Source organism: Streptomyces sp. NPDC052496, from assembly GCF_040679095.1.
Lineage (GTDB): Bacteria > Actinomycetota > Actinomycetes > Streptomycetales > Streptomycetaceae > Streptomyces.
Genome location: NZ_JBFAUH010000045.1, coordinates 1 through 46,583 on the forward strand (window position 1 = coordinate 1; position 46,583 = coordinate 46,583).

Sequence of the window (46,583 nt, forward strand, 5' to 3'; positions counted from 1 at the left end):
CGAGGTGCAGCTCGGTGGTCAGTCCGCCGCGCGAGCGTCCGAGGCCGTGGTCGTCGGGCTCGGTGTCGACGCCGCCAGGAGGCTCTTCGGCAGATGCCCTTTTTGCGGGCCCCGGCGGCGTGCTGGTGCGCGCGGGCGATCGTGGAGTCCACACTGACATCCCACGTGATCAGGCCCTTCGCCTCGGCCTCGGCCTGCCGGTGCTCGAAGATCCGCTTCCAGGTGCCGTCGCGCTGCCACCGCCGGAAGAGGTCGTAGGCCCGATGCCTGGCCGTGCGGTGGGGAAGCGGAAACTCCTTGGTTTTGCCATCCACCGAGATCCTGCCGATCTGTCCCGCCGCGATCTCGACGAACCACAGGGCGACGCCGTCGCTGGTGATGCCCATAGGTGCGGCGCCGGGAGTGGGGAGCGGGTGAAGGGTGAGGTGGCCGTGGACGGTGATGCGGCCGTCGCGTTCGCCTGGTTGAGGGTGAACCACAGGGCTCCGTCAGGGCCTGCGGTGATGGCCGAGGGAAAGGCGCCCGTGTGCGGGAGGGGGAATTCGGTGATCTCTCCCTTGCCGGTGATGCGGCCGATACGGTCGATATGCATCTCGGTGAACCACATCGCGTCGTCCGGACCGGCCGCGATGCCGGAGGGACCGCTGTCGGCAGTCGGTACGGCGAAGGATTCCGTGCTGCCGTCGGTGGTCACGCGGCCGATCCGGTGGTCCTGGGACCGGGCGAACCACAGGGCCCCGTGGGGCCCGGGAGCAATGACCGTAGGGCGGCACCCGGCCGAGTCCAGGGGATGTCCGGCGAGTTCGCCGTCGAGTGGGAGCCGCGCGATGCGGCCGCTGTGCACGAAGGTGAGCCACAGCGCACCATCAGGTCCGGCAGCGATGCCGTAAGGCCCGGCTTCCTTTCCTGCGACGGCGATCTCCGTGATGGCCGGGGTGTCGGAAGGACGCACGAGAACTCCTTGCCGGGGCTTCGGGGGCCACGCCGTCAGGTGAGCAGCCGGAACAGGTGTGCGCAGGCCGCCGTTTCGGTCGGGTGGCGGGTGATGCCGTGTGTGGCGCCGCGTTCGTACGTGCCGGTTTCCCACGAGCCGTCCTGGGCCTGGCGCAGGAACAGGAAGTCGGGGGGCGTGGGGACCGGTTCGTGCACGCCTTCGATGCGGTAGTGGCTGTCGGCGACCCCCGCCGCGCGCAGTGCGGCCCGCGTCGCGTGGCGGTCCGGGGGAGCGTCCGTGCCTTCGGGGGGAGCCATGGTGCTCATCTCGTCACGGTGTCCAAGTGGCCAGGGTGCTCAGATGGCCACGCGTGTGAGGAAGCCGTGCTCCACGAGCCACTTCACGTTCAGCCGTTGCCCCTGGCCCGGGTCCAGGAACACCGCGTCCAGTTTGATCTGCTGTCCGCCACCGGGCTGTTCGAACCAGGGGGCGATGCTGCCCTGCCACACCCAGAACGGCTTCGCGACCTTGTAGACGTGGTAGTCGCACGGCGCGGCGGGCTCGCGGGTGACGAGGTTCTGCGGGGGCAGGGAGCGTTCGGCGTACGGGTCGCCCGCCGGTGCCAGGAATCCGCCGAACTCGGAGCCGAAGCGGTCCAGCCGCTGTCCCGGACGCAGCTTCGCGGGTTCCTTGTCGACCGTGCCGTTGACCTCGCCGAAGCCGTCGTTGGGCGGGTACTTCCAGCCGCCGGTGTCCGCCGGCCCGGTCCAGTACTTCTTCAGGAAGGCCGGCGCCGGCAGCTTGCCCGTCCTCTTGTAGTTCTTGAGGAGCGGGCCGACGGGGGCCTGTTCCTTCGTGGGCAGCCACTTCGGGCCGAGCCGGGCGTCACCGTGGAACGCTCCCGTGCAGGGCTCGGGGCTGGGCCGGTGCTGCTGTGACGCGGCGACCGGTGCGGTGGCGGTACGGTCGTCCGGCAGCGGCGCGGCGCTCGCGGCCGGGGCCGCCATCAGGCCGGCGGCGAGGCCGAGAGCGGCGCATATGGTGCGGATGCGGTTCACGCGGGAGCCCTTTCACGCGCTGATGACCTATCAGGACGTCCGCAGCGTAGACGTACCGTCTCTCGGGTGTCATGGCCGCGTCGCCTTCCGGCCAGGCCAGGCCAGGCCGGACCGGACCAGGCCGAGGCAGGCCGGTGCGAAGCAGGCCCGCCATGCCGCTCCCGGCAGCGTCAACTCCCCACGTGAAGGACGATGACGCAGGTGTCGTCCTCCGGGTTCGTGTGCAGGGCGGACAGCAGGGTCCGCAGGTGCTCCTCGGGGCTGCCGGCCGCCCCGCGGCGGGCGGTGGACAGCAGCAGGTCCTCGCGGTCGCCGGCCCGGTCGGCGCGGCGCTCGACCAGCCCGTCGGTGTAGAGGATCAGGCGGTCGCCGGGGATCAGGGCGAGCGTCTTGCAGGCGTAACCGGGATCGAGGCCGGCGCCGAGCGAGGTCCCGTCGTCGTTGACCAGTTCGGTGGCCCGGCCGCCGCGTACGAGCACGGGCGGCGGGTGGCCGGCGCGGGCCCAGGACAGGGTGCGCCGCGCCGGGTCGAAGTGCCCGACGACGGCGGTGGCGGTCAGTGACTCGTCGTGGCCGTGGAAGGCGACGAGGTTGAGGCAGGTCAGGATGCGGGCCGCGTCGGCTCCGGTGTACGCGATGCCGAGCAGCGCGTTGCGCAACTGCGCCATGCCCGCGGCGGCCTGGAGCCCGTGCCCGAGCACGTCACCGATGGCGATCAGCACCCGGCCGTCCGGCAGCGGCGTCGCCTCGAACCAGTCACCGCCCACCCGGGCGCAGTTCTCGGCGGGCTGGTAGCGGATGGCCGCCCGCAGGCCCGGCAGGGCGGTGTGGGCGCGGGGCAGCAGGGCCAGTTGCAGCTCCTCCGCCATCCGCAGCTGCCGGCCTTCGGCCTCCCGCCGGGACGCGTCCAGCGCCGCCTCCACCCGCCGGACGCGGGAGACGTCCTGGACGACACCGCGCAGCGCCACCGGGTTGCCGAGACTGTCGCGGACCAGTTCGGCGTTGACGCTCACATGGCGCGGCCCGTTGGAGGCGTGGGTACGGACCTCGAACCACACCGGGCCGTGGTTGCGGGAGAGCGACTGCACGGCCCGGACGACGACCGGCAGGTCCTCCTCGACGACGTATGCGGACAGGGCGCTCAGCGACAGCGGCGCGCGGTCCGGGGCGAGTTCGAGGATGTCGTACACCCGTCGCGACCACGTGGCCTCACCGGTGGCCAGGTTCCACTCCGCCCAGCCGAGGTCGGCCAGCCGCTCGGCGTCGTCGACGCGGGCCGACATCCGCGCCTGCTCGTCGTGGAACTGCCAGCTGACCAGCAGCCCACCGCCCGCCCGCCGGGCACGCACGCTCAGTACGGCCGGATGCAGGACGCCCCGGAGCGGCTCCTCGTACGGGAACGGGCCCCGGTCCAGCGGGACTCCGGTCTCCAGCACCTTCACATACGCGTCGAAGATGCCCGAGAGGGCCATGCCGGGGAAGACGTCGAGCAGCCGGCCGCCGGTGATCTGCTCGGGCGTCCGGCCCAGGAGGCCGGTGGCGTGCGCGTTGCAGCGGTCGATGGTGAACTCGACGATCCGGCCGAGCGGGCCGCGTACCGGGAAGAGCAGCGCCGCCGGTACGGGAATGGCGTCCAGGACCGAGCCGAGCCAGGCCGTCCGCACGGCGTCGTCCGGCAGCCCCAGGGCAGCCAGACCGCGCAGCCGCTGCCCGGCGCAGTCGGTCAGCGCTTCCAGCCGGTTCCTGACGGCGGGAGAGGGCGGCAGAGGCCCCGGCAGGACGACGCTGACCACGCAGACCAGGGTGGCGCTGTCGGTGCCGGGCCCCTTGACCCCGGCCGGGCGGGGCGGGTCCGGTACGTCGCTTCCGGCCGAGACCCAGGTCAGCACCTGGCCGCCGGCCCCGTCGTCGAGCCACAGCTGCTCATCCGTCCCCGCCGGGCGGACCGGTGGGAGGACGCGGTGCAGGGGCATCCGCGACCAGTCGCCGGCCGTCTGTGCGGCCGGGCCGGCGGCCCCGCTCATGCGGAGTACGCCGTCCATGTCGAGCACGGCCAGCAGTACCGCGGTGGTGCCCGCGGGTTCGGCCCGTTCGTAGAGCCGTCGAGCCAGCTCCACCGGGCTGCGGGCGGTGGTCAGCTCCACGGCGCCGCCGGCCGGCGCAGGGTGGTGCGGGACCGTTACGCCACGGCCGTCGGACCCGGGCGCCCGAACGGCGTGCTTCCCGTCGCCGCACGTCAGGCTGCCGGTGCCGGACACGGTTCTGGCGGAAGCCGCCGAGCTGCTTCCGGAGGCGCCGGCGGCGGGGCTCACCGGTACGGGGGCGATCGGGCCGGGGGCTGCTGGGCCGGGCGCGGTCGGGCCGGGCGCCGACAGCAGCCCGTTCGCACAGGCGCGGGCCTGCGTCTCGTCGCACCCGAGGTGCTTGACGAGGAGTTCCGCGACGCGCGCGGCACTCATCGCGGCCCCAGGCGTCGGCCCGGCCCCGCGCGGGGGACCGCCCTCTTCCGGCCGGGAGCCGGCAACGCCGCTGTCGCACCGGACCATGGCACCTCGTCGCTTCTTCGAAGGCACCTGTGCCCGCCCCACGGGTTCTCCGGGCGGCGCACGGAAGACGTGCACGCGCGCGCCCGGTCGGGGGAGCCTGCCTCATGACGGCTGATATCTAACAGTGCCCGGCCGATCACCGCGGGAGGTGGCCGGTAATGTCCACGGCCTTTGCTTTGCCGTCCCCGCGAGTGCGAAGCCGATCGGTCATTGACCGATACCGCACGACCCGAAGGTGCGCGGAGCCGCGGCGCCGTGACGTGACCCGCGCCCCCACCCCCAGCAACATCACGCAATATGTGTTAACAATGCTGGTGTCTTCTGCTAAGAATGCCGCTCACCGTCATCCGCGCGATGTCGCCCGCCGACCCCGAGGGACGCCCGCTCATGCCTGATCAGCTGCCCGCCCACGTACCCGCGACCATGCGCGCCGCCGTCCTGCACGCACCGAAGGACCTGCGGATCGAGGAGCGGCCCGTGCCGGTCCCCGGGCCCGGGCAGGTGCTCGTCCGCGTCGAGGCCGTCGGCATCTGCGGCTCCGACGTGCACTACTACGAGCACGGGCGGATCGGTGACTTCGTCGTCCGCGCCCCGATGGTGCTCGGCCACGAGCCCGGCGGCACGGTCGCCGCCCTCGGTCCCGGCGCCACCCGCCACCGGCCGGGACAGCTGGTCTCCCTCGAACCCGGCGTACCGTGCGGCACCTGTACGCAGTGCCGCCACGGCCGCTACAACCTGTGCCCCGAGGTGTCCTTCTACGCGACCCCGCCGGTCGACGGCGCCCTGTGCGAGTACGTCGCCATCGACGAGCACTTCGCCCACCCCGTCCCGGACCCGCTCACCGCCGAGACCGCCGCCCTGCTGGAGCCGCTGTCCGTCGGCGTGTGGGCGGCGCGCAAGGGCCGCGTCGGCACCGGCTCACGGGTGCTGGTCACCGGCGCCGGGCCGATCGGGCTGGTCGCCGTCCAGACTGCCCGCGCCTTCGGCGCCACCGAGGTCGTCGTCACCGACGTCGCCCCCGAACGGCTCGCCCTGGCCCGGGAGTTGGGCGCCACCGAGACCGTCGACGTCCGTACCACCCGGCTCGCCGACACCGGGTACGTCCCCGACGTGCTCCTGGAGTGCTCCGGCGTCCCGGCCGTCGCCGACGAGGGCATCCGGACCGTCGGCCGCGCCGGACGGGCGGTGCTGGTGGGGATGGGCGGAGACACCGTGCCGCTGCCGCTGGCCCATGTGCAAAACTTCGAGATCGAGGTCACCGGCACCTTCCGGTACGCCAACACCTGGCCCGCCGCCATCGCCCTGGCCGCCTCGGGCGACGTACGGCTGGACCGGCTGGTCACCCACCGGTACGGGCTGGAGGACGCGGAGCAGGCGCTCACCGCGGCCGCCCGTGACCGTACGACGATCAAGCCCGTGGTCCGTCCGCTGCCCAGCTGACCACCGCGGACCCGGAGGGAAGGAACGCCGGATGCCCGCCAAGGCACGGCTCTCGCAGGCCGCCGTCGAACAGCGGCGGCAGGCCGTCCTGCGGTACGTCGCCGACCACGGCGCCCTGCGCATCGACGCGCTCGCCGACCGCTTCGGCGTCAGCCTGATGACCATGCACCGCGACCTCGACGACCTCGCCGGACGCCGGCTGCTCCGCAAGGAACGGGGCCGGGCCGTCGCCTTTCCCGCGCTGACCATGGAGACCGCCACCCGCTTCCGGCAGAGCGCCGGGCTGACGGTCAAGACGGCACTGTGCGCCGCGGTGGCCCGCCGCATCACACCCGGCAGCACCCTGCTGATGGACGACTCCACCACCCTCTACCCGCTGGCCGGGATGCTGGCCCAGCAGGACCGGGCCGCGCGGCTCACCGTCGTCACCAACTCCGTCGGTCTGGCGCAGCGCCTCGGCGCGGCGCCCGGCGTGGACGTCACCCTGCTCGGCGGCCGCTACCAGAGCGAGTTCAACTCCTGTACCGGCCCGGAGGTCACCCGCGGCCTGTCCCGGCTCCACGCCGACCTGGCACTGATGTCCGCCACCGCCGTCCTCGACGGGCGGCTGTACCACCCGCTGCGGGAGTACGCCGAGGTCAAGGAGGCCATGCTGGCCGCCGCCGACGAGGCCGTACTGGTCGTGGACGGCTCCAAGTTCGGCAAGCGGGCCACGTACCGGTACGGCACCGCCGCGCTCTACGGGACGGTCGTCACCGACAGCGCCACCCCCGCCGCGGAACGCGACGCCCTGCGGGCCACCGGCGCCGCCGTCCAGGTCGTCGAGCCCGGCACGGACTGAGCCGGGCGCCCGTCAGCTGTCCTCCGGCGGCAGGGCGGCCACCGTGTCGAGGAGGCGGTTGACGTCGGCCAGGGCCGCCCGGCCGCTGTCGGAGCCGCACTGACCGGGGTCGTCGAGAAAATCGGCGGTACAGGCCATCAGCTGGTACATGGCGCCGATGGGCTTCAGGCCCCAGGACGCGCTGAGCAGGATGTGGGTGATGAGGGGGGCGGTGAGCCGGCCGCCGTTGTCGTCCCGGGCCAGGACCAGCGCCAGGGCCAGATTGCGGTCGGCGTCGTCCGGCTGCCACGGCCCGCCGAGGTCGCGGGCGAGGGTGGTGGCCTGGGACCGGATGTCGGATGCCGCGTTCATGGTCCGACGGTGCCACACCGCCGACCGCGCCGCCCGTCGGCCCGGCCGCCGCGCTTCGCACGGGTTCCCGGGCCCATCACCCCGCCGGGTGAAGGCAGCCGCCGTCCGGCGTACGGAGGTGCCGGGTTGGGCAGGCCCTGGGCGCGCCGGGCCCGGCGGCACCGAAGCGGTCGGAGAGCCGGGGGCCCCCGCGCGGAGAGGGGAGCGTCGTGGAACCGGACACCCTGTACGAGCCGCCCGTCGTGGAGGAGATCGGCGACTTCGCCGAGCTGACACTGGGTTCGAACACCGGCACGTTCTTCGAGGGCGGCTACGCCCCCTGGTACTGGCAGATCCCGCCGACGGGCTGACCGGACTTGACCGAAGAGGTGTGGTTCGCGGTCCTCCCCGACGGTGCGGGCGGACCGGCCGCGGCGGACGTGCTGCGGTCCGGTGCGACCGAGGTGGTCTCCCACCACTCCGGCCGCCCGTGGCTGGTGGGCAGCTGGCCCGCCGGCCACGTGGTGACCGCCGCGGTGGGGACGGCGCGGCTGGCGGTGATCGGGCGGTGCCCGGTCACCGCCGGCGCGCTCACGGACCGGCTGCGCCGGGTCCGCGACGTCACCGGCGCCGAGGACGCGCTCGCCGGGCTGACCGGGAGCTTCCACGCGGCGGTCTCCGCGGGCGGCCGGGTCCGCGTGCGCGGCAGCGCCTCGGCCGTACGCCGGGTCTTTCACGCCCGGATCGGCGGTGTGACGGTGGCGGCGAGCCGCGCCGACATCCTGGCGTCCGCGCTCGGCGCCCCCGTGGACGTACGGCAGTTGGCGCTCCGCCTGCTGGCGACGCCCCCTCCGTATCCGCTCGCCGACAGCCGCTGCCTGTGGCGTGGCGTGCACGCCGTACCCGACGGGCACGGTCTGCTGGTGGAGGCGGACGGCCGGGCCACGGCCCGGCGGTGGTGGACCCCGCCGAGCCCCGAACTCCCGCCGGCACAGGGGGCGGACGCGGTACGGCAGGCGCTGGCCGCCGCGGTCGGCTCCTGCACCGCCGACCGCAAGACCGTCAGCTCGGACCTGTCCGGCGGGATGGACTCCACGAGCCTGTGCTTCCTCGCCGCCCGCGGCCCGGCCCGCCTGGTCACCTTCCGCTGGGAGAGCGTGGACCCGGCGAACGACGATGCCGCCTGGGCCGCGCGGGCGACCGCCCGGCTCCCCGGCGCCGAGCACGTCGTGCCCGACCGTGCCGGCGCGCCCCTGTGGTTCAGCGGCATGACCAGCCTGGACCAGGCCGGGGACGAGCCGGGCGTCTGGGTCCGGGACAGCGCCAAACTCGCCACGCTCGCCGGGCTGATGGCCGCGCGCGGGTCGGCGCTGCACCTGTCGGGAGGCGGCGGGGACGAACTGTTCGCCGCGCTCCCTCCGTACCTCCACGACGTCCTGCGCAGCCATCCGTGGACCGTGCCCGGCCGCGTCCGCAGGCAGCGTGCGGGCCGCCCCCAGCCGCTGTGGCCGCTGCTGCGCGGACTGGCGGACCGCGGCACCTTCAGCCGGTGGCTGACCGCCTGGGCCGACCACCTCGCCCCGGACCCGGCGAACCCGCCTCCCGCGCACCTCACGTCCGGCACGGCCTGGGGGACGTTCACGCCCATGCCGCCGTGGGCCACCCCGGCAGCGGTCCGCGCGGCCCGCTCCGTCCTGCGCGAAGTGGCCGCCGAAGCCCCCGAGGCGCTCGCCGCGCAGCGGGGCCAGCACGCCGCGCTGGCCGGTGTGCGGATGTGCGGCCACGCGTTCCGGCAGGTCGACCGGGCCGCGTCCGCGCTGGGGCTGCCGTACGCCGCGCCCTTTCTGGACGACGGTGTGATCGAGGCCGCGCTGTCCGTACGGGTCGCCGACCGCGGCGCTCCCGACCGCTACAAGCCGGTGCTCGCCACCGCCATGCGGGGTGTCGTCCCCGACGACCTGCTGGCGCGGACCACCAAGGGCGAGTACACTGCCGACTTCTACTTCGCCCTGCGCCGCAACCGGGCCGCCCTCGCCGAGCTGTTCAACGAGTCGCGCCTGGCCCGCGCCGGGCTCCTGGACACCGCGGCCCTCGCGGCCAACCTGGCCCGGCCGCACCTGCCGCCCGACGTGATACGCGCCCTCGACACCACCCTGGCCTGCGAGGTGTGGCTGCGTTCCGCGATCAGGCCGCCCGGCGGATGACCGCACCGGCGGGCGCGCGCGGCGCCCGCCGACGGGGCGGAGCAGGGTTACGGCTTGGGGGTTACGGCTTGGGCAGGACGCAGCCCGGCCGGCCCAGGTCGAGCTTGTTGCCGGTGCCGAAGCACTTGGGTATCTCGTACGTCTCCTGCGCGTAGCCGATGCCCCGGCGTACGCTCACCTGGCCGTTGGCGTCCACCTCGCACGGGTTGTTGAGCGTGCAGCGCTGGCCGCTCTCATTGATCGTGTTGTTGACGGCCGCCACCTTGCCGGAGGCCACATCGATCACCGGCGACCCGGAGGTGCCGCCGATGACCTTGCACGGGGAGGTGTAGCGGACCGAGTCCTTCCAGGTCCAGTCGCCCTCCTTGAGCCGGTAGGCGAAACCGTCCACGTTGCAGTTGTAGGTCTTCTTCCAGTAACCGGAGACCACGCTGATCGCGGCGCCCTTGACGGGGTGCGTGGTGGCCATGTCCAGGGCCTTGATGCCGTAGCGCTGCTTGATCTGGGCGTAGGTCGAGGAAAGTTCGTAGAGCGAGACATCGGTGTCGGTCATCGTGCCGTAGACGACCTTGGTGGCGCGTACGGTGCCGAGGTTGCCGGCCGAGGCGCTGAGCACCGTGAAGCTGCGGCTGGAGGGGCGGTCGACGATCACCTCGCCCGCACCGGGCATCCCGCTCTCCAGGCAGTGTCCGTTGGACAGGACCAGAGCGGGATCGTTGTCGGCCGAATTCGGCATCCGCACGATCGATCCGGAGCAGTTGCTGAGCGCCACCGTGCCGGCGAAGGACACCGCCCGGGAAGCCGCCGCATCGGTTCCGGTGAGCGTGGTGTCCGTCGTGCGCTGGAGCGAGGGTGCCGCCGTGTGTCCGGCGGTGTCCGGGAGCGTGGCAGCGCCGGCGGTTCCGGCGGTGCCCACGAGGGCCGCGGTACCCAGGACGGCCGTGGCCAGGGCACCGACGAGAGGGCTTCTCATGTGGGGGTCCTCTCAGAAGCTGTGGCCGAAGTTCCTTCGGCTTTGACGTGCGCATTGTTGGGGCAACTGAGGCTGGTGGCAACAACTTCGGCGTAACCGGCGGAAAGTTGTTCGGGTCAGGGGGCGGGGCCGGGGAGGGGCCGGGGTCGGGGGTGGGCGCCGCGGGGGTTGCTGCGGCTGCGCCCCGCCGGTCGCTCCGGGGGCGTCCGGAGGCGACCGTTTCCGTGTCCGTCCGGTTGGCTGCCGTACCGATTTCTCATGTGTTTCTCACGAACGCGTACAGCGCCGTCCGGCGATACCGCGTCGACCTGCACCGCAGCCCACTCCAAGAAGTTCGCGGGCGTTCTGGACATGAGGCAGGTGAGGTGTCGTACGCTAAACTCCGCGATCCGTTCGCGCATTTTCCGCTGTTTACCGTAAAACTCGGACAGATTGCCGCCGTACCGTCGTTAAGGACCCGGATGCTTTACGCTGCGCCCCACCACCCTCCCGGCCCGCAGGGAGAGGTGCGGCGGCCCAGACTGCGTGTCCTCGACGGGCTGCGACTGCTGGCCGCCCTGATGGTCCTGGCGTATCACTACATCACCCTGCGCGACGGCTGGGGTGACGATCCGCACGCATTCTCCCCGGTCGTCTACCACCTGTCGGAGTACGGCTGGCTGGGCGTCGAGGTCTTCTTTCTGATCAGCGGGTTCGTCATCTGCATGAGCGCCTGGGGGCGTTCTCTGGGTGATTTCGTGACATCGCGCGTCTCCCGTCTCTATCCGGCCTACTGGGTCGCCGTACTGCTGACGGCGGCGGTCCTGACGGTGTGGCCGAACGTCCGCAGCGCGGACAACTGGGAGACGGTGCTGACCAATCTCACGATGCTCCAGCAGGGGCTCGGGGTGCCCGACGTGGACGACGCCTACTGGACGCTGTTCATCGAGCTGAAGTTCTACCTGCTCTTCGCGGTCGTGGTCTTCCGCGGGGTCACGTACCGCCGTTGCGTACTCTTCTGCGGCCTGTGGACCGTGGCCGGCGTGGTGGCGCTGAAGTCCAACAGCGACCTGCTCTCGGTGTGGGCGATCGCACCGTACTCCCCGTACTTCATCGCGGGCATCGCCTTCTACCTCATGCACCGTTTCCGGCCCACCGTCCTGCTCTGGGCGATCGTGGCGGTCTCCTTCCTGCTGGCCCAGCACTATCTGCACGGCCGGCTGGTGATGAATCTCGGCGCGAAGGCGGACATGGCGCAGGGGTGGCCGGTACGGCTGGCCGTCCTGGCGGCTTTCGCGCTGATGGCGGCCATCGCGCTCGGCTGGTTCGACACACTCCAGTGGCGCTGGCTGTCCACGGCCGGATCGCTCACCTATCCGCTGTACCTGCTCCACATGTATGTCGGTTTCACCCTGATCGACCTGCTGCGTGACCGTGTGCCCGCGCTTCTCCTGCTGCCGGGGATCGTCATTCTCATGCTGGCCCTCTCCTGGCTGGTGCACCGCTATGTGGAACGGCCGCTGGGCAGGAAACTCCGTAGGTCCATGCAGAAAAGCGTGGAAGAAATGCGATTCCATTCACGAGGGAAAGCGGTGGGTGCTTCCGGAATGCCCGCGGGGAAACGCCGGGAAATCGTGCGAGAGGAACGCAAACCGGATCCGGAATTGCTGCACTGAGATCAGGGCTGGCCGGCGCGTCCCGCGGAACTCCCGCCCCACCCACCCCGTGAGCCCTCCCGCATCCCCTCCCGTACCTCCCTCTCACGCCGCTCCCTGGCCCCCTTTCTCCCACGCCGTTTCGCTTTCTCCGGCCGCTCGTTGAGGTGGGTGCCGGCCGTACCGGACGAAGAATGCCGGTGCTGACCGGCATTCCCCACGCGACGAAGGGAAGGCGTCAGGGATGAGCGGTGAGATGTGGGCGATCGTGGTGGTCCTGGCGGTGCTGCTCGCGGCGATGGTCGGCGCGGCGATCGTGCTCCTGGTCAAGGTGGTCCGCGCGCGCAGCGCCCTGCGCGACGCGGGCGTACCCCTGGAGAACAAGCTCGCGTACTGGGGCGCGCTGCTCTACGTGATTTCCCCGGTCGATCTGTTGCCGGACCCGGTCCTGCTCGACGACATCGGCGTACTCCTGCTGGCCCTGCGCTCACTGCAGGCGGCGGCCGACGCCTCGGGCCTCCGCAGGGGGAGCGAGGAGGGCGAGGAGGGTGAGGAGGACAAACAGGGCAAGAGGGGTAAGGGGGGCAGGGGGAGCAGGGGCAAACGGTCCGCGCCGCCGCCGGAGATCGAGGCGGAGGCGTGACGGCGTACAGACACCGGTCAGGGCGTCCGCTGCCTGGGTGCGCCACACCCAGGCAGCGCGCCGAACCGCCGCACAGCCTGACCCCATGCACCACAACCACCTGGAGGACTTTCTGCGCGCCCGCCGCGCCGGTCTGCGGCCGGAGGACATCGGTATGGCGAGCTACGGGACGCGCAGGGTCGCCGGGCTGCGCCGCGAAGAAGTCGCCGTCCTGGCCGGGACGAACGCCGATTACTGCACCCGCCTGGAACAAGGACGCGAGCGCAACCCCTCGCCGCAGGTGCCCGACGCGCTCGGCCGCACCCTACGCCTCGACGCGGACGCCCGGACCCACCTGTACCGGCTGGCCGGTGCCGCGCCGCCCGCTGAACCTTCCGTCCACTCCGCCGCGCAGGTCAGCCCCGCCCTGCGCCGGCTGATGGACGGCTACCGGCACACGCCGGCCTTCGTCCTCAGCCCGGCCCTGGACCTTCTCGCCGTCAACGCCCCGGCCGCGGCCCTTTTCTCCCCGTTCCGGCCGGCGGACCACCTGGCCCGTATGGTCTTCGCCGACCCGGCGGGCCGCGGCTTCTACGCGGACTGGCACCAGGCGGCCGAAGCCACCGTCGCCACCCTGCGCCAGTCCGCCGGTCACGACCCAGGCCACTCGCGGCTGCGCGCACTCGTGCGCACCCTCACCGAGCACAGTACGGACTTCGCCCGCCTCCGGGACACCCACGCCGTACGCGGCAAGACCCAGGACGCCAAGCACCTCCACCACCCGGACGTCGGCCCGCTCGACCTCACGTACCAGGCCTTCGACGTCCGCGACGCCCCCGGACAGCAACTCGTCATCCACCACACCGAACCGGCCTCCCCCAGCGCCCGCTCCCTCACCTCCTCGGCACCCTGCCGCCTCAGTGAAGTCGCCGGCAGCGCGGGAACGGCGGTCTCCCCTTCGCGCGAGGCTTGTGCTGGACTGTCCCGACACCATCCGTCCACGGCAATGGGGTGCCTACGATGCCTCTTGAGGGCGAGTACGAGCCGAGTCCGGCGCAGTGGGTGCGCGACCAGGTCGAGCTGTACGAGAGTTCGGGTGGCACCCAGGGCACCACGCTCTGGGACACGGGCCTGCCGGTCGTCATCGTCACGATGCGCGGCGCGAAGAGCGGCAGGATCCGCAAGATCCCGCTGATGCGCGTGGAGCACGGGGGGCGGTACGCGGCGGTGGCCTCGAAGGGCGGCTTCCCGCGCCACCCGGTCTGGTACTTCAACCTCAAGGCCGACCCGCACGTGGATCTCCAGGACGGCCCCGTCCGCCGTCCCATGGTGGCCCGTGAGGTCACCGGCGACGAGAAGGCCCAGTGGTGGCAGCGCGCGGTCGCCGCGTATCCGCCGTACGCCGAGTACCAGGACAAGACCGACCGCGTGATCCCGGTCTTCGTACTCGAACCCGAGCACCTGGCCGGCCCGGCGAAGGCCTCGGCGCCGACGGGCGACTGAGCTTCAGCCCCCTTGCCCGCGGCGGTGTTCCTGGCGAGGCGGTGCTTCCTGGCCCGGGAGGCGGCCCAGCTGCTCGTGAGAGCGTCCGGGTGCTCCGGCTGGGCCAGGACGGACAGTGCCGCTCCCTGGCTGCGCCGGAGCGCGTCGGTTCTTGTCAGCCTCTCGGGGGCCGCTGCCCCTGGGGACTGGTAGCTGCCATCGGGAGGCTGCGCAGTGTCAGTGCGGCCGGCGGGGGCAGCGGTTTGTCGGCCGTGTCGGTGCGGAACGACTGGAGCAGATAGGCCACCAGGCGCCGGGACGCTGCACCGTCATCCGGTAGGGCGGTCACCAGACCGCAGTGGGCCAACAGGACCACGGCGAGGTCGGAAGGGTGGAAATCGGCCCGCAGCGCGCCCGACGCCTGGGCCCTGCGTACCAGGGTCGTGAAGTCCCGCTCGGCTCGTTGCCGGGACCGCGCGTGCTCCGACGCGGTTTCCGGGAAAGCCGCGACGAACGCGGCCGGGAACCCGCGTTCCTCCCGTTGCAGAGCGCAGACCGTCTCGACCAGCTGCTGGAAGCCCTGCCACGGGTCAGGGGCGGCCAGAGCCTCGGTGAGCGCCCGCGCGCAGGTCTCCATCTGCTGCGCGAACGCGCCTCTCACCAGGGCGTCCCGGGTCGGGAAATGCCGGTACAGCGTCGCCACGCCGACCCCGGCCCGTCGGGCCACGGTCGCCATCGGGGCGTCGATTCCGTGCTCAGCGAAGACCGCACGGGCGGCGACGAGGACGCGCTCCCGGTTGCGCCGGGCGTCCGCCCGCACCCCGTCCCGGGCTGTGATCCGAGAGAATTCCGCCATCACTGTCTCTCGCTTCCGGTCCAAGCGGACGATTGCGTCCACTCAAGAGCTTACGGTCGGTGCCAGATCCCTGGACGGCCCCCGGCGGCAAAGGCAGAACGATGAACGACCGCATGATGAAGGCAGTGCTCTACGACCGCTATGGCGGCCCCGAGGTGCTCTATACGGGCCGCGTGCCACGACCCGAGCCGGCCTCAGGCGAAGTCCTCGTGAAGGTGCGCGCGTTCAGCGTCAACGGCGGCGAACTGGCAGTACGTGCCGGCCGTCTCCGCTTGTTGAGCGGCCGGAAATTCCCCAAGCGCGTCGGCTTGGACTTCACCGGCGAGGTCGCCGCACCGGGTGCCGGAGTCACACGGTTCGCGGCCGGCGACCGCGTATGGGGGGTCTTGGGCCGCACCGCCGGGTTCGGCAGCGCCGCCGAGTACGTGACCGTGCCCGCCGAGCGGGTCGGCCGGCTCCCCGACGGCCTCGACCCGGTGGACGCCGCCGCGCTGCCGGTGGCCACCACGGCCATCACCGCGCTGCGGGACAAAGCCGGGCTGCGCCCCGGCGAACGACTCCTCGTCCGGGGCGCGGCGGGCGGTGTCGGCAACGCCGCCGTCCAGCTCGGACGGGCGTACGGTGCCGAGGTCACGGCCCTGGCCCGGGCAGCCAACCTCGACTTCGTCCGCGGGCTCGGCGCGCACAAGGCCGTCGACCACCGGACCGTGCGGCCGGCGGAACTGGGCCGCTTCGACGTGGTCCTGGACACCGCGGGTACCGACCTGGGGGCCTTCCGGCGCCTGCTGAATCCGGGCGGGCGCATGGTCACCATCGCCTTCGACCTGAAACGGCCCGCGGCGTCGCTCGGCTACCTCGCGGCCGGCACGGTCCACGGACACGGCCGGGTGCGTTTCTTCAGCGGCAACCCCACGCGAGCGGACTTCGACGACCTCGCCCGCCATGTGGTCGAGGGCAAGCTGAGCCCTGCGGTGGACACGGTCTTCCCCCTGGAGGAGACAGCAGCGGCACACCGGGCGCTGGAGGCGGGCGGCGTCCAGGGCAAGTACGTGGTCAGGGTCGCGTAGGACGTCTGCGGAGGTGCTGATCACCGCCACTCGTTGAGGGCAGCGACGAGGACGGTCGCCTCGTAGCGGACCCCGGCCCCCGGCCCTCCGGCCCCTCAGGCCCCCCTCCGCACCCGCGCCACCGACTCCCGCGCCACGAACTCCGTGGGGAGGGTGAGGTGTTCGGGGGGCTGGGTACCGCCCTGGATGCGGTTGACGAGGGCGCGGACGGCCTGGGCGCCGAGTTCCTGGACGGGCTGGGCGACGACGCTGACGCGGGGGCGTACGGCGCGGGCCCAGTCGGTGTCGTCGAAGGTGATCACGGACAGGTCCTCGGGGATGCGCAGGCTCAGCTCGCGTGCGGCGGACAGGACGCCCAGGGCGACCAGGCTGTCGGTCGCGAAGACGGCGGTGGGCGGTTCGGGGGAGTCGAGCAGGTCACGGGCCAGAAGGGCCGGGTCCTGGCCGTGGAAGGCGCCGGTGCGCAGGTATCTGCCGGTGTCGTCGATGCCCGCTTCGCGGAGTGCGGCGCGGTAGCCCGCTATCCGCGCGAGGCCGGTGGACCCGGGGTCCACCGGATCGTCGGTGGCGTCGTTGCCGACCAGGCTGACCAGGGCGATGCGGCGGTGTCCCACGGCGAGCAGGCGGCGTACGGCGTCCTGGGCCGCGCCGTGGTTGTCGACGGCGACGGAGTCCAGGCCGAGGCGGGGCACGCGCCGGTCGAGGAGGACGACCGGGCAGCCGCCGGTGTGCGCGGCGGTCAGGTGGGCGGTGTCCGTGGTGGAGGCGGGCGAGACGATCAGGCCGTCGACGTGCTGGTCGCGCAGGGTCTTCACGGCGGCCCGTTCGGCGGCCGGGTCCTCGTCGGTGTTGGCCAGCAGGATCTGGTAGCCGGCGGCGCGGGCGGCGTCGGTGATGCCGCGGGTGACGCCCGCGAAGAACGGGTTCTGGATGTCGGCGATCACCGCGCCCAGCGTGTGGGTACGTCCGGTGATCATGGACCGGGCGAGCTGGTTGGGGCGGTAGCCCAGCTTCTGCGCGGCGGCGCGCACGCGTTCGCGGGCCTCGGGGCTGACGGAGCCGTAATCGGCGAGGGCCCGGGAGGCGGTGGAGCGGGAGACGCCCGCCTCGCGGGCGACGTCGGGGATCGTGGCGGGCCGGTGCGGGCCGCTGCGTCGGTTCGTCGTCATGGCCTCGCCAGGCTATCGGCTGTGCAGGGGTATTGACGCCCTGCCGACGGCGGTGGGAAGGTTCCCAGCATTCCCGATGGGAACGTTCCCAACTATCCGCCCAGGAGCGTTCCCGGCCTATATTGGGAACGTTCCCAACCTGCTCGGAGAGGATCCGCGTGACCACCGCAACCCTGCCCCTCAAGCCCATCACCGAGGACTTCAAGGAGGCCGTGGCCTTCGCCCTGAGCCAGAACGAGGCGGCCCGCGACTTCGTGGCCGAGACCGTCGACGGCGGCCTGCGCAACGTCTTCCTGGTCGGCTGCGGAGGCTCACTCACCGCCTCCTACCCGGTGCACTTCCTCCTGGAGACCCGCGCCGGCTTCCCCGTCTTCCACATGAACAGCGACGAGTTCAACCTCCGCAAGCCCGCGCTGCTCGGCGAGGGCTCCCTCGTCCTCGTCTCCTCGCACACCGGCACCACCAAGGAGACCGTCGCCGCCGCCCACTACGCCCGCTCCACCGGCGCGAGGGTCGCCGCGCTGACCCGTGACGACGACAGCCCGCTGGCGCAGGCCGCCGACATCGCGTTCACGTACCGCAGCGAGGACACCGTCGTCGCCCCCAAGGGCGTGCTCTTCGGGCAGCTCGCGTACGCGCTGCTGGAGAAGACGGGGGCGGAAGGCGATTACGCGGCCGTCCGCAAGGCTTACGAAGCGCTGCCCGACGCCCTGTACCGCGCGCAGGAGGAGGGGGAGGAGCTGGCCCACTCCATCGCCACCGCGCTCGCCGACGAACCCGTCACGTACGTGCTCTCGGCCGGCCCCAACTACGGCGCGGGCTACGGCTTCACCATGTGCTACCTGATGGAGATGCAGTGGAAGCACGGTGGCAGCTACCACGCCGGTGAGTTCTTCCACGGCGCCTTCGAGGTCGTCACCGAGGACCAGCCGGTGATCCTCTTCCTCGGTGAGGACGCCACCCGTCCGATGGCCGAGCGCACCAAGCGCTTTCTCGACAAGTACACCCGCAAGGCCCACTACGTCGACTCCCGGCTCTTCACCCTGCCCGGCGTCCCGGAGGAGCTGCGCGGGGAGATCACGCCCATCGCGCTGGACGTCTTCGGCACCCGGCTGGCCCGCCACTACGAGTCCGTACGCGGCCACGACCTCGACAAGCGCCGCTACATGTTCCAGGTCGAGTACTGAGCCGCGCCGCCGCGTTCGCCCGGCCCGGTGCGCGTCGGCGCGCCGGGCCGGCCCTCACCGGAGCCGACTGGAGGAAAGAGCGGTATGCGCATCTGCGGACTCGGCGACAACGTCGTCGATCGCTATCCCGGGCGCGGACTGATGTACCCGGGCGGCAACGCCCTCAACGTGGCCGTGCACGCGGCACGTTGCGGCGCCGAGGCCGCCTACCTCGGCGTCACCGGCAGCGACGCGGCCGGCCGGCACGTACGGGCGGCGCTGGCGGCCGAGGGCGTATCGACGGAACGGTCCCGTATCGCCGACGGACCCAACGCGTACGCCACCGTCCACCTCGACGCCGACGGCAACCGCACCTTCGGGGACTGCGACGAGACGATCTCCCTGTTCACCCCGGACGACGCCGACCTGCGCTGGCTGTGCGGCTTCGACCTGGTGCACACCGGCGACTGCAGCGGCATGGAGCGGCAGCTGCCACGGCTCGCCGCCGCCTGCCCGGTGAGCTTCGACTTCTCGGACCGGCCCTGGAGTTACGCCGAACCGCTGCTGCCCTTCGTCCGCGGCGCCGTCCTCTCCCGGCCCGACGCGGACGCGGACGAAGCCGTCGGGCTGCTGGCCCGCGCGCACCGCCTCGGCGCGAAGCTGGCCGTGGTGACGCGCGGCGCCCGGGGCGCGTACCTGTCGTACGAGGGCACCACGCACCACCAGCCGGTCGTGCCCGTCCGCGCCACCGACACCCTCGGCGCCGGCGACTCCTTCATCGCCGCCCTGCACCTCGCCCTCCACCGGGGCCGCCCGCTGGCCGACGCCGCCGGGTACGCCGCCACGTACGCCGCGGCCGTGTGCACGCTGCCCGGCGCCTTCGGCCGGCCCCTCGCCCTCGACGGCGCGCACCCCCATGACCCGTCGAGATGTCCCTGACCCCAGCCCTCCCCGCCAGGGAGAGCCGACCCCGCCAGGAGAGCCGATGCGCCGCACTCCCGCCGCCGTCGCCGGCTGTCTGCTCGTCGCCCTGCTGACCCTGCTGGTCAGCGGGTGCGGGCAGGCCCCCGTCCGCGTCACTCCGGACGACTTCGCCCTCGACGGGCCGCCGCGCGGACACCTCACCATCCTGGAGAAGTGGGCCGATCCGGAGTACGCCCCGTACTTCCGCAGCGCGGTCCGCGCGTACGAGCGCCGCAACCCGGGCGTGACCATCGACCTCCAGGCCGTGGGCGACCAGCCCTACAAGGACCGGATCGCGGTGCTGGCCGCGTCCCGGGACATGCCGGACATCTACTTCGCCTGGTCCGGCCGGTACGCGCGCAAGTTCGCCGACGGCAAGCTCGCCGCCGACCTGTCGGAACCCCTCAAGAACACCGCGTGGGGCCGCAGCTTCGAGACGGCGGCGCTGGACGCGTTCACCTTCGACGGGTACCCGTACGGGGTGCCGCTGAACCGGGACGCCAAGGTCTTCGCGTACAACAAGGAGATCTTCGCGAAGGCCGGGGTCGCGCGGGAGCCGCGTACCTTCCCCGAACTGCTGGCGGCCTGCGACCGGATCTCCGAGGCGGGCCACCTCCCGCTCGCCTTCGGCAACCAGTACGGCTGGCCCGCCGGGCACCTGCTCACCCAGTTCAACGCCATGGAGGTCCCGGCCGCCGTCCTGGCCAGGGACTACGACGGCGAAGGGGGCCCGGAGGCCTTCAGCCACCCCGGTTACGAACGGGCCTTCGCCGACCTCGCGCAGCTCAGGAAGCGCTGTATGGGGCCGTCCGGCACGAGCATGAGCCACGAGTCCGCGCAGACCCGGCTGCTGTACGGCAAGGCCGCGATGCAGTACCTGGAGACACTGGAGTTCTCCTACCTGAGCACCAAGGGCGGCGCTCCGCGGAAGTTCGCGCAGAGCTGGGACTTCTTCACCATGCCCGCCATACCGGGCGCCGCGGGCTCCCCCCGCGCCGTCGCCGGGGGAGCGGACGGGCTGCTCGTCGCCAACTCCTCCCCGAACAAGGCGCTCGCCGTCGACTTCCTGAAGTTCCTCACCGGCCGCGACCAGGCCCGCACGATGGTGCGCGAACTGGGCTGGCTCAGCGCGGTCAAGGGCACGGCGGACGCGGCGCGCCTGAAGGGACTGCCCGAGGCACAGCGCACGCTGGCCGGCCGGGACCTGGCGCTCTGGCTCGACACCCGAGCCGACGACAAGATCGTCAACCCCTATCTGTCGGCGGCCGAAGCCGTCCTCGGAGGCCGCACCGACGCGGCCCGGGCGGTGCGCCAGGTGCGCCAGGGCGCCGAGCAGGCCCACCGCTTCCGCGTCCGCGACTGAGCCCCGTACGAACCGACTTCCCGAAGGAGGTGCCGCCGTCATGCAGCGACGCCGATTCCGCCACGCCCTGTACGCCGCTCCCGCCCTCGCCCTGATCGCCCTGTTCGTGTACTACCCGATCGTGGAGAACATCCGGCTGAGCCTCTTCAAGTTCAGCGTCTTCCAGCCCGGCATGCGCTACGTCGGCTTGGAGAACTACCGGCAGGCCCTCCAGGACCCCGTCTTCTGGAAGGCGCTGACCAACAACCTCTGTTACGCGCTCACCTCGGTCGTCTTCCAGGTGGGAGCGGCGCTGGTGCTGGCCGCGATCCTGGAAGGCGTCATGGGGCGGCGGCTGCGCGGACTGCTGCGTACGGTCTACTTCGTTCCCGCGGCCGTCTCCATGACGGTCGCCGGCCTGCTCTTCCAGTTCCTCTACCAGCCCGACGCGGGCCTGCTCAACAGCGCGCTGGAGACCCTGGGACTCGGCCGGTTCGCGCACGACTGGCTGGGCGACCCGGCCACCTCCATCTGGGGCGTCGTCACCATGAGCCAGTGGCAGTCCTTCGGCTACACCACGATGCTGCTGACGGTCGCCGTCCAGCGCATCCCGCGCGAACTGTACGAAGCGGCGACGGTGGACGGCGCGGGCCGCGTCCGCACCTTCTTCGCCGTCACCGTCCCGATGGTCCGCGAGATGACGACCCTGCTCGTCATCCTCACCGTCTCCGGCGCGTTCCTCGTGTTCAACGAGGTGATGGTGATGACCGGCGGCGGCCCCTCCAACTCCAGCCAGACGCTGGGCACCTGGCTGTACGCCAGCGCCTTCACCGGGGACGACATGGGGTACGCCGCGGCCATCGGCACCGTCATGTTCGCCATCACCTTCGTGGCCGGCGCCGTCCAGCTCCTCCACTCGCGCCGGAAGGCGGTAGCGGCATGACCCTGACCCTGCACGAGCCCGCACCGGCCGAGGCCCCGCCCGCCGCACCAGGCGAGCGCCGCAAGCCCGCCCGGTCCGGCTCGCCCGTGCTGCGCGTCCTCACGTACTGCGCGCTCGCCGCGCTCGCCGTCGCCGTCGTCTACCCGCTGTGCTGGATGGCCCTGTCCGGCCTCAAGACGAACGGGGAGATCTTCTCCGACCCGTGGGGGCTGCCCGCGCACCCGGACTGGGGCACGTACGCCGACGCGTGGCACCAGGGCGTGCTGGGCTACCTGCTCAACAGCGCGCTCGTGACCGCCGCCAGCGTCCTCGCCGTCGTCCTGATCAGTGCCTGGGCCGCGTACGGGCTGACCCGGCTCGCCATCCCGTACTCCCAGCCGGCGCTGCTGCTCGTCCTCGGCGCCATGATGCTCTCGCCGACCGTGGCGCTGGTCCCGCTGACCCAGCTCCTCCAGGCGCTGCACATCTACGACACGTACTGGGCGCTGATCGTCCTCTACACCGCCTTCAAGGTCCCCTTCACCACCTTCCTGATCCGCGCCTACCTGCTGGGCCAGCCGGTGGAGGTGGAGGAGGCGGCCCTGATCGACGGGGCGAGCCGCTGGCAGGCCTTCTGGCGGATCGTCGTGCCGATGGCGCGCCCGATCCTGGTCTCCGCCGCGCTCCTCCAGGCGCTCTTCTCGTGGAACGAATACGCCTTCGCGCTCGTCTTCATCACCGACGACCACCTCAAGACGCTGCCCGTGGGCCTCGCCGACCTGGCCGGGCGGCTCAACTCCGACTGGCCGATGCTCTTCGCGGGGCTGACCATCGCCGCGCTGCCGATGATCGTGATCTTCCTGGTCGCGCAGCGGCACTTCGTCCGGGGGCTGTCCGAGGGGTTCGGCAAATGAACGCGGGCGGCGGGGGAGCGCACCGGCGCGCGTGATCGTGCGAGGGCGGCGTCGGCGTTGCAGGATGGCTCCATGCTGCTGGCCCGTCTCGCCCATGTGTCCGGAGAGGTCGCCGCCACCTCGGCGCGGTCCCAGAAGATCAAGCTGCTGGCCGAACTGTTCCGCCAGGCCGAGCCGGACGACGCTCCGGTGGCCATCGCCTACCTGGCGGGGCGGCTGCCGCAGGGCCGGATCGGGGTCGGCTGGAGCGTCCTGCGCGACCCCGTGCCGGCCGCCGGCACGGCCACCCTGACCGTGCTCGGCACCGACGCGGCCCTCACGGCGCTCGCCGCCGTCGCGGGGCCCGGCTCCCAGGCCGAGCGGCGGCGTCTCGTCCAGGAGCTGCTGGGCGCGGCGACCGCGGAGGAGCAACGTTTCCTCGTGGGGCTGCTGACCGGCGAGGTGCGGCAGGGCGCGCTGGACGCCGTGGCCGCCGAGGCGATCGCGGCGGCGGCCGAGGTGCCCGTCGCGGACGTACGGCGGGCCGTGATGCTGGCCGGATCCCTGGAAGAGGTGGCCCGCGGTCTGCTCGCGGAGGGCCCCTCGGCGCTGGCCGGCTTCCGGCTCACCGTCGGGCGCCCCATCGGCCCGATGCTGGCGCACGGCGCGAAATCCCTGGCGGAGGCGGTCGACAAGGCCGGACGGTGCGCCGTGGAGGAGAAGCTGGACGGCATCCGGGTGCAGGTGCACCGCGACGGCACGGACGTACGGATCTACACCCGCACCCTCGACGACGTCACCGACCGGCTGCCCGAGATCACCGAGGCCGCGCTCGCCCTGGAAGCGCCCTGCTTCGTCCTGGACGGCGAGGTGATCGCGCTCGGCGACGACGGGCGGCCGCTGCCGTTCCAGCAGATCGCGGGCCGGTTCGGCTCGCGCGTGGACGTGGCCGCCGCGCAGGCCGCGCTGCCGCTGTCGCCGGTCTTCTTCGACGTGCTCGCCGTGGACGGTCACGACCTCCTTGACCTGCCCGGTGACCGGCGGCACGCGGAACTGGTCCGGCTGGTCCCGGAGGAGCGGCGGGTACGCCGGACGGTGGTCGAGGACCCGGCCGACACCGCGGCCCGCCGGGCCGCCGAGGACTTCTGGGCCGAGACGCTGCGCCGCGGCCACGAAGGCGTCATGGTCAAGGCGCTGGACGCGCCGTACAGCGCGGGCCGCCGCGGCGCCGCCTGGCTGAAGGTGAAGCCGGTGCACACGCTGGACCTGGTGGTGCTGGCCGCCGAATGGGGGCACGGCCGCCGCACCGGCAAGCTGTCCAACCTCCACCTCGGCGCGCGCGGCCCGGACGGCACGTTCGTCATGCTCGGCAAGACCTTCAAGGGCCTCACCGACGTCATGCTGGCCTGGCAGACGGAACGTTTGCGCGAGCTGGCGGTGGACGAGACCGGCTACGTCGTCACCGTACGCCCCGAGCTGGTCGTGGAGATCGCGTACGACGGTCTGCAGACCTCGACCCGCTACCCGGCGGGCGTCACACTGCGCTTCGCGCGGGTGCTGCGCTACCGCGAGGACAAGACGGCCGCCGAGGCGGACACGGTCGAGACGGTCCTCGCCGCGCACGACCGGCCGGGGCCGGAGGCGCCCGCCGGGCCGGGGGAGGGCGAGGCACCGGACGCCCCGGAGGGGCCGGGCGCCGCGGGCTGACGGGCGGGCGTACCGCCGGGCCCGGAGCCCCGGATGTCCGCGGTGCCCGCCTGCTCTGGCACTATGACAGGACAGGGCCCCGACCGCTGGTCAGGGCCCCGTGTGGAGGCAGCGCCTTCATGAAATCGATTTCCCGATCCGTGTCGAAGGGGAGGTGTCCGGTGGCACCAGCCGCGGTCGGCCTCGCCCGCCCGGTCGGCGCACCGTCGTCCGTCCGTGCTCTCCGGTAACAGCCCTTCTGCTGTGCACCCCAAGATCCACTTCAACACCTTCAGCTGAGCAAAGGGGCTCTTCCGTTGGCCAGAAAGATCATTCTCGACTGCGACCCCGGGCACGACGACGCCATCGCCATGCTCCTGGCGTACGGCAATCCGGACATCGACCTGGTCGCCGTGACGACCGTGGTCGGCAACCAGACCCTGGAGAAGGTCACCCGCAACGCGCTGTCCGTGGCCCGCATCGCGGGCATCACCGGCGTGCCCTTCGCGGCCGGCAGCCCGCGGCCCCTCGTCCGGACCATCGAGAACGCGCCCGAGATCCACGGCGACACCGGACTGGACGGCCCGGACCTGCCCGAGCCGGACATCGAGCTCGACCGCCGGCACGCCGTCGACCTCATCATCGACACGGTGATGTCCCACGAACCGGGCGAGATCACCATCGTGCCCACCGCGGGCCTGACCAACATCGCCCTCGCCGTACGCAAGGAGCCCCGGATCGCCGAGCGCGTCCGCGAGGTCGTCCTGATGGGCGGCGGCTTCCACGAGGGCAACTGGAGCGCGGTCGCCGAGTTCAACATCGTCATCGACCCGCACGCCGCGCACATCGTCTTCAACGAGCGCTGGCCGGTCACCATGGTCGGCCTGGACCTCACCCACCAGGCGCTGGCCACCCCCGAGGTCACCAAGAAGATCGCCGGCGTCGGCACCAAGCCCGCTCAGTTCGTCCTGGAACTGCTGGACTTCTTCCGTGACGCCTACCGGGAGAACCAGGGCTTCGAGTTCCCGCCGGTGCACGACCCGTGCGCCGTCGCCTACGTCATCGACCCGGACGTGATGACCGTCCGCAAGGCCCCGGTGGACATCGAGCTGACCGGCGGCCTGACCATGGGCATGACCGTCACCGACTTCCGCTGGCCGATCCCCGAGGACTGCCGTACCCAGGTCGCCGTCAAGCTCGACCACGAACGGTTCTGGAACCTCGTGGTGGACGCCCTTGAGCGCATCGGCGACGTCGAGGCATGAGCGCGCCGCACACCGCCCGGGCCGCCGAGACGGCGGGACCGGGCCGCACCGTACGCATCGGCGTGCTGGTCACCGCGCTGCTGGTGGCCTGCGTGGCCTTCCAGCTCAACGCCAGCATGCTCAGCCCCGCGCTGAAGAGCATCGAGGACAGCCTCGGCGCCACCTCGGCCGAGATCGGGCTCACCCAGACCGCCTTCTTCACCTCGGCGGCGCTGTTCTCGCTGTTCCTGCCGCGGCTCGGTGACATCATCGGCCGCCGCAAGGTGCTCGCCGGGATGATGGCCCTGATGGTCGTCGGCTGCATCGTCGCGGCGCTGGCGCAGAGCGTGCCGATGCTGTTCGTCGGCCGCGTCATCCAGGGCGTGTCCGGGCCGACCGTACCGCTGTGCCTGATCATGCTGCGGGTCGAGGTCACCGAGCCCAAGCGGTACGGCACGCTGCTCGGCGTGATCACCGCGGTCAACGGCGGCATCGCCGGTGTCGACTCCCTGGCCGGCGGCTACCTCGCCGACCGGCACGGCTTCGCCGCGGTCTTCTGGGCCATGGCCGTCGTCGCCGCGATCGCCGCCGCCCTCGTCGCGGTCATGGCCCCCGAGTCGAAGGCGCCCGACAGCCACCGGATGGACTGGCCGGGCGTCGTGCTGCTCGTCGTGTCGGTCGGCTCGCTGCTGGTCGCGCTCAACGAGGCGGGCAAGCTGGCCGCCGCGAACTGGCCGCTCATCGCGGTGCTGGTGGTCGTGGCGGCGGCCGCGTTCTGGCTGTTCTGGCGCACCGAGGACCGCTCCGGGCACCCCCTGGTCGCCACCCGGCACCTGCGGCAGCGCTCGACCTGGGCGACGCTGCTGACCACGATGCTGACGATGACGGGCGTGTTCGCCGTCATGAACGGGCTCATCCCCGCCTTCGCGCAGGACGCGCAGGCCGGACTCGGCATGTCGGCCGAGCAGTCCGCCTGGTGGACGCTGACCCCGTACGCCATCGCGGGCCTGGCCATGGGCCCGGTCGCCGGCCGGCTCGCGGCGACGTTCGGGTACGGGCGCATCCTGCGGCTGGGCCTGGTCGGCGCGGCGGCGACCGTCGTCCTGATGATCGTCACGCTCTCCGCCCACTCGCGGGGGCTGCTGCTGGCCGCCTCCATCCTGGTGGGCATCACCTACGCGGGCGTGGCGAACATCGTGCTCAACGGGCTCGGCATCGTGTTGTCGCCCAAGGAGAACCCGGGCTTCCTGCCGGGCCTGAACGCCGGTGCCTTCAACCTCGGCTCCGGCCTCAGCTTCGCGGCCCTGTACGCGGTCAAGACCGCCATGCCGGCCGACGACCCGTCGTCCGCCTCCGGCTACACCGCCGGAATGATCGCCGGCGTCGTCATCATGGCCGTCGCCCTCCTGGCGTCGTTCCTGATCCCGAAGCCGGTGGAAGCCGAAGCGCATGAGTGAACGCCGCTGAGCGGCACCGGACGGCCCGGTCTCTCCTCGTCCGAGGGGAGGCCGGGCCGTCGTCTGTGGCGGAAGGTGCCCAGCGTGCGGGAATGCGCGCGAGTGCAGTTCGCGGTCGGCTCGGTGTTTCTACAGAGAGCTGAGGTCCGCGCGCATGGCTTGCCGAAGGGCCTCCAGTGCTTCGCTGAGTGCTGTCTGAGCCGTCGACCACTCCGGGTCTCTGTTCACGTCAGGCTCGTCGAAGCGGTCCCGCAGGCGTAGCAGCCTCCGGAAGGCGTGCACGGCCACGTCATCGAGAGGGTCGGGCGCCATGATGCGCATCTGGTAGAGCAGTTGGAAGGCGTTGGCGGCCCCGAGGATCTCCCCGGACCGCTCGCGGCGCTCCTCCCCGGTGAGCTCCGTGTTGCGCTGGAGGTCTCGAAGCCGGTGCCTCGTGAGCCAGAGCGCCGCGAGGTATTCGCTGTACAGCTGTTGCTTCGCGGCCCGTTCGCGGGACGTGTTCTCCCGATGCCATCGCGACCGTTCGCCCAGCAGGGTCGTACCGACACCGAGAAGGGCACCGAGCGCGGTGCCCGCGAGAGTCCCCCAGTCCACGGGCACATCGTAGGGACGGCGTGCCGTTGGGCCCAGGGCGCGCAGGCAGCTTCCTGCGGTCTGCCCGAGGACTCGAACGACAGGGCCTAGACGCGCTGTCCCGGGACGGTGGCGGCGATCCGCCCGAGCAGGGCGGCCAGCTCGGCGGGCGCTGCCAGGAAGGGGGAGTGGCCGGTGCCGAGCCGTTCGACGCGGGTGGCGTTCGCGGACATCTTCGTCTGCATCGCGGGCTGGAGCGCCTGGTCGCCCTCGCAGATCACGTACGTGGAAGGCACGGTCCGCCAGGCCGCGCGGGTCACCGGTTCCTGGAAGGACCGCCGGCTCTGCTCGACGAGCCGGCCGACGGCCCGCTCGGCCACCTCGTCCGGCACGTCCCCGTACAGCGACGCGCGCGGGTCCTCGAAGATGGGCGGCTGGACGCCGTCGAGGTCCACGCCCTTGGACGCGTCGCGGCCGTGCAGGCTGCCGAGCGACTCGCCCTCCGCCGGCATGTACGCGGTGAGGTAGACGAGGTGGGCGACGTGCGCATGGCCGGTGGCGGCCTCGGTGACGGGGATGCCGCCGTAGGAGTGGCCGACGACGACCACCGGGCCCTCGATCGCGCGCAGTCGCGCGGATATCGCTTCGGCGTCGTCGTACACACCGGCGGCGGGCGTGCCCTGCGGGCCGGAGCTGGGCAGGTCGACGGTGTGCGACGCGAAGCCGTCGGTGGCGAGGGCGTCCTGCAAGGCGGACCAGCACGTGGACCGGTGCCAGGCGCCGTGGACGAGGAGGAAGGACGGGCGGGCTGCGGTGGTGGACATTGGGGGGAGGACTCCTGATGGTCGGACGGAGGGCGAAGGCCGCAAGGGTGGTGCGGAGGGCGGTCGTACGGGCCGCGTGGTCGCGGGCCGGCCGGGCCGGTGAGCGAACTCCCGCTCCGGCTCCGCCCTTGCGTACGATCATGGAACACGACGCGCGACGCCCCGCGCCAGCGCCTTTCATCGGCTCGGATCCGACACCGGGCACACCCTGGCCGGTCCGTTTCGACACACCGGCCGTCATCGGCTCAGCGTTCCGCCGTCGCGTCCTCGACGACCATCGCGACGAAGCCCGTGGCGGCTCGGCGGCGGGCGAAAGGGTTGCGTAACGGGCGGACGGGTGTGGGCGGAGGCACGGTCGTGGACCGGTGGAGACGCAGGGCTTCCCCGATCACCGGGTGCCATCTCGGAGCGAACGTCTCCAGGGCGTAGCGGCCCGCGGCCCCCTTGGAAATGATCTGCCCGGTGTTCACGGTGTGATGGAGACGGCTGACCCCGAGCACGCCCCAGGCCGGCGCCCGACCGCCCAGCGCCGCCAGGCCTGCCGGTGACAGCGGCTTGCGGTGCGCGAGGTGCCAGCGCCGCCAGTAGCCGCCGAGGTTCGCCAGGGTCCAGTCGCGCAAGGCGGCCGGGTCCACGCCGACCTCGAATCCGCCGGGCACCGGGCCGCGTACCGCTACGGCCTGCCGCGCGAGAACGGCCCACGTCACCGGGTTGACCTCGAAGGCGTCATCCGTACGGAACCTCCCCAGCAACGTGTACGGAACGGCGGGACACGCGGCGGCATCCGCGGCGAGATCCTGCCACGTGACGTGCACACCGTCGAAGTACGGGCGGGAGTGCCGCGCGCGGGTCTCGGCGTGCGCCTGCTTCAAGGCCGCGACGTCCGCCGCCGAGAGGCGCCGCGCGGTGACGGCCACGAAGTCGATGTCGCTGCGCCCCGGCCGGAAGTCGCCCAGGGCGACCGAGCCCGTCAGATACAGCCCTTCGACCAGGCCGGGACACCACCGGTCCGCGCTCGCCAGGAAGGCGCGCACCACGGCTTCCACCGACGGGTGCACCCCGCGTCCGCGCACGCCGCGCGACTCACCGTGCATGGCCCCGTGTCCTTCCTCCGCCGGCCGTTCCGGCGGTGGTGCTGCGGATGAGCTCGTGTCCCGTGTCACGCGTGTGACGGGTGAACGGTTCCGTCACGGGCCGCGCGACCGTCCCGTACCGGCCGGCCGCCGTCAGCGGTAGCAGTACGAGTCGGACGACGCGTCGCCGCCCTGCAAGCGCGTCTGGTGGACGCGCAGCCCGCGGAAGTCCTCGCCGTGCGGGAAGAAGCGGGGGTCGGGCGTCAGGCCGCCGTGGTCGGGGTCCGCGTCGAGCTTGGCGAGCCAGGGGTGGATGCCGTCGGGGTAGAACTGGTCGTCCCACGCTCCGTACAGGCTGTTGGTGAGGTACACCCGGCGCCCGTCGCGGCTGAGTTCGACCATCTGCGGGCCGCCGGTCAGCGGGAGGCCGGGCGCCGCCGGGTGCGGCTGCCGGGCGGTGATGCCACCGAGGCGCACGGACGCGGTCCTGCGGGGGTGGAAGGGGTCGCTGACGTCGTACTGAAGCAGTTCGCCGGTGCCCCAGGCCGACACGTACAGCCAGCGGTCGTCCACCGACAGATTGATGTCGGTGATCAGCGGCGGCACCGCGCCGAACGGCTTGAGGACCGGCGGCAGCGCGTCCTTCTCGGCGGGCTCCGCCGGGACCGTGACGACCTTTCGCGCCGTGAACCGGCCGTCGTCCTCGCGGTGCCACAGCCACACGGACGCCGACAGGTCCGCCACGCTGACCACCACGCCCGCGAAGCCCCACGTCGCCGCCGGGTCGTGCGCCGGCCGCAGTTCCAGCACCATCTGGTGTTCGTCGCCCAGGTCGACGCGTTGCAGGTGGCGGCCGGAGTCCAGCTCCCAGAAGTGCAGCGCGTGGCCGTACGAGCGGCTGAGCAGCAGCTCCGGGTCGACGCCGTTCTCGACCATCGACGGGGTGCCCCACTCGCTGGTCACCGCGATGCCGTGCTGGAGGTGCCACCAGACGTCGTAGGCCAGGCGCTGCGGGCCGCGGTCCGTCTCCCAGGCGCGCAGGACGTCGAAAGTCTCGTGATCGAGGAGCGCGACGCCGCCCGGGCCGTCGGCGCCGTGCGCGCCGCCGAGGCAGGAGAGCAGGACGCCGCCGGGCCCGCAGTGCAGGGTGTGCGGCCGGGAGTAGCCTGCCGCGTCGGCCAGTTCGGCCGCCTCGACCACCTTCACGAGGCGGGGGCGGGCCGGGTCGGGACGGGTGTCGAACACGTGCAGCCGGGAGGAGCGGAGGCCCGGGACCAGTAAGTAGCGCCGCTCGGGCTGGTGGTGACCCTCGTGGGCGAGGGCGCTGGAGCAGGCGTTCCAGCCGAAGTGGTGGAGTTCGTCGCCCAGGCCGGGTACGTCGGCGAGGTGCAGTACCCGCCCGTACGAACTCGACGCGGGGTCGGTGTCGACGACGATCAGCGCGTCCGGGCGCTGCGCGGAGCGGTCGAACCCGACCAGGTAGGCGAGGTGTTCGGGGGAAGCGGCGATGGCGTCGGAGGGGGTGCGGTAGAGGGTGGGGTCGGGGTGGACCGGGTGGTCGGGGTGGCCCGGGCGACCCGAGTGGTCGGCGGTGGCGGCGGTGCCGGTGTGGTCGGTGCTCCTGGAGGGTGCGGTGCGGGAGGTCCGACCGGCATGATCAGAAGTGGTCATCTTGTGGCTCTCCTCGGCTCCGTGGCCGGCTCCCGGGCCCCGCCGGCCGGCCAGTGGGAAGCCGCGCCGGACTGTCCGTGACAGGCGGCCGTATCGGCATGCGTACGCACCGGAGCCGGCGGGGCGGCGCGCCGAGACCCGGCTCCACGGTGGCTGCGAGCCTCGCACAGGGCCCGTGCGCCGCCAAGGGCGCACCGGCCGCGGACGGCCGGACCGCGGCCGAAAAGCACCGGGCGGACGTCCGATTGTCAGACCCGTGCGCAATGATCGAGTGGCTGGACCGGCCGGATCCCACCGGCCGGCCCGCAAGGTGAACGGACCGCCGAAATCCGGCGGTTGTGACATGAGCCATGAGATACGGGGACATAGATGCGACGTTTGGGCACTGTGCTGACTGCGGTCGTGCTGGCAGGCGCGGCGGTGACGGCGACGACGGTGTCGGCGACGGCGGCACCGACGGCGTCCGCGCCGGCCGCCGCGTGCGACACCGGTGGCTGGGGGAGCGCCCTGAAGTCCGCCGACGCGCGTGACCACAAGCCGCTGAAGAACATCAAGGCCGGGCAGCACGCCTGCTTCGACCGGATGGTCTTCGAGGTGCCGGCCGCGGACGGCAAACCGGTCGGCTACCGGATCGGTTACGTCAAGGAGCTGCACCAGGACGGTTCCGGCGACCTCATCGAGGTCGGCGGCGGAGCCGTCCTGGAGATCCGGGTGGCGGCGCCGAGCTACGACCCGGCGACGGGCAAGCAGACGTACCCGGGCAAGGCCGGCAAGCCGCTTCCGGGTGTCGACGTCAAGGGCTACCGCGCCTTCAAGGACACCCGGTTCGCGGCCAGCTTCGAGGGTGACACGCAGATAGGCCTGGGAGTCGCCAAGCGGCTCCCGTTCCGCGTCACCCAGCAGAAGAACCAGCTCATCGTGGATGTCGCCCACTCCTGAGCCGGCAGCCGCGCGCGCTCGCGCACGGTGATCCGTGTCCGTCCCGCTGATCGGGGGCGGCGCGGGTCCGCCTCCGTACGGGGTGCTGCCCCGTACGGAGGCCACCGGCAACAGGACGGGGCGCTGCTCCGGCGACATGAGCGGACAGAAAACCCTTGCGCAACCACTACGCCTGAAGCACTATAGGCGAAGTGGTTGCGGCGGCGGGGCATGCCCGCCCGTCGCCGCGCCGGCCTTCACTGCGATGCGCCCACCGCATCGCCGGCGGAAAGAGGACCTGTTGCGCAAGCTCACCTACTTCGTGGCCTGCTCGATCGACGGCTTCATCGGCGACCCGAACGGTGACGCGTCGTCGATGATGCAGTACGTGACCGAGGAGTTCCTGGACTTCCTCAAGACCACATACCCGGAGACCGTCTCCGCCGAGGGCCGCACCGCCCTGAACTTCCACGACGTCCCGAACCGGCAGTTCGACACGGTGATCCAGGGGCGCGGCAGCTACCAGGTCGGGCTGGACGCCGGCGTCACCAGCCCGTACGGCCACCTCCGCGAGTACGTGGCCTCCCGCAGCCTCGGCACGTCACCCGACCCGAACGTGCACCTGATCACCGACGACCTGGTCGGTGCCGTCCGGGCCCTCAAGGCCGAGGAGGGCGGCCTGGGCATCTGGCTGTGCGGCGGCTCACAGCTCGCGGGTGAGCTGCTCGACGAGGTCGACGAGCTGGTGATCAAGACCTACCCGCAGATCTACGGCTCCGGCATGCCGATGTTCGGCGCGGACTTCGCGGTCACGGACTTCACCCTGGACTCGGTCCGCACCTTCGACAACGGCGTACTCGTACGCACATACAGCCGCAAGCGCTGAGCGCCGCGCCGGCGACGGCCGCCCTCAGGACGGCCGCGCCGTCACGATGCCGATCGTGACCAGGGCCAGCACCACCCAGGAGAACCAGAGCCAGCCGCTGCCGCCCAGCGCCACGGTGTAGGCCGTCGCCGCGATCAGTCCGCCCACCGTGCACGCCGTCATCGCCTTAGCGGATCCGGGCATCCCCGCAACCTCCTCACGACGGCCGGCGGCCCAACGCCACGGGCCGCGGCCTTTGAGGACATCGTCCCCGGCCGCGGCCCGTACCGCCAGCGTTCGCGCGTGACCCGTGGTCACTATCCGGTCACCCGGCACGGCCTCCCTGGCCGCGGGCCTGGAGGGAGGCCAGGTACGCGTTGTACGCGGCCAGCTCCTGGTCGCCGTCCCGGGCCGCCGCGCGGTCCTTGCGCTGGTTCTGCCGCTCCTCGGACTTGTACCACTGGTAGAGGAGGGCGACGAGCACCAGCACCGACGGGATCTCGCTGAAGGCCCAGGCGATGCCGCCCGCCGCGCTCTGGTCGCCGAGCGCGTCGATCCCCAGGGAGGCCGGCGGGTTCTCGAACGTCTTGATCATCGTCTCGGTGCCCATCATCAGCGCGATGCCGAAGAACGCGTGGAAGGGCATCCCCGCGAACAGCTCCAGCATCCGCATCACGTAGCCCGGACGGTGCGGCCCCGGGTCCACGCCCATGATCGGCCAGAAGAAGACCAGGCCCACCACCAGGAAGTGCACCATCATCGCGATGTGCCCGACCCGGTACTGCATCAGGAAGTCGAAGAGCGGCGTGAAGTACAGCGCGTACAGGCTCGCGATGAACATCGGGATGGTGAACGCCGCGTGCGTGATCACCCGCATGTACCGGCTGTGCAGCAGCGCCACCAGCAGCTCACGCGGCCCCTTGCGGCCCCGCCCGGCGGCCGGCAGCGCGCGCAGGGTCAGCGTCACCGGCGCACCGAGCAGCAGCAGGATCGGCGAGAGCATGCTGATCACCATGTGCTGCACCATGTGCACGCTGAACATGACCATGCCGTAATCGTTCAGCTTGGTGCACATCACCAGCGCCACGGTCAGCACGCCGACGACCCAGGCGACCGTCCGGCCCACCGGCCAGTGATCACCGCGCCGGCGCAGCCGCAGCACCGCCCAGCCGTACAGAATCAGCCCCACCAGGCACCCGACGAGGAAGAACGCGTCTCCGCCGAACTCCATGCCGCGCCCCAGCGTGAACGGCGGCAGATCCATGTCCATGCCGTGCCCGCCGTGATCCATCCGCTCGCTCCTGATTCGTACCGATACTCCGCGACCAGACTAGAACCGCCCCCGGCCGGAGCGGCGGCCGGGGGCGGTCGGAAGGCCGCGTGGCGGCCCGTATGCGGGAGCCGGAGCGCTACAGGACGCACTCCGCCTCGGCGTACCGGTCCCCGGGCACCGTCTTCAGCGTCTCCACGGCCTCGGCCAGCGGCACCAGCGTGATGTCCGTACCGCGCAGCGCCGTCATCATCCCGAACGCGCCGCGGTGCGCCGCCTCCACCGCGTGCCACCCGAAGCGGGTGGCCAGCACCCGGTCGTACGCGGTCGGCGTGCCGCCCCGCTGCACATGGCCCAGGATCACCGCGCGGGCCTCCTTGCCGAGCCGCCGCTCCAGTTCCAGCGACAGCTGGCGGGCCACCCCCGCGAACCGCTCGTGCCCGTAGACGTCGGTGCCGCCCGCGTCGAAGGCCATCGAGCCCTCGCGCGGCTTGGCGCCCTCGGCGACCACCACGATCGCGAACTTCTTGCCCGCCTCGAAGCGCTCACCCACCTTGTGGGTCAGCTCCGCCACGTCGAAGGGGCGCTCCGGTACGACGATGGCGTGCGCGCCCGCCGCCATCCCGGAGTGCAGCGCGATCCAGCCCGTGTGCCGGCCCATGACCTCGACGATCAGGACCCGCTGGTGCGACTCCGCGGTGGTCTTCAGGCGGTCCAGGGCGTCGGTGGCCACGCCGACCGCCGTGTCGAAGCCGAAGGTGACGTCGGTCGCCGCGATGTCGTTGTCGATGGTCTTGGGCACGCCGACGATCGGCAGGCCGGCGTCGGACAGCAGCCGGGCCGCCTTCAGCGTCCCCTCGCCGCCGATCGGGATGATCGCGTCCAGGCCCAGGTCGGCGACGTGGCCGCGGGCCCGCTCCACCCCGTCCCGCAGCTGCGCGGGCTGCACCCGGGACGAGCCCAGGATGGTGCCGCCGCGGGCCAGGATGCCGCCGACGGCCTCCAGGTCCAGCTTGCGGTAGTCGCACTCCAGCAGGCCCTTCCAGCCGTCCCGGAAACCGATCACCTCGTCGCCGTGGTCGGCGGTGGCGCGGTGGACGACGGAGCGGATGACGGCGTTCAGCCCGGGGCAGTCGCCGCCGGAGGTGAGCACACCAATACGCATGTTGTTCGCAGACCCTCTGCACATCAGAGCCTGTCCGCCGGGCCCCGGGCGGGCGCGGGCACAGACTCGCAACCGGACGCCCGGACCCCGTCGTCCGGTTGGATGGCGCTCACCCTACAAGCGTGGGGGCCCTGCGCACACGTACGCCCGCAGTGCGGACACTGCGGGCGTACGGGATGCGCGTACCCGCGCGCGGCGCATCGTTACGCGGGCTGGGTGGCCGCCGCGATGCGCTCCTGCCGCAGCGCCTCGTACCAGCGGTCGTCGGCCGACGGCAGCGCGTTGACGTCCAGCGCCAGCTTGATCAGCAGGTCCGCGATGTGCGGGTTGCGGGCCATCACGGGGCCGTGCATGTACGTACCGAAGACGGTGTCGTTGTACGCGCCCTCGTAACCGTCGCCGACGCCGTTGCCTTTGCCGAAGCGGACCCGGGCGAACGGGCGGGCCGTCTGCCCCAGGTGCGTCACGCCCTGGTGGTTCTCGAAGCCGGTCAGCGGCGGCAGGTTCAGCTGCGGGTCGATGTCGGCCAGCACGTCACCGACGCACCGCTCGCCCTCGCCGCGGGTGCTCACCACGTCCAGCAGGCCCAGGCCCTGCTCCCGCTCCCCGAGGTCGTTGATGAACTCGTGGCCCAGGATCTGGTAGCCGGCGCACACCGAGAAGACGATCGCGCCGTTGGAGACCGCGCGGTTCAGGCCGCCGTCGCGGCGCAGCCGCTCGGCCGCCAGCCGCTGCGGCCGGTCCTCGCCGCCGCCGATCAGGTAGATGTCGCCGGAGGTGGGGATCTGCTGGTCGGAGCGGACGTCGAGGCGCTGCACGTCCAGGCCGCGCTGGCGGGCCCGGCGCTCCACCACCAGGGCATTGCCCTGGTCCCCGTACGTGCTCAGCAGGTCCGGGTAGATCCACACCAGCCGCAGGCTGTTGTCACTCATGCTCGCTCGTCCTTGTCGGGAAGGTCGCTGGTTCACGTCAGTTCCCCACGCGCCGGCGGAGGTCCTGGAAGGCCGTGTAGTTGGCGATGACCTCGATACGGCCCGGAGGAGCCGCCTGCACCGCCTCGTCGACCGTGTCACACACCCGGAAGTCCAGGCCCGCGACCTCCAGGCGTACCGCCAGGTCCAGCTTGCGGTCGCCGATCACGAAGATCGGGTGGCCGGCCAGCCGGGTGTAGTCCACGTCCCACAGCCAGGAGGTGTCCGTACCGTCCGCGCCCCGCGCGTTCACCGACAGGATCACCGGCGTCGGCGGCGGGTCGATCAGCGAGAACGTCTCCAGCCAGCCCGCCGGGTTCTTCGCCAGCAGCAGGCGCAGGTCGCGCTGCAGGAACGAGACCACGTCGTAGCGGCCCGCGACGGCCTGGACGGAGTACATCCGCTCCAGGGCGACCTGCGGCGGCACGCCGAACGCCGCGGCGACCGCCGCCGACGTCGTGGCGTTCGCCTTGTTCGCCCGGCCCGGCAGCTGGAGCCGGATCGGCCAGGCGCTGCCGTGCGGGTCCAGAACGTGGTCGCCGGAGAGCGCCCAGCTCGGCGTCGGCCGGCGGAAGCCGCACTCGCCGCAGAACCAGTCGTCGCCGGGGCGCTGCATCACACCGCCGCACGACGGGCAGGACCAGGCGTCGTCCTTCCACTCCTGGCCCGCCGCGACCCACACCACGTTCGCCGACGACGAGGCCGCCCACACGATCAGCGGGTCGTCACAGTTGGCGATGATCAGCGCCTTGGAGCCGGCCAGCCCTTCCCGCCAGTGCTCGGCGAGCATCCGGGTCTCCGCGGCGCGGTCGAGCTGGTCGCGCGAGAGGTTCAGCAGCGCTATGGCCTTGGGCGTCACGTCCCGCGCCACGCCCGCCAGGTACTTCTCGTCCACCTCGATGACGCCGAAGCGGGCGTCGGAGCCGCCGGCCAGCGCGGAGGTGATGCCCGCCGGCATGTTGGCGCCGAGCGCGTTGGAGACCACCGGGCCGCTGGCCCGCAGTGCCTCCGCGATCAGCCGTGTCGTGGTCGTCTTTCCGTTGGTCGCCGACACCAGCACCACGTCCAGGTGCCGGGCGAGCCGGGCCAGCAGGTCGGGGTCGAGCCGGAGCGCCACCTTGCCGCCGATCACCGATCCGCTGCCGCGGCCCGCCGCGCGCGACACCGCCGCCGCGGCCCTGCCCGCCGTCACGGCCAGCTTGGCCCGCGGCGACAGCGGCTCCGTGTTGCCTGCCATCGTCCTTGATCCTCCTTGCATCCGGCGCCCTCCCGCCCTTGGGGCTGCCGGTGGAACGCCTCCTCCGGAGCCGATGACCGGCCGGAGGCTTCGGTCGGGGATCAGCCTATCGAGATCCGGCGGCGGCCCCGAATCCCGCTCCCCGCGCCGTGGCCCCGGCAACCCGCGACGACCTGCGTCGTCACACGTTCCAGAACGTACCCTTACCCTCATGCGTTCCCGCTCGATCCCCGGCAGCTCCGGCCGCCCGCGCCCCCTGCGCCTGCTCGGCGACCCGGCCCTGACCGCGGCCTGCCGGGACGTCACCGACTTCGACGCCGGGCTCGCCGCGCTCGTGGAGGACATGTTCGCGACGATGTACGCCGCCCAGGGCGTCGGTCTGGCGGCCAACCAGGTCGGCGTACCGCTGCGGGTGTTCGTCTACGACTGCCCGGACGACGAGGACCGGCGGCACCTCGGACACCTCGTCAACCCGCGCCTGGTGGAGGCCGACGGCGTCCTGGTGCGCGGCCCCGAGGGGTGTCTGTCGGTGCCGGGCATCGAGGCCGGCACCCCGCGGTACGACCACGCGGTGGTGGAGGGTTTCAGCGTGACGGGTGAGCCGCGCACCGTCTCCGGCACCGGGTTCTTCGCCCGCTGCCTCCAGCACGAGTGCGACCACCTCCAGGGCGGCCTCTACCTGGACCACCTCACCGGCCTGCGCCGCCGTCGGGCCCTGCGGGCGGCGTCCCGCGCGCCGTGGGCGGGACGCGAGGCGGCCGCGGGCTCGTCACCTTCGTAGCCGCCGCGGCCGAGCCCCGCCGGCCCCGGTTCCCCGGACCTCAGAACCCGGGCCCGCCCAGCCGGTCCCCGGCCGCCGCCAGCCGTCCCCACAGCAGGTCGGCCAGGTGCTGCACCAACTGTGCCCGTGAGCAGGGCCGTTCGCGCAGCCACCAGTCGCCGGCCGCGTGCATCATGCCGACGATGCCGTGGCCCCAGACCCGCGCCAGCTCCTCGCCGCCCGGCCCCAGGTCCAGCCGGTCGCCTATCACCTTCGCCAGCTCCTCGCCGAGCCGGCGCAGCAGCGGCGCGGAGTGCCGGCCGACGTCGAAGCCGGTGTCCTTGTCGGCGCCCGGTTTCCCGTCCGGCTTCTCGTCGGCGGGGTGCATCAGGAACCGGTAGACCTGCGGGCGGGTCTCGATCGCGGTCAGGTACGTGTCGAGGGTCGCCTCGACCCGGTCCCGGCGCGGTACGGGCGAGTCCAGCGCCGCCCGCAGCCCGTCCAGCAGGGCGTCGGTGTGCCGTACGGCCAGGGCCCGGTAGAGCCCGCCCTTGTCGCCGAAGTGCCGGTAGAGGATCGGCTTGGTGATCCCGGCCTCCGCCGCGATGGCGTTCATCGAGGCGTCCGGGCCGTCGCGCAGCACCACCCGGTCCGCGGCCTCCAGCAGTTCGCGGCGCCGCCGCTCGGTGGCCGTCTGCTGACGGCGGACCGTGTTCGGCGGGTCCGCCGCGGCGCCGTGCCCCGCGGTGGGCCGTTCCACCGCGGTGGCCTGCTGCCGGCCGTCGTGCTGGGTGTTTTCCATGTCCCACTCCCCGCCCTTGTGAATCCGTGACGCTCGCGCAACGTAACACCCGCTCTGCGGGGTGATTGCGGGCCTGGGGGAGTTGACATCCCTTACTGACGGGTAACACACTCAGGTTACCGCAAGTAACACTCTCGAAGTACCACTGCCGGGGGGACGCTACCCCGGGGAACGCAGCGCTGGAGGGGTCATGGCCGAGTTCACCATGGAGCTGAGCGACGAGCAGAAGGAGGTCCGGGACTGGATCCACGGTTTCGCCGCCGACGTCATGCGCCCCGCGGCCGCCGAGTGGGACGAGCGCGAGGAGACCCCCTGGCCGGTGATCCAGGAAGCCGCCAAGATCGGCCTGTACTCGCTGGATTTCTACGCGCAGCAGTTCTTCGACCCGACCGGCCTCGGCATCCCCATGGCCATGGAGGAACTGTTCTGGGGCGACGCCGGAATAGGCCTGTCCATCGTCGGCACCGGCCTGGCCGCCGTCGGCGTCCTGGCCAACGGCACCGAGGAGCAGATCGGCACCTGGATCCCGCAGATGTACGGTGACGCCGCGGACGTGAAGGTCGCCGCCTTCTGCTCCTCCGAGCCCGACGCGGGCTCCGACGTCTCCGCGATGCGCACCCGCGCCGTCTACGACCAGGCCAAGGACGAGTGGGTGCTCAACGGCACCAAGACCTGGGCGACCAACGGCGGCATCGCCAACGTCCACGTCGTCGTCGCGGTCGTCGACCCGGAGCTCGGCTCCAAGGGCCACGCCTCCTTCATCGTCCCGCCCGGCACCCCCGGCCTGTCCCAGGGCCAGAAGTTCAAGAAGCACGGCATCCGCGCCTCGCACACCGCCGAGGTCGTCCTGGAGGACGTCCGCGTTCCCGGCCACTGCCTGCTCGGCGGCAAGGAGAAGCTGGACGAACGCCTGGCGCGGGCGCGGGAGCGCGCGAAGAACCCCGGCGGCGAACGCGTGAAGAACGCCGCGATGGCCACCTTCGAGGCGTCCCGCCCGGCGGTCGGCGCCCAGGCCGTCGGCATCGCCCGCGCCGCGTACGAGGTCGCCCTGGACTACGCCAAGGACCGGGTGCAGTTCGGCCGTCCGATCATCGACAACCAGGGCGTCGCCTTCCAGCTGGCCGACATGCGCACCCAGATCGACGCCGCCCGCCTCCTGGTCTGGCGCGCCTCCTGGATGGCCACCACCGGCAAGCCGTTCACCTCCGCCGAGGGCTCCATGTCCAAGCTGTTCGCGGGGGAGACCGCGAAGAAGGTCACCGCCCAGGCGATGCAGATCCTCGGGGGCAACGGGTACACCCGGGAGTATCCGGTGGAGCGGATGCACCGGGACGCCGCCATCTACACCATCTTCGAGGGGACGAGCGAGATCCAGCGGCTGGTCATCGCGAGGACGGTGTCGGGGATGCCGATCCGGTAGGGGACGCCTTCGGCCGCGGGGCACCGAGGAACGCGCGGACCCGTCGGAGCCATTCCGCCCGGTGGCCGGCGCTCATCAGATGCCCGGCGCCGGGCAGTTCGGTGAATGCGGCGCCGGGGATGCCGGCCGCGAGGCGGTGGGTGGTGGCGGGCAGCACCATGCGGTCGCCCGTGGGGACGACGACGAGCGTGGGTACGGTGATCCGCGGCAGATCGCCGTGCACGTCCACCCGGCACACCAGGTCGAAATGGCGCAGCGCGGGCTTCAGGCCGGCCAGGGTCTCCGCCACCCGGTCATCGATCTCCGCGTCGGACAGCTGGGCCAGCTCCGTCTGCGACAAGCAGGACAGGCAGGCCAGCCGCGCCGCCGCTGCCAGTTCGCCGCCCTGGCCCAGCGCCTGGATCAGTTCGGAGTTCAGCCGCAGTACGGGATCCGCCGAGGCGAATCCGGCGGTGAGCACCAGCGCCGTGATCCGGTCCGGGTGCCGGGTCGCGGCCCGCAGGGCCACCGCGCAGCCCAGCGACTCGCCGATGACGGGGAACGAGGCGTGCCCGGCGGCTGTCGCGGCGTCGACCAGCCCGTCGGCCAGGTCGTCGAGCCGCAGCGGACGGGTGGCAGCGGCCGTACCGCCCGCACCGGGGTAGTGCGGGCCGATGACGGTGTGGTCCTGGGCCAGATCGTCGAGTACGAGACCGAAGTTGCCGAGCACCCCCGCGCCCGCGCCGTGCGCCAGCACCAGCGCGGGTCCGCTGCCCTGGACGATGACCGCACCGGAAGGAGGAGAGGACGGTCCGGCGGCAACCGAGGCCGGTTCCACGGCAGTTGAGGCCGGTCCGGCGGGAGCTGAGGAAGGCGGCTGCGGGGCGGCCGGCACGGGCAGGAATCGCTCAGTGGTCATGCCGGGCACGCTAAACGCTGCCACCGGTGTCAGAGTCAAACCGCCTTGTGACGCCCCGGCTCCGGGGAGGCGCCGTGGCCGAACAGCTCGCTGGGCAGGCCCGCCGCGAGCAGGCGCAGTGGGTCCGCCAGGAACGCCGTCGGCTCTACGGCGAGATCAACCTGTCTGTCACGGTGAGCCCCACGGCCATGGTGGGGCCCGAACAGGTCCACCGCCTCAGTGACTTCCCCGCCGTCTGCCGCGACGTCCTGCTGTGCGACGGCGGCAGCTGACCGGGCGGCGCTCCCGCCCGGTCAGGCGGCGGCCTCCTGCCGTGGCACCACCTTGAAGACGTCACCGTGTGCGGAGTACACCACGTGCACGTCCTCGCCGGCGGCGCGCAGTACCTCCACCACCGCGTCCAGCATCGGCAGTGACCGGGCGCTGCCCGCGGGCAGCTGGCGCGGTAACGACACGGTGGGTATGCGAAGCGGTTCATCGACGACGTTCATGACATCAGCCCCATCTCGGCACGGAACATCCCCCGTCGGCACCACCGCGCCGTCGGCGTAGCCAGCTTCGGACAGAGCGATGAACAGAAGCTCAACGGCGTGCGCCACGGCGTCAATCCCCGCAGGCCGTGCGGGATCTCGTCAGCAGCGGCGTTCCCACCAGGGCAGGTTCTCGGGCGTGTGCGGATCGTGATACGTACGGGCGAGGAAGGCGTCGTCCAAGGGCTGGACGAGAGCGCGGAGTTGCCGCGCGCTGCGGCGGGGGAGGGCGTGCAGCGCGAATTCCAGCTCGGCGCGCCCGTCCCGGCCGTCGCAGCACGGGCAGCCGTAATAGCTCGTGTCGGCCACGTGGCGGTCCGGGAGCTGGAGCTGCTGCCGCCAGTTCCGCAGGGCGGTGGCCACGGATCCGGGAGACAGCCGCGACCGTTCGAGGGCGCGGACGTCGAGCTGGGCCGACGCGTCGAGGCCGTCGACGACCGTGAACGCGGCGGGACGTCGGGGTGCCAGGCCGCTCCGGACCTGGGCGGGGCGGTTACGCGCCATGGGCCTTCCGGGCCGCCGGGTGCTGCTGTCCCCCGGCGGGTGCGTGTGCGATGTTCATGAGGGGATCTTCGCACGCGGGCGGCTGCCGGGCAGGCGCATTTTCCGACCGCTGCCGGCCGGTCGGGCGCGCGGGCCCCCGGCCGCCGTTCACCCCGCCCCTCGCTCCGCTACTCGCCGCGCCCCGGCCCTCCGGCCGCTTCCGGTGCGGACGCCGCCGCGACCGCGCGGACGTACGCCTCCGGGTTGTCCAGCATGATGTTGTGCCCGCAGTCGGGCACCGGCACCACCCGCACGCCGGACGCCGTGAGGGCGCCGGCGCCGGGGAGCGGGGCGTCGCCCGCGGGCAGCAGGAACGTACGCGGGATGTCCAGCGCCATCAGCAGCTCCCGCATGACCGGTTCGCTGCCCCTGGTGAGGTGCACCGAGCTGCGGTGCAGCGCCTCCAGACCGGCCAGCCGCATCGTGGACCACCAGTGCGCGCCCGCGGCGTCCCGTATCTCCTGCCAGCCGCCCGCGAGGAACTCCTCCTCGGAGAGCGCGGCGATGCCGCCGCTGCCCGGAGCGCCGCGCCGCGGCTCGATCCGGTCGAGGTTGGCGTCGATGAGGAGGAGCCGCGCGACCAGGTCCGGATGCCGGGTGGCGAGCACGATCGCCACCGAGCCGCCCATGCTGTGCGCGATCACCTCCGCCCCGCTCACCCCGGCGGCGCGCAGAGCCTCGGCAACCGCGTCGGCGTGGGCCTCCAAGGTGTACGGGAAGCCGGTGGGCCGGTCGCTGAGGCCGAAGCCGAGCAGGTCCAGGAGCAGCGAGCGGCGGCCCGCCAGGAGCGGGTGCGCGGCCGTTTCGGCGAAGTAGGCGGGCGAGGTGGCGCCGAGGCCGTGCAGGTAGACGCGGGCCGGGTCCTCGCCCGGCAGTTCGGCCCAGCGGATACGGTCGCCCTCGGGCGTCACCACGGCGTTGCGCACGGTCGTCTCTCCAACTCGTCGGGACCGGGTACACCTTTTCAGGCCCGGGGAGGCGTCGGTGAAGCGGGTGCGGTCGGCTTCCGCGTGGTCGGTGATGCGGCCCGCGACGCAGCCCGTAAGCCCCCCTGCGTCGTACGGAGTCGTACGGATCAGAGGCCCGCGCGCTCCATGAACAGGGACCGCAGGTGGGCCAGGCTCCGCTCGGCCTGGGGGCGCAGGGCGGGGGCGGCGGCCAGGGCGTCGGCCCGCAGCCGGGCCGTGGCGTCGGGGCCGAGGGCGTCCGCGGCCTCGGTGGCGAAGGACGGCTCGGCGAGCCAGTCGTCCAGGAGGCCGGGCGTGACCTCAAGGTGGAACTGGATGCCCCAGGCGGCCGGACCGGCGCGGAACGCCTGGCACTCCGTGGTGCCGGTGCGGGCCAGGACGCGGGTGCCGGGGGCGGGTTCGATGCGGTCACCGTGCCAGTGCAGTACGGCGGGGGCGTCGGCCAGCGGGCCGACGAGCGGGTCGGCGCGGTCCACGTCGTGCAGCGCGGACCAGCGGATCTCGCTGTCCCGGCCCAGCTCGGCGCCGGTCCGTACGGCCAGGCCGTGGGCGCGGGCGAGGAGTTGGGCGCCCAGGCACACGCCCAGCGTCGGAACGCCCGACCGCAGTGCGGCGGCCAGCAGGTCCCGCTCCACCTTGAGTGCCGGGTACCGCGTCGTGTCGTCGGCGTTCATGGGGCCGCCCATGACGACCAGCCCCGCCAGGCTGGACAGCGGCGGCAGGTCGTCGGCGGCGGCGCCCGGTGTGTCGAGCAGGTTGCGGATGTCGACGTGGAGGCCGCTGCCGTCCAGCGCGTCCAGGATCAGGCCGGGCTTCTCGACCTCGACGTGCTGGAGGATCAGGACGGTGCGCGGGGGCATGGAGCGGTCTCCTCGGCGGGGCGGTGGAGCGGAGGCGGATCTTCGGTCAGCTTAACGTGCCTGGTCACGGGGGTGGTGTGGCCGGAGTGGCCGGCGGTCAGGGCATGGCGAGGGGCTGGCGCCGCCGGGCCGGCCGGCCATCGGGGAGCGGCGCCCTTCCCGTCCGGCGTATGTCCCGGGCCTGCCTTGTTCCTGTAGCCCGCCGGGTGCCGTCCCACTCCATGGCGGTCCCTTGACGGCTGGAAGAGCGCGCTCTACTTTCTTCCGTACTTCCGCACAACAGAACTTACCTTCCGCAATGCGGAACAGTGCAGCTCGCGCCTCCGCCCCCGGGCCGGAGCGCGATCCGGACAGGCCGACGCAGGAGTACTCGATGCCTCGAATGACCGCCGCCCGTGCGGCTGTGGAGATCCTCAAGCGCGAGGGCGTGACCAACGCGTTCGGTGTGCCGGGCGCGGCGATCAACCCGTTCTACGCGGCGCTGCGGGCCGGTGGCGGCATCCACCACACGCTCGCCCGTCACGTCGAGGGCGCCTCCCACATGGCCGAGGGCTACACCCGCGCCCACCCCGGCAACATCGGCGTCTGCATCGGTACGTCCGGGCCCGCCGGCACCGACATGATCACCGGCCTGTACTCCGCGACCGGCGACTCGATCCCGATCCTGTGCATCACCGGCCAGGCGCCGACCGCGGTGATCCACAAGGAGGACTTCCAGGCCGTCGACATCGCCTCGATCGCCGCCCCGGTCACCAAGGCCGCCACCACCGTCCTGGAAGCCGCCCAGGTCCCCGGCGTCTTCCAGCAGGCGTTCCACCTGATGCGCTCCGGGCGGCCGGGCCCGGTCCTGATCGACCTGCCGATCGACGTGCAGCTGACGGAGATCGAGTTCGACCCGGAGACGTACGAGCCGCTGCCCGTGCACCGGCCGAAGGCCACGCGCAAGCAGATCGCCAAGGCCCTCGCCATGCTGAACGCGGCCGAACGCCCGCTGCTCGTCGCGGGCGGCGGCATCATCAACGCCGACGCCTGCGACCTGCTCGTCGAGTTCGCCGAGCTGACCGGTGTCCCGGTCGTCCCGACCCTGATGGGCTGGGGCACCCTCCCCGACGACCACCGCCTCAACGCCGGCATGGTCGGGCTCCAGACCTCACACCGCTACGGCAACGCCACCTTCCTGGAGTCGGACTTCGTCCTCGGCATCGGCAACCGCTGGGCCAACCGCCACACCGGCAAGCTGGACGTCTACACGAAGGGCCGCACCTTCGTGCACGTCGACATCGAGCCCACCCAGATCGGCAAGATCTTCGCCCCGGACTACGGCATCGCCTCCGACGCCAAGGCCGCGCTGGAACTGTTCGTCGAGCTCGCCAAGGAGCTGAAGGCCGCGGGCGAACTGCCCGACCGCGGGGAGTGGGCCGCCTCGGCGCAGCACCGCAAGGCCACGCTCCAGCGCCGTACACACTTCGACAACGTGCCGCTCAAGCCGCAGCGGGTGTACGAGGAGATGAACCGCGCGTTCGGGCCGGAGACCCGCTACGTCACCACCATCGGCCTGTCGCAGATCGCCGGCGCGCAGATGCTGCACGTCTACAAGCCGCGCCACTGGATCAACTGCGGCCAGGCCGGGCCGCTGGGCTGGACCATCCCGGCCGCGCTGGGCGTCGCCACCGCCGACCCCGACGGCAGCGTGGTCGCGCTCTCCGGCGACTACGACTTCCAGTTCATGCTGGAGGAACTGGCCGTCGGCGCCCAGCACCGCATCCCGTACGTGCACGTGCTGGTGAACAACTCCTACCTGGGCCTGATCCGCCAGGCCCAGCGCAACTTCGCCATGGACTACCAGGTCACCCTGGAGTTCGAGAACATCAACACCCCCGAACTCGGCGTCTACGGCGTGGACCACGTCAAGGTCGCCGAGGGGCTGGGCTGCAAGGCGATCCGGGTCACCGAGCCGGACCAGCTGCTGCCCGCTTTCGAGGAGGCCAAGAAGCTGGCCGCCGAACACCGGGTGCCGGTGGTCGTCGAGGCGATCCTGGAGCGGGTCACCAACATCGCGATGAGCGGCACCGACATCGGCAGCGTCAACGAGTTCGAGGACCTGGCCACCGAGCCCGGCCACGCGCCGACCGCCGTGGTGCCGATGAGCTGAGCCGGCGGGCGGGGGCCCGACGCCTCCGCCCTGTCGCTTCCGCACCCCGTTTCACGAAAGGACGGCCTTCTCATGACCTTCTCCGACGCCTTCTCGGACGCGCGTTTCAACGTCAATCTGTCGATGCTGTTCACCGAGCTGCCGCTGCTGGAACGGCCCGCGGCGGCCGCGGCCGCCGGGTTTGACGCGGTCGAGCTGTGGTGGCCGTGGGTGGACGCCCCGGTGCCCGCGCAGCGGGAGCTGGATGCGCTGCG

Annotated in this window: 44 protein-coding genes and 4 pseudogenes; 24 read left to right on the forward strand and 24 right to left on the reverse strand. The window is 72.3% G+C overall.

Going from position 1 to position 46,583, the window contains the following annotated elements; translation table 11 throughout:
- From AB0L45_RS37000 to AB0L45_RS37020, 5 genes and pseudogenes are all read right to left on the reverse strand, one after another.
- A pseudogene (locus tag AB0L45_RS37000) lies at positions 1-152 on the reverse strand (IS5/IS1182 family transposase); the annotation flags it as partial.
- Between the two features lie 114 nt (positions 153-266).
- A pseudogene (locus AB0L45_RS37005) lies at positions 267-952 on the reverse strand (virginiamycin B lyase); the annotation flags it as partial.
- Positions 953-987: 35 nt separating this feature from the next.
- Positions 988-1,260: a hypothetical protein gene (locus AB0L45_RS37010; protein ID WP_365848093.1), complete on the reverse strand. Its 273-nt coding sequence runs from the start codon at positions 1,258-1,260 to the stop codon at positions 988-990.
- Between the two features lie 30 nt (positions 1,261-1,290).
- The gene (locus AB0L45_RS37015; RefSeq protein WP_365848095.1) at positions 1,291-1,992 is read right to left on the reverse strand and encodes a TNT domain-containing protein; all 702 of its coding nucleotides are present in this window, start codon (positions 1,990-1,992) and stop codon (positions 1,291-1,293) included.
- A gap of 170 nt (positions 1,993-2,162) precedes the next feature.
- Complete coding sequence (locus AB0L45_RS37020) at positions 2,163-4,451, reverse strand: SpoIIE family protein phosphatase (protein ID WP_365848097.1); 2,289 nt, start codon at positions 4,449-4,451, stop codon at positions 2,163-2,165.
- 474 nt (positions 4,452-4,925) lie between these two features.
- Between AB0L45_RS37020 and AB0L45_RS37025 the strand changes: the two genes are divergently transcribed.
- Both AB0L45_RS37025 and AB0L45_RS37030 read left to right on the forward strand, forming a co-directional pair.
- Positions 4,926-5,978: an NAD(P)-dependent alcohol dehydrogenase gene (locus AB0L45_RS37025; RefSeq protein WP_365848099.1), complete on the forward strand. Its 1,053-nt coding sequence runs from the start codon at positions 4,926-4,928 to the stop codon at positions 5,976-5,978.
- 31 nt (positions 5,979-6,009) lie between these two features.
- Complete coding sequence (locus tag AB0L45_RS37030) at positions 6,010-6,819, forward strand: DeoR/GlpR family DNA-binding transcription regulator (protein ID WP_365848101.1); 810 nt, start codon at positions 6,010-6,012, stop codon at positions 6,817-6,819.
- Positions 6,820-6,831: 12 nt separating this feature from the next.
- Here AB0L45_RS37030 and AB0L45_RS37035 read toward each other — a convergent pair whose 3' ends face one another.
- A complete protein-coding gene (locus AB0L45_RS37035; protein WP_365848103.1) occupies positions 6,832-7,170 on the reverse strand; it encodes a hypothetical protein in 339 nt (112 codons plus the stop codon).
- Positions 7,171-7,379: 209 nt separating this feature from the next.
- On the opposite strand from AB0L45_RS37035, the gene AB0L45_RS37040 reads away from it, so the two are divergent.
- Both AB0L45_RS37040 and AB0L45_RS37045 read left to right on the forward strand, forming a co-directional pair.
- Positions 7,380-7,520 (forward strand): lasso RiPP family leader peptide-containing protein, encoded by a 141-nt coding sequence (locus AB0L45_RS37040; protein ID WP_365848105.1) that lies wholly within the window; start codon positions 7,380-7,382, stop codon positions 7,518-7,520.
- 6 nt (positions 7,521-7,526) lie between these two features.
- Positions 7,527-9,353, forward strand: coding sequence for an asparagine synthase-related protein (locus AB0L45_RS37045; protein WP_365848107.1), 1,827 nt, complete (start codon positions 7,527-7,529; stop codon positions 9,351-9,353).
- Positions 9,354-9,414: 61 nt separating this feature from the next.
- On the opposite strand, the gene AB0L45_RS37050 is transcribed toward AB0L45_RS37045, so the two are convergent.
- The gene (locus AB0L45_RS37050) at positions 9,415-10,326 is read right to left on the reverse strand and encodes a serine protease (RefSeq protein ID WP_365848109.1); all 912 of its coding nucleotides are present in this window, start codon (positions 10,324-10,326) and stop codon (positions 9,415-9,417) included.
- Positions 10,327-10,787: 461 nt separating this feature from the next.
- Between AB0L45_RS37050 and AB0L45_RS37055 the strand changes: the two genes are divergently transcribed.
- The 4 genes and pseudogenes from AB0L45_RS37055 to AB0L45_RS37070 all read left to right on the forward strand — a co-directional run bounded on the left by AB0L45_RS37055 (position 10,788) and on the right by AB0L45_RS37070 (position 14,085).
- The gene (locus tag AB0L45_RS37055; RefSeq protein ID WP_365848111.1) at positions 10,788-11,981 is read left to right on the forward strand and encodes an acyltransferase; all 1,194 of its coding nucleotides are present in this window, start codon (positions 10,788-10,790) and stop codon (positions 11,979-11,981) included.
- A gap of 223 nt (positions 11,982-12,204) precedes the next feature.
- Positions 12,205-12,603, forward strand: coding sequence for a YkvA family protein (locus AB0L45_RS37060; protein ID WP_365848113.1), 399 nt, complete (start codon positions 12,205-12,207; stop codon positions 12,601-12,603).
- A gap of 85 nt (positions 12,604-12,688) precedes the next feature.
- Positions 12,689-13,477, forward strand: a pseudogene (locus tag AB0L45_RS37065) (helix-turn-helix transcriptional regulator); the annotation flags it as partial.
- Between the two features lie 125 nt (positions 13,478-13,602).
- The gene (locus AB0L45_RS37070; protein ID WP_365848115.1) at positions 13,603-14,085 is read left to right on the forward strand and encodes a nitroreductase family deazaflavin-dependent oxidoreductase; all 483 of its coding nucleotides are present in this window, start codon (positions 13,603-13,605) and stop codon (positions 14,083-14,085) included.
- Positions 14,086-14,239: 154 nt separating this feature from the next.
- On the opposite strand, the gene AB0L45_RS37075 is transcribed toward AB0L45_RS37070, so the two are convergent.
- Positions 14,240-14,920: a TetR/AcrR family transcriptional regulator gene (locus tag AB0L45_RS37075; protein ID WP_365848117.1), complete on the reverse strand. Its 681-nt coding sequence runs from the start codon at positions 14,918-14,920 to the stop codon at positions 14,240-14,242.
- 101 nt (positions 14,921-15,021) lie between these two features.
- Between AB0L45_RS37075 and AB0L45_RS37080 the strand changes: the two genes are divergently transcribed.
- Complete coding sequence (locus AB0L45_RS37080; protein ID WP_365848119.1) at positions 15,022-15,987, forward strand: NAD(P)-dependent alcohol dehydrogenase; 966 nt, start codon at positions 15,022-15,024, stop codon at positions 15,985-15,987.
- A gap of 95 nt (positions 15,988-16,082) precedes the next feature.
- On the opposite strand, the gene AB0L45_RS37085 is transcribed toward AB0L45_RS37080, so the two are convergent.
- Positions 16,083-17,156: a LacI family DNA-binding transcriptional regulator gene (locus AB0L45_RS37085; protein ID WP_365848121.1), complete on the reverse strand. Its 1,074-nt coding sequence runs from the start codon at positions 17,154-17,156 to the stop codon at positions 16,083-16,085.
- 158 nt (positions 17,157-17,314) lie between these two features.
- Between AB0L45_RS37085 and AB0L45_RS37090 the strand changes: the two genes are divergently transcribed.
- The 8 genes from AB0L45_RS37090 to AB0L45_RS37125 all read left to right on the forward strand — a co-directional run bounded on the left by AB0L45_RS37090 (position 17,315) and on the right by AB0L45_RS37125 (position 26,829).
- Entirely contained in the window at positions 17,315-18,343 is a 1,029-nt protein-coding gene (locus tag AB0L45_RS37090; protein WP_365848123.1) for an SIS domain-containing protein, read from the forward strand.
- An 84-nt stretch (positions 18,344-18,427) separates the two neighbouring features.
- On the forward strand, positions 18,428-19,261 hold the full coding sequence (locus AB0L45_RS37095) for a PfkB family carbohydrate kinase (RefSeq protein WP_365848125.1): 834 nt from the start codon (positions 18,428-18,430) through the stop codon (positions 19,259-19,261).
- A gap of 46 nt (positions 19,262-19,307) precedes the next feature.
- Positions 19,308-20,648, forward strand: coding sequence for an ABC transporter substrate-binding protein (locus AB0L45_RS37100; protein WP_365848127.1), 1,341 nt, complete (start codon positions 19,308-19,310; stop codon positions 20,646-20,648).
- Between the two features lie 40 nt (positions 20,649-20,688).
- Positions 20,689-21,570: a sugar ABC transporter permease gene (locus AB0L45_RS37105; RefSeq protein WP_365848129.1), complete on the forward strand. Its 882-nt coding sequence runs from the start codon at positions 20,689-20,691 to the stop codon at positions 21,568-21,570.
- The gene (locus tag AB0L45_RS37110; protein ID WP_365848131.1) at positions 21,567-22,463 is read left to right on the forward strand and encodes a carbohydrate ABC transporter permease; all 897 of its coding nucleotides are present in this window, start codon (positions 21,567-21,569) and stop codon (positions 22,461-22,463) included. The genes AB0L45_RS37105 and AB0L45_RS37110 overlap by 4 nt, the downstream gene beginning before the upstream one ends.
- 72 nt (positions 22,464-22,535) lie before the next feature.
- Positions 22,536-24,149, forward strand: coding sequence for an ATP-dependent DNA ligase (locus AB0L45_RS37115; protein WP_365848133.1), 1,614 nt, complete (start codon positions 22,536-22,538; stop codon positions 24,147-24,149).
- A 296-nt stretch (positions 24,150-24,445) separates the two neighbouring features.
- Positions 24,446-25,393 carry a nucleoside hydrolase gene (locus AB0L45_RS37120; RefSeq protein WP_365848135.1) on the forward strand — a complete coding sequence of 316 codons (948 nt, stop codon included), beginning with the start codon at positions 24,446-24,448 and terminating at the stop codon, positions 25,391-25,393.
- Positions 25,390-26,829: an MFS transporter gene (locus AB0L45_RS37125; protein ID WP_365848137.1), complete on the forward strand. Its 1,440-nt coding sequence runs from the start codon at positions 25,390-25,392 to the stop codon at positions 26,827-26,829. The genes AB0L45_RS37120 and AB0L45_RS37125 overlap by 4 nt, the downstream gene beginning before the upstream one ends.
- Positions 26,830-26,958: 129 nt before the next feature.
- Here the strand turns inward: AB0L45_RS37125 and AB0L45_RS37130 are convergent, their stop codons facing one another.
- The 4 genes from AB0L45_RS37130 to AB0L45_RS37145 all read right to left on the reverse strand — a co-directional run bounded on the left by AB0L45_RS37130 (position 26,959) and on the right by AB0L45_RS37145 (position 30,970).
- Positions 26,959-27,423 carry a hypothetical protein gene (locus AB0L45_RS37130; RefSeq protein ID WP_365848139.1) on the reverse strand — a complete coding sequence of 155 codons (465 nt, stop codon included), beginning with the start codon at positions 27,421-27,423 and terminating at the stop codon, positions 26,959-26,961.
- 86 nt (positions 27,424-27,509) lie between these two features.
- Positions 27,510-28,226 carry an alpha/beta hydrolase gene (locus tag AB0L45_RS37135; RefSeq protein ID WP_365848141.1) on the reverse strand — a complete coding sequence of 239 codons (717 nt, stop codon included), beginning with the start codon at positions 28,224-28,226 and terminating at the stop codon, positions 27,510-27,512.
- 245 nt (positions 28,227-28,471) lie between these two features.
- Complete coding sequence (locus AB0L45_RS37140) at positions 28,472-29,320, reverse strand: aminoglycoside adenylyltransferase domain-containing protein (protein ID WP_365848143.1); 849 nt, start codon at positions 29,318-29,320, stop codon at positions 28,472-28,474.
- Between the two features lie 132 nt (positions 29,321-29,452).
- The gene (locus tag AB0L45_RS37145; protein WP_365848145.1) at positions 29,453-30,970 is read right to left on the reverse strand and encodes a selenium-binding protein SBP56-related protein; all 1,518 of its coding nucleotides are present in this window, start codon (positions 30,968-30,970) and stop codon (positions 29,453-29,455) included.
- Positions 30,971-31,339: 369 nt separating this feature from the next.
- On the opposite strand from AB0L45_RS37145, the gene AB0L45_RS37150 reads away from it, so the two are divergent.
- The gene (locus tag AB0L45_RS37150) at positions 31,340-31,909 is read left to right on the forward strand and encodes a hypothetical protein (protein ID WP_365848147.1); all 570 of its coding nucleotides are present in this window, start codon (positions 31,340-31,342) and stop codon (positions 31,907-31,909) included.
- 280 nt (positions 31,910-32,189) lie between these two features.
- Positions 32,190-32,774 carry a dihydrofolate reductase family protein gene (locus tag AB0L45_RS37155; protein ID WP_365848149.1) on the forward strand — a complete coding sequence of 195 codons (585 nt, stop codon included), beginning with the start codon at positions 32,190-32,192 and terminating at the stop codon, positions 32,772-32,774.
- 24 nt (positions 32,775-32,798) lie between these two features.
- Here AB0L45_RS37155 and AB0L45_RS37160 read toward each other — a convergent pair whose 3' ends face one another.
- The 5 genes from AB0L45_RS37160 to AB0L45_RS37180 form a co-directional block, all read right to left on the reverse strand.
- The gene (locus tag AB0L45_RS37160; protein WP_365848151.1) at positions 32,799-32,957 is read right to left on the reverse strand and encodes a hypothetical protein; all 159 of its coding nucleotides are present in this window, start codon (positions 32,955-32,957) and stop codon (positions 32,799-32,801) included.
- A 121-nt stretch (positions 32,958-33,078) separates the two neighbouring features.
- Positions 33,079-34,044, reverse strand: a complete 966-nt coding sequence (locus AB0L45_RS37165) for a cytochrome c oxidase assembly protein (RefSeq protein ID WP_365848153.1) — start codon at positions 34,042-34,044, stop codon at positions 33,079-33,081.
- Positions 34,045-34,162: 118 nt separating this feature from the next.
- The gene (locus AB0L45_RS37170) at positions 34,163-35,188 is read right to left on the reverse strand and encodes a 6-phosphofructokinase (protein WP_365848155.1); all 1,026 of its coding nucleotides are present in this window, start codon (positions 35,186-35,188) and stop codon (positions 34,163-34,165) included.
- A gap of 203 nt (positions 35,189-35,391) precedes the next feature.
- Positions 35,392-36,120 (reverse strand): glutamine amidotransferase, encoded by a 729-nt coding sequence (locus AB0L45_RS37175; protein ID WP_365848157.1) that lies wholly within the window; start codon positions 36,118-36,120, stop codon positions 35,392-35,394.
- Positions 36,121-36,157: 37 nt separating this feature from the next.
- On the reverse strand, positions 36,158-37,396 hold the full coding sequence (locus tag AB0L45_RS37180; RefSeq protein ID WP_365848159.1) for a MurT ligase domain-containing protein: 1,239 nt from the start codon (positions 37,394-37,396) through the stop codon (positions 36,158-36,160).
- A 211-nt stretch (positions 37,397-37,607) separates the two neighbouring features.
- Between AB0L45_RS37180 and def the strand changes: the two genes are divergently transcribed.
- A complete protein-coding gene (gene def, locus AB0L45_RS37185; protein ID WP_365848161.1) occupies positions 37,608-38,177 on the forward strand; it encodes a peptide deformylase in 570 nt (189 codons plus the stop codon).
- A 40-nt stretch (positions 38,178-38,217) separates the two neighbouring features.
- On the opposite strand, the gene AB0L45_RS37190 is transcribed toward def, so the two are convergent.
- Positions 38,218-38,958, reverse strand: a complete 741-nt coding sequence (locus AB0L45_RS37190) for a TetR family transcriptional regulator (protein WP_365848163.1) — start codon at positions 38,956-38,958, stop codon at positions 38,218-38,220.
- Between the two features lie 190 nt (positions 38,959-39,148).
- On the opposite strand from AB0L45_RS37190, the gene AB0L45_RS37195 reads away from it, so the two are divergent.
- A complete protein-coding gene (locus tag AB0L45_RS37195) occupies positions 39,149-40,378 on the forward strand; it encodes an acyl-CoA dehydrogenase family protein (RefSeq protein WP_365848165.1) in 1,230 nt (409 codons plus the stop codon).
- Here AB0L45_RS37195 and AB0L45_RS37200 read toward each other — a convergent pair.
- On the reverse strand, positions 40,341-41,276 hold the full coding sequence (locus tag AB0L45_RS37200) for an alpha/beta hydrolase (RefSeq protein ID WP_365848167.1): 936 nt from the start codon (positions 41,274-41,276) through the stop codon (positions 40,341-40,343). The two genes, AB0L45_RS37195 and AB0L45_RS37200, sit on opposite strands and share 38 nt — an antisense overlap.
- Before the next feature lie 74 nt (positions 41,277-41,350).
- On the opposite strand from AB0L45_RS37200, the gene AB0L45_RS37205 reads away from it, so the two are divergent.
- Positions 41,351-41,548 carry a hypothetical protein gene (locus AB0L45_RS37205; RefSeq protein WP_365848169.1) on the forward strand — a complete coding sequence of 66 codons (198 nt, stop codon included), beginning with the start codon at positions 41,351-41,353 and terminating at the stop codon, positions 41,546-41,548.
- Positions 41,549-41,569: 21 nt separating this feature from the next.
- Here the strand turns inward: AB0L45_RS37205 and AB0L45_RS37210 are convergent, their stop codons facing one another.
- The 4 genes from AB0L45_RS37210 to AB0L45_RS37225 form a co-directional block, all read right to left on the reverse strand.
- On the reverse strand, positions 41,570-41,731 hold the full coding sequence (locus AB0L45_RS37210; RefSeq protein ID WP_365848171.1) for a hypothetical protein: 162 nt from the start codon (positions 41,729-41,731) through the stop codon (positions 41,570-41,572).
- A gap of 177 nt (positions 41,732-41,908) precedes the next feature.
- The gene (locus AB0L45_RS37215) at positions 41,909-42,310 is read right to left on the reverse strand and encodes a hypothetical protein (protein WP_365848173.1); all 402 of its coding nucleotides are present in this window, start codon (positions 42,308-42,310) and stop codon (positions 41,909-41,911) included.
- Between the two features lie 167 nt (positions 42,311-42,477).
- Complete coding sequence (locus AB0L45_RS37220) at positions 42,478-43,275, reverse strand: alpha/beta hydrolase (RefSeq protein WP_365848174.1); 798 nt, start codon at positions 43,273-43,275, stop codon at positions 42,478-42,480.
- 149 nt (positions 43,276-43,424) lie between these two features.
- Positions 43,425-44,177, reverse strand: a complete 753-nt coding sequence (locus AB0L45_RS37225; protein WP_365848176.1) for a type 1 glutamine amidotransferase — start codon at positions 44,175-44,177, stop codon at positions 43,425-43,427.
- A gap of 373 nt (positions 44,178-44,550) precedes the next feature.
- Here AB0L45_RS37225 and gcl point away from each other — a divergent pair, with 373 nt between their 5' ends.
- Together gcl and AB0L45_RS37235 are read left to right on the forward strand one after the other, a co-directional pair.
- The gene (gcl, locus tag AB0L45_RS37230; protein ID WP_365848178.1) at positions 44,551-46,329 is read left to right on the forward strand and encodes a glyoxylate carboligase; all 1,779 of its coding nucleotides are present in this window, start codon (positions 44,551-44,553) and stop codon (positions 46,327-46,329) included.
- Between the two features lie 72 nt (positions 46,330-46,401).
- Positions 46,402-46,583, forward strand: a pseudogene (locus AB0L45_RS37235) (hydroxypyruvate isomerase); the annotation flags it as partial.

Bases quoted from the DNA above. Each gene is read 5' to 3' on its own strand.
- AB0L45_RS37010 (WP_365848093.1), bottom strand. From the start codon at position 1,260: ATGAGCACCATGGCTCCCCCCGAAGGCACGGACGCTCCCCCGGACCGC.
- AB0L45_RS37020 (WP_365848097.1), bottom strand. From the start codon at position 4,451: ATGAGTGCCGCGCGCGTCGCGGAACTCCTCGTCAAGCACCTCGGGTGC.
- AB0L45_RS37025 (WP_365848099.1), top strand. From the start codon at position 4,926: ATGCCTGATCAGCTGCCCGCCCACGTACCCGCGACCATGCGCGCCGCC.
- AB0L45_RS37030 (WP_365848101.1), top strand. From the start codon at position 6,010: ATGCCCGCCAAGGCACGGCTCTCGCAGGCCGCCGTCGAACAGCGGCGG.
- AB0L45_RS37035 (WP_365848103.1), bottom strand. From the start codon at position 7,170: ATGAACGCGGCATCCGACATCCGGTCCCAGGCCACCACCCTCGCCCGC.
- AB0L45_RS37050 (WP_365848109.1), bottom strand. From the start codon at position 10,326: ATGAGAAGCCCTCTCGTCGGTGCCCTGGCCACGGCCGTCCTGGGTACC.
- AB0L45_RS37055 (WP_365848111.1), top strand. From the start codon at position 10,788: ATGCTTTACGCTGCGCCCCACCACCCTCCCGGCCCGCAGGGAGAGGTG.
- AB0L45_RS37060 (WP_365848113.1), top strand. From the start codon at position 12,205: ATGAGCGGTGAGATGTGGGCGATCGTGGTGGTCCTGGCGGTGCTGCTC.
- AB0L45_RS37070 (WP_365848115.1), top strand. From the start codon at position 13,603: ATGCCTCTTGAGGGCGAGTACGAGCCGAGTCCGGCGCAGTGGGTGCGC.
- AB0L45_RS37075 (WP_365848117.1), bottom strand. From the start codon at position 14,920: ATGGCGGAATTCTCTCGGATCACAGCCCGGGACGGGGTGCGGGCGGAC.
- AB0L45_RS37080 (WP_365848119.1), top strand. From the start codon at position 15,022: ATGAACGACCGCATGATGAAGGCAGTGCTCTACGACCGCTATGGCGGC.
- AB0L45_RS37085 (WP_365848121.1), bottom strand. From the start codon at position 17,156: ATGACGACGAACCGACGCAGCGGCCCGCACCGGCCCGCCACGATCCCC.
- AB0L45_RS37095 (WP_365848125.1), top strand. From the start codon at position 18,428: ATGCGCATCTGCGGACTCGGCGACAACGTCGTCGATCGCTATCCCGGG.
- AB0L45_RS37100 (WP_365848127.1), top strand. From the start codon at position 19,308: ATGCGCCGCACTCCCGCCGCCGTCGCCGGCTGTCTGCTCGTCGCCCTG.
- AB0L45_RS37105 (WP_365848129.1), top strand. From the start codon at position 20,689: ATGCAGCGACGCCGATTCCGCCACGCCCTGTACGCCGCTCCCGCCCTC.
- AB0L45_RS37110 (WP_365848131.1), top strand. From the start codon at position 21,567: ATGACCCTGACCCTGCACGAGCCCGCACCGGCCGAGGCCCCGCCCGCC.
- AB0L45_RS37115 (WP_365848133.1), top strand. From the start codon at position 22,536: ATGCTGCTGGCCCGTCTCGCCCATGTGTCCGGAGAGGTCGCCGCCACC.
- AB0L45_RS37125 (WP_365848137.1), top strand. From the start codon at position 25,390: ATGAGCGCGCCGCACACCGCCCGGGCCGCCGAGACGGCGGGACCGGGC.
- AB0L45_RS37135 (WP_365848141.1), bottom strand. From the start codon at position 28,226: ATGTCCACCACCGCAGCCCGCCCGTCCTTCCTCCTCGTCCACGGCGCC.
- AB0L45_RS37140 (WP_365848143.1), bottom strand. From the start codon at position 29,320: ATGCACGGTGAGTCGCGCGGCGTGCGCGGACGCGGGGTGCACCCGTCG.
- AB0L45_RS37145 (WP_365848145.1), bottom strand. From the start codon at position 30,970: ATGACCACTTCTGATCATGCCGGTCGGACCTCCCGCACCGCACCCTCC.
- AB0L45_RS37150 (WP_365848147.1), top strand. From the start codon at position 31,340: ATGCGACGTTTGGGCACTGTGCTGACTGCGGTCGTGCTGGCAGGCGCG.
- AB0L45_RS37160 (WP_365848151.1), bottom strand. From the start codon at position 32,957: ATGCCCGGATCCGCTAAGGCGATGACGGCGTGCACGGTGGGCGGACTG.
- AB0L45_RS37165 (WP_365848153.1), bottom strand. From the start codon at position 34,044: ATGGATCACGGCGGGCACGGCATGGACATGGATCTGCCGCCGTTCACG.
- AB0L45_RS37170 (WP_365848155.1), bottom strand. From the start codon at position 35,188: ATGCGTATTGGTGTGCTCACCTCCGGCGGCGACTGCCCCGGGCTGAAC.
- AB0L45_RS37175 (WP_365848157.1), bottom strand. From the start codon at position 36,120: ATGAGTGACAACAGCCTGCGGCTGGTGTGGATCTACCCGGACCTGCTG.
- AB0L45_RS37180 (WP_365848159.1), bottom strand. From the start codon at position 37,396: ATGGCAGGCAACACGGAGCCGCTGTCGCCGCGGGCCAAGCTGGCCGTG.
- def (WP_365848161.1), top strand. From the start codon at position 37,608: ATGCGTTCCCGCTCGATCCCCGGCAGCTCCGGCCGCCCGCGCCCCCTG.
- AB0L45_RS37190 (WP_365848163.1), bottom strand. From the start codon at position 38,958: ATGGAAAACACCCAGCACGACGGCCGGCAGCAGGCCACCGCGGTGGAA.
- AB0L45_RS37195 (WP_365848165.1), top strand. From the start codon at position 39,149: ATGGCCGAGTTCACCATGGAGCTGAGCGACGAGCAGAAGGAGGTCCGG.
- AB0L45_RS37200 (WP_365848167.1), bottom strand. From the start codon at position 41,276: ATGACCACTGAGCGATTCCTGCCCGTGCCGGCCGCCCCGCAGCCGCCT.
- AB0L45_RS37215 (WP_365848173.1), bottom strand. From the start codon at position 42,310: ATGGCGCGTAACCGCCCCGCCCAGGTCCGGAGCGGCCTGGCACCCCGA.
- AB0L45_RS37225 (WP_365848176.1), bottom strand. From the start codon at position 44,177: ATGCCCCCGCGCACCGTCCTGATCCTCCAGCACGTCGAGGTCGAGAAG.
- gcl (WP_365848178.1), top strand. From the start codon at position 44,551: ATGCCTCGAATGACCGCCGCCCGTGCGGCTGTGGAGATCCTCAAGCGC.